Origin of the sequence: Streptomyces phaeoluteigriseus (assembly GCF_001896135.2) — a bacterium.
Classification (GTDB): Bacteria; Actinomycetota; Actinomycetes; order Streptomycetales; family Streptomycetaceae; genus Streptomyces; species Streptomyces phaeoluteigriseus.
On record NZ_MPOH02000006.1, the window covers coordinates 113,928 to 171,598 of the forward strand.

The 57,671-nt window shown below is 70.4% G+C and carries 40 protein-coding genes and 5 pseudogenes (1 of these 45 only partly in view); 29 read left to right on the plus strand and 16 right to left on the minus strand.

Going from position 1 to position 57,671, the window contains the following annotated elements:
- Positions 1-232: 232 nt before the first annotated feature.
- From BM536_RS06090 to BM536_RS06100, 3 genes are all read left to right on the plus strand, one after another.
- Positions 233-3,244, plus strand: coding sequence for a 3-keto-alpha-glucoside-1,2-lyase-like domain-containing protein (locus BM536_RS06090; RefSeq protein WP_073491697.1), 3,012 nt, complete (start codon positions 233-235; stop codon positions 3,242-3,244).
- Between the two features lie 161 nt (positions 3,245-3,405).
- Entirely contained in the window at positions 3,406-3,708 is a 303-nt protein-coding gene (locus BM536_RS06095; RefSeq protein ID WP_211362831.1) for an ArsR/SmtB family transcription factor, read from the plus strand.
- The gene (locus tag BM536_RS06100) at positions 3,705-4,097 is read left to right on the plus strand and encodes a VOC family protein (RefSeq protein WP_073491695.1); all 393 of its coding nucleotides are present in this window, start codon (positions 3,705-3,707) and stop codon (positions 4,095-4,097) included. The genes BM536_RS06095 and BM536_RS06100 overlap by 4 nt, the downstream gene beginning before the upstream one ends.
- Before the next feature lie 115 nt (positions 4,098-4,212).
- Here the strand turns inward: BM536_RS06100 and BM536_RS06105 are convergent.
- Both BM536_RS06105 and BM536_RS06110 read right to left on the minus strand, forming a co-directional pair.
- A pseudogene (locus tag BM536_RS06105) lies at positions 4,213-5,390 on the minus strand (DSD1 family PLP-dependent enzyme).
- Positions 5,387-6,391 (minus strand): ornithine cyclodeaminase family protein, encoded by a 1,005-nt coding sequence (locus tag BM536_RS06110; RefSeq protein ID WP_211362832.1) that lies wholly within the window; start codon positions 6,389-6,391, stop codon positions 5,387-5,389. The pseudogene BM536_RS06105 and the gene BM536_RS06110 overlap by 4 nt, the downstream one beginning before the upstream one ends.
- Positions 6,392-6,799: 408 nt before the next feature.
- Between BM536_RS06110 and BM536_RS06115 the strand changes: the two genes are divergently transcribed.
- Positions 6,800-7,372 (plus strand): dihydrofolate reductase family protein, encoded by a 573-nt coding sequence (locus tag BM536_RS06115; protein ID WP_073491694.1) that lies wholly within the window; start codon positions 6,800-6,802, stop codon positions 7,370-7,372.
- A 642-nt stretch (positions 7,373-8,014) separates the two neighbouring features.
- Here BM536_RS06115 and map read toward each other — a convergent pair.
- On the minus strand, positions 8,015-8,833 hold the full coding sequence (gene map / locus BM536_RS06120; protein ID WP_073491693.1) for a type I methionyl aminopeptidase: 819 nt from the start codon (positions 8,831-8,833) through the stop codon (positions 8,015-8,017).
- A 95-nt stretch (positions 8,834-8,928) separates the two neighbouring features.
- Here map and BM536_RS06125 point away from each other — a divergent pair, with 95 nt between their 5' ends.
- Positions 8,929-9,195 (plus strand): helix-turn-helix domain-containing protein, encoded by a 267-nt coding sequence (locus BM536_RS06125; protein WP_073491692.1) that lies wholly within the window; start codon positions 8,929-8,931, stop codon positions 9,193-9,195.
- A 452-nt stretch (positions 9,196-9,647) separates the two neighbouring features.
- Here BM536_RS06125 and BM536_RS06130 read toward each other — a convergent pair whose 3' ends face one another.
- From BM536_RS06130 to BM536_RS06150, 5 genes and pseudogenes are all read right to left on the minus strand, one after another.
- Complete coding sequence (locus BM536_RS06130; protein WP_094102638.1) at positions 9,648-10,598, minus strand: phosphotransferase; 951 nt, start codon at positions 10,596-10,598, stop codon at positions 9,648-9,650.
- Positions 10,599-10,692: 94 nt separating this feature from the next.
- Positions 10,693-12,359: pseudogene (locus tag BM536_RS06135) on the minus strand (ABC-F family ATP-binding cassette domain-containing protein).
- Between the two features lie 1,322 nt (positions 12,360-13,681).
- Positions 13,682-14,971 (minus strand): cation:proton antiporter, encoded by a 1,290-nt coding sequence (locus BM536_RS06140; RefSeq protein WP_073491691.1) that lies wholly within the window; start codon positions 14,969-14,971, stop codon positions 13,682-13,684.
- Between the two features lie 85 nt (positions 14,972-15,056).
- Positions 15,057-15,620, minus strand: a complete 564-nt coding sequence (locus BM536_RS06145; RefSeq protein ID WP_245873285.1) for a nitroreductase family protein — start codon at positions 15,618-15,620, stop codon at positions 15,057-15,059.
- A 530-nt stretch (positions 15,621-16,150) separates the two neighbouring features.
- Positions 16,151-16,483 (minus strand): hypothetical protein, encoded by a 333-nt coding sequence (locus BM536_RS06150; RefSeq protein ID WP_143650816.1) that lies wholly within the window; start codon positions 16,481-16,483, stop codon positions 16,151-16,153.
- Positions 16,484-17,739: 1,256 nt separating this feature from the next.
- Between BM536_RS06150 and BM536_RS06155 the strand changes: the two genes are divergently transcribed.
- The 5 genes from BM536_RS06155 to BM536_RS06175 all read left to right on the plus strand — a co-directional run bounded on the left by BM536_RS06155 (position 17,740) and on the right by BM536_RS06175 (position 22,855).
- Positions 17,740-18,789 (plus strand): helix-turn-helix domain-containing protein, encoded by a 1,050-nt coding sequence (locus tag BM536_RS06155; RefSeq protein ID WP_211362833.1) that lies wholly within the window; start codon positions 17,740-17,742, stop codon positions 18,787-18,789.
- 755 nt (positions 18,790-19,544) lie between these two features.
- Positions 19,545-19,814 carry an acyl carrier protein gene (locus tag BM536_RS06160; protein WP_079274901.1) on the plus strand — a complete coding sequence of 90 codons (270 nt, stop codon included), beginning with the start codon at positions 19,545-19,547 and terminating at the stop codon, positions 19,812-19,814.
- Between the two features lie 13 nt (positions 19,815-19,827).
- On the plus strand, positions 19,828-20,733 hold the full coding sequence (locus tag BM536_RS06165; protein WP_073491686.1) for a phytanoyl-CoA dioxygenase family protein: 906 nt from the start codon (positions 19,828-19,830) through the stop codon (positions 20,731-20,733).
- Positions 20,734-20,778: 45 nt separating this feature from the next.
- Positions 20,779-21,648, plus strand: coding sequence for an amidohydrolase family protein (locus BM536_RS06170; RefSeq protein ID WP_073491685.1), 870 nt, complete (start codon positions 20,779-20,781; stop codon positions 21,646-21,648).
- Between the two features lie 49 nt (positions 21,649-21,697).
- Positions 21,698-22,855: an acyl-CoA dehydrogenase family protein gene (locus BM536_RS06175; protein ID WP_079274900.1), complete on the plus strand. Its 1,158-nt coding sequence runs from the start codon at positions 21,698-21,700 to the stop codon at positions 22,853-22,855.
- 467 nt (positions 22,856-23,322) lie between these two features.
- On the opposite strand, the gene BM536_RS06180 is transcribed toward BM536_RS06175, so the two are convergent.
- Both BM536_RS06180 and BM536_RS06185 read right to left on the minus strand, forming a co-directional pair.
- On the minus strand, positions 23,323-23,802 hold the full coding sequence (locus tag BM536_RS06180; RefSeq protein WP_073491684.1) for a hypothetical protein: 480 nt from the start codon (positions 23,800-23,802) through the stop codon (positions 23,323-23,325).
- Positions 23,754-24,236 carry a beta-ketoacyl-[acyl-carrier-protein] synthase family protein gene (locus BM536_RS06185; RefSeq protein WP_073491683.1) on the minus strand — a complete coding sequence of 161 codons (483 nt, stop codon included), beginning with the start codon at positions 24,234-24,236 and terminating at the stop codon, positions 23,754-23,756. The genes BM536_RS06180 and BM536_RS06185 overlap by 49 nt, the downstream gene beginning before the upstream one ends.
- Before the next feature lie 152 nt (positions 24,237-24,388).
- On the opposite strand from BM536_RS06185, the gene BM536_RS06190 reads away from it, so the two are divergent.
- Entirely contained in the window at positions 24,389-25,615 is a 1,227-nt protein-coding gene (locus BM536_RS06190) for a benzoate/H(+) symporter BenE family transporter (protein WP_073491682.1), read from the plus strand.
- Positions 25,616-25,677: 62 nt separating this feature from the next.
- Here BM536_RS06190 and BM536_RS06195 read toward each other — a convergent pair whose 3' ends face one another.
- On the minus strand, positions 25,678-26,670 hold the full coding sequence (locus BM536_RS06195; RefSeq protein WP_073491681.1) for a threonine ammonia-lyase: 993 nt from the start codon (positions 26,668-26,670) through the stop codon (positions 25,678-25,680).
- A 105-nt stretch (positions 26,671-26,775) separates the two neighbouring features.
- Between BM536_RS06195 and BM536_RS06200 the strand changes: the two genes are divergently transcribed.
- The 9 genes from BM536_RS06200 to BM536_RS06240 all read left to right on the plus strand — a co-directional run bounded on the left by BM536_RS06200 (position 26,776) and on the right by BM536_RS06240 (position 41,823).
- A complete protein-coding gene (locus BM536_RS06200; RefSeq protein WP_158086500.1) occupies positions 26,776-28,440 on the plus strand; it encodes a carbamoyltransferase N-terminal domain-containing protein in 1,665 nt (554 codons plus the stop codon).
- A gap of 28 nt (positions 28,441-28,468) precedes the next feature.
- Positions 28,469-30,283 carry a non-ribosomal peptide synthetase gene (locus tag BM536_RS06205; RefSeq protein WP_073491700.1) on the plus strand — a complete coding sequence of 605 codons (1,815 nt, stop codon included), beginning with the start codon at positions 28,469-28,471 and terminating at the stop codon, positions 30,281-30,283.
- Positions 30,284-30,287: 4 nt separating this feature from the next.
- Positions 30,288-31,217, plus strand: coding sequence for a chlorinating enzyme (locus BM536_RS06210; protein WP_073491680.1), 930 nt, complete (start codon positions 30,288-30,290; stop codon positions 31,215-31,217).
- Between the two features lie 2 nt (positions 31,218-31,219).
- Complete coding sequence (locus tag BM536_RS06215) at positions 31,220-32,410, plus strand: alpha/beta fold hydrolase (RefSeq protein WP_073491679.1); 1,191 nt, start codon at positions 31,220-31,222, stop codon at positions 32,408-32,410.
- Complete coding sequence (locus BM536_RS06220; protein WP_073491678.1) at positions 32,407-33,681, plus strand: FkbM family methyltransferase; 1,275 nt, start codon at positions 32,407-32,409, stop codon at positions 33,679-33,681. Before BM536_RS06215 ends, BM536_RS06220 begins: the two co-directional genes overlap by 4 nt.
- Before the next feature lie 121 nt (positions 33,682-33,802).
- Positions 33,803-35,440, plus strand: coding sequence for an AMP-binding protein (locus BM536_RS06225; protein ID WP_073491677.1), 1,638 nt, complete (start codon positions 33,803-33,805; stop codon positions 35,438-35,440).
- Complete coding sequence (locus tag BM536_RS06230) at positions 35,433-40,265, plus strand: AMP-binding protein (protein ID WP_094102639.1); 4,833 nt, start codon at positions 35,433-35,435, stop codon at positions 40,263-40,265. Before BM536_RS06225 ends, BM536_RS06230 begins: the two co-directional genes overlap by 8 nt.
- A 17-nt stretch (positions 40,266-40,282) precedes the next feature.
- A complete protein-coding gene (locus tag BM536_RS06235) occupies positions 40,283-40,663 on the plus strand; it encodes an acyl carrier protein (RefSeq protein ID WP_158086501.1) in 381 nt (126 codons plus the stop codon).
- Positions 40,606-41,823 carry a condensation domain-containing protein gene (locus tag BM536_RS06240; RefSeq protein WP_158086502.1) on the plus strand — a complete coding sequence of 406 codons (1,218 nt, stop codon included), beginning with the start codon at positions 40,606-40,608 and terminating at the stop codon, positions 41,821-41,823. Before BM536_RS06235 ends, BM536_RS06240 begins: the two co-directional genes overlap by 58 nt.
- Here the strand turns inward: BM536_RS06240 and BM536_RS06245 are convergent.
- Complete coding sequence (locus tag BM536_RS06245) at positions 41,820-42,047, minus strand: hypothetical protein (RefSeq protein WP_094102642.1); 228 nt, start codon at positions 42,045-42,047, stop codon at positions 41,820-41,822. The two genes, BM536_RS06240 and BM536_RS06245, sit on opposite strands and share 4 nt — an antisense overlap.
- Before the next feature lie 211 nt (positions 42,048-42,258).
- Between BM536_RS06245 and BM536_RS44755 the strand changes: the two are divergent.
- The 5 genes and pseudogenes from BM536_RS44755 to BM536_RS06270 form a co-directional block, all read left to right on the plus strand.
- Positions 42,259-44,904 (plus strand): annotated as a pseudogene (locus BM536_RS44755) (non-ribosomal peptide synthetase); the annotation flags it as partial.
- 88 nt (positions 44,905-44,992) lie between these two features.
- Positions 44,993-45,709 (plus strand): annotated as a pseudogene (locus tag BM536_RS44265) (condensation domain-containing protein); the annotation flags it as partial.
- Positions 45,710-45,721: 12 nt separating this feature from the next.
- Entirely contained in the window at positions 45,722-48,775 is a 3,054-nt protein-coding gene (locus tag BM536_RS44270) for an amino acid adenylation domain-containing protein (RefSeq protein ID WP_342748784.1), read from the plus strand.
- Positions 48,776-48,809: 34 nt separating this feature from the next.
- Positions 48,810-50,597, plus strand: a complete 1,788-nt coding sequence (locus tag BM536_RS06265) for an alpha/beta fold hydrolase (protein WP_073491671.1) — start codon at positions 48,810-48,812, stop codon at positions 50,595-50,597.
- A gap of 71 nt (positions 50,598-50,668) precedes the next feature.
- Positions 50,669-50,968 (plus strand): hypothetical protein, encoded by a 300-nt coding sequence (locus BM536_RS06270; protein ID WP_073491670.1) that lies wholly within the window; start codon positions 50,669-50,671, stop codon positions 50,966-50,968.
- A 460-nt stretch (positions 50,969-51,428) separates the two neighbouring features.
- Here BM536_RS06270 and BM536_RS06275 read toward each other — a convergent pair.
- A pseudogene (locus BM536_RS06275) lies at positions 51,429-52,376 on the minus strand (TerC family protein); the annotation flags it as partial.
- 293 nt (positions 52,377-52,669) lie between these two features.
- Positions 52,670-53,482: an NAD(P)H-binding protein gene (locus tag BM536_RS06280; RefSeq protein ID WP_073491669.1), complete on the minus strand. Its 813-nt coding sequence runs from the start codon at positions 53,480-53,482 to the stop codon at positions 52,670-52,672.
- A gap of 85 nt (positions 53,483-53,567) precedes the next feature.
- Between BM536_RS06280 and BM536_RS06285 the strand changes: the two genes are divergently transcribed.
- The 3 genes from BM536_RS06285 (at position 53,568) to BM536_RS06295 (ending at position 55,543) form a co-directional block, all read left to right on the plus strand.
- Positions 53,568-53,981 carry a winged helix-turn-helix transcriptional regulator gene (locus tag BM536_RS06285; RefSeq protein WP_073491668.1) on the plus strand — a complete coding sequence of 138 codons (414 nt, stop codon included), beginning with the start codon at positions 53,568-53,570 and terminating at the stop codon, positions 53,979-53,981.
- A 203-nt stretch (positions 53,982-54,184) separates the two neighbouring features.
- The gene (locus BM536_RS06290) at positions 54,185-54,913 is read left to right on the plus strand and encodes a S1 RNA-binding domain-containing protein (RefSeq protein WP_245873286.1); all 729 of its coding nucleotides are present in this window, start codon (positions 54,185-54,187) and stop codon (positions 54,911-54,913) included.
- 387 nt (positions 54,914-55,300) lie between these two features.
- The gene (locus BM536_RS06295) at positions 55,301-55,543 is read left to right on the plus strand and encodes a DUF5302 domain-containing protein (protein ID WP_073491699.1); all 243 of its coding nucleotides are present in this window, start codon (positions 55,301-55,303) and stop codon (positions 55,541-55,543) included.
- Positions 55,544-56,005: 462 nt separating this feature from the next.
- Here the strand turns inward: BM536_RS06295 and BM536_RS06300 are convergent, their stop codons facing one another.
- Positions 56,006-56,761, minus strand: coding sequence for a ZIP family metal transporter (locus tag BM536_RS06300; protein WP_073491666.1), 756 nt, complete (start codon positions 56,759-56,761; stop codon positions 56,006-56,008).
- Between the two features lie 317 nt (positions 56,762-57,078).
- Between BM536_RS06300 and BM536_RS06305 the strand changes: the two genes are divergently transcribed.
- Positions 57,079-57,414, plus strand: coding sequence for an ANTAR domain-containing protein (locus BM536_RS06305; protein WP_073491665.1), 336 nt, complete (start codon positions 57,079-57,081; stop codon positions 57,412-57,414).
- 74 nt (positions 57,415-57,488) lie between these two features.
- Here the strand turns inward: BM536_RS06305 and BM536_RS06310 are convergent, their stop codons facing one another.
- Positions 57,489-57,671 carry the 3' end of an STAS domain-containing protein gene (locus tag BM536_RS06310; protein WP_073491664.1) on the minus strand. The gene runs 183 nt beyond the window's last position, so 183 of the gene's 366 nt are visible here — the last part of the coding sequence; its start codon lies beyond the right edge, outside the window; its stop codon occupies positions 57,489-57,491.

Consider the following 57,671-nt stretch of genomic DNA (forward strand, 5'->3'; position numbering starts at 1 on the left):
TGCACGTGGCAAGTTGATCGGTCCTCGCACCCCGCAGCGACGCACCGGCCCATCCACCGCCCCGCAGGGCCTCCGGCGCGGCCCGCCGCCGCGGAGGACTTTGACCTCATCGATGACAAAGTATGGACATGACAAGCAGAAGCCCCTTAGCTTTGCGGCGGTACCCGCAGCCCATACCGCGGAAGACCGGAGCGACATCCGGCACGGTCCGGTCCCCAGTGCAGGAGGACCAATGCGCCAACGCCTGTTTCCCCGGGCCCGAAGACTCCTCATCCCGCTGCTGACGTCGGCCGTCCTGGCGGGCGGCGCCCTGGGCGCCCCGGCGGCCGCCGTCACCGTGCCGGCCGACATCCCCGAACAGGAGCCGGGAGTCACCCTGCGCGTGTACGACGTGCAGACACCGCTCAACGAACTCTGCACTCTCAAACCGGGACAGACCCCCAACCACGACAGGCTCATGCCGACGATCGACTGGTCCACGACCACCGACTTCGGAGGGTTCGACGACCACTTCGTCACGGAGGCCACCGGTTACCTGGTCGCCCCGCGCGAGGGGTCGTACGTGTTCCGGCTCACCAGCGACGACGGCTCGCGGCTGGCCCTCGACAACGCCACCGTGATCGACCACGACGGACTCCACGGCGCCGAACCGAAGGACGGCACCGTCCACCTCACCGCCGGGTCGCACCCCTTGCGGATCGACCACTTCGAGCGCGACGGCGGGCAGCGGCTGCAGCTCTCGTGGAAACCGCCGGGCGCCGACGACTTCACCGTCGTGCCGCGCGAGGCACTCAGCACCGACGCCGGTGTCGTCCGGGTGACGGCACCGGGGCGCAAGGAGTGCGAGGCGAGCGGCGACACCCCGGGCGACGGCCTCCCGCTCACCTCCGTCCGCCCCGACCTCACCCTCACCGACCTGCGCCCCGAAGGGTTCCAGCCGCAGGTCAGTGGCATGGACTGGCTGCCCGACGGACGCCTCGCCATCAGCACGTGGGGCGGCAGCGGCAACGTCGCCGGAGAGGTGTACCTGCTCGATCACGTCACCGGCGCCACAAGCCGCGAGAAGGTCACCGTGAAGAAGGTGGCGAGCGGGCTGCGCGAACCCATGGGCATCAAGTACGTCGACGGCGCCCTCTACGTCTCGCAGAAACACGAACTGACCCGGCTGGTCGACCGGGACGGAGACGAGGTGACCGACGAGTACCGCACGGTCGCCACCTGGCCGTACGGAGGGAACTTCCACGAGTTCGCGTTCGGCCTGCTGTACCGGGACGGCTACTTCTACGTGAACCTCTCCGTCGCCATCGACCTCGGCGGTGCTACCACCACGCCACAGCCGGCACCCGGCCGCGGGACCACCTACAAGGTGAGCAGGGAGACGGGCCGGATCAGCCCCGTCGCGGGAGGCCTCCGCACGCCCAACGGGATCGGCTGGGGCCCCGGCGGCGGTCTGTTCACCACGGACAACCAGGGCGGATGGCTGCCCTCGTCGAAGCTGGTCCAGATCAAGCAGGGCCGCTTCTTCAACCACTACACCGAGCCCTCCGACCCCTTCGAGGACGCCCCCGTCACCCAGCCGGTGCTGTGGCTTCCCCAGAACGAGATCGCCAACTCCCCGTCCACGCCCCTCCACCTGACGGAAGGCCGGTTCGCCGGTCAGCTTCTGATCGGTGATGTCACCTACGGAGGGCTGCAGCGGGCCTACCTGGAGAAGGTCAAGGGTGAGTACCAGGGCGCCGTCTTCCGCTACACCCAGGGCCTGGAGGCCGGGGTCAACCGCCTCACCGTGGGCCCGGACGGAGCGATCTACGCCGGTGGCCTGGGTGCCGACGGCAACTGGGGCCAGGAGGGCAAGCTCAGGTTCGGCCTGCAGAAGCTGACACCCAACGGCGGCAACACCTTCGACATCCAGACCATGCGGGCCGTACCGGGCGGCTTCGACCTGACGTACACCCAGCCGGTGTCCGCCGAGACCGCCGAAGACCTCGCCGGCCGCTACCGTGCCGAACAGTGGCGCTACACGCCGACGGCGGACTACGGCGGACCGAAGATCGCCGAACAGCAGCTCTCCGTACGCTCGGCGACCCTCTCCGAGGACGGCCGCACCGTCCGGCTCCGCCTGGACGGCCTCGAGCCAGGCCACGTGGTGCACGTTCGCTCCCCGCGCCCCTTCGCCTCCGCCTCGGGCGAGACGCTGTGGAGCACCGAAGCCTGGTACACGCTCAACACGATGCCCGGCAAGCAGCCGCCTCCCGCCACCCTCTACGAGGCCGAGGAAGCCCGACTCACCGGCAGGGCCGGCATCAACACCGACCACACCGGCTACTCCGGCAGCGGCTTCGTCGACCGCTACGCCACCGAGGGCGAGGTGGCCACGACGTTCGACGTCACGGTCCCGAAGTCGGGCACCTACGACGTGAACCTGCGCTACTCCAACGGCCCGAACCCGTTCCAGGGGACCAAGTCCCTCTCCCTGTACGCCAACGGGGAGAAGGTGCGGCAGACGCAGCTCGCGTCCACCGGGGACTGGGACACCTGGTCCACCCGGACGGAACGCCTTACCCTGCGGGCCGGACTCAACACGGTCTCCTACCGGTACGACCCAGGCGACACCGGACACGTCAACCTCGACCTGATCACCGTGCACCCGCAGGGTGCCGCCGTCCCCCTCTTCGACGGCACCGCCGCCTCGCAGGCCCAGTGGCAGCACACGGACGGACGGCGAGTGGCCTGGCCCCTCACCGACGAGGCTTCGATGGAGGTGTGCTGCGGTGACATCCGGACGAAGGACGCCTACCAGGACTTCGCCCTCCACATCGAGTTCCGCGTCCCGCTCCTGCCCCCGGACGTGACCGGACAGGACCGCGGCAACAGCGGCGTCTTCCTCCAGGACCGCTACGAGCTGCAGATCCTCGACTCCTACGGTGACACCTCGCCGGACACCAACGAGGCGGGGGCGATCTACCTGAAGAAGCCGCCCGACGTCAACGCGGCAGCGGCACCGGAGACCTGGCAGACGTACGACATCGTCTTCCGCGCCGCCCGCTACGACGCCGAAGGGCACAAGACCGCCGACGCGCGGCTGACGGTCGTGTGGAACGGCACGAAGGTGCACGACGACATCGCCCTCGACGGCCCCACCGCCTCGGGCCGGTCCGAGACCCCTGCGGCAGGAGCGATCCGATTGCAGGACCACGGCAACAAGGTGCGCTTCCGCAACATCCACATCCGGCCGCTGACGTGAACCGCCGGTAGGCGTCAGCGACACCGGTGACGCAGTCGGCGGCACGACCGGCCGCCGGCCGCGTCACCGCATCACCGGCAGGCCGGCAGGCCGGCAGGCCGGTCCGGGGTGTGGCGAGCTTCGACTTGATAGGCAAGTGAATGCTTGCCTATGCTGGGGTGGTGGCCGACGACGTTTTCAAAGCCCTGGCCGACCCCACCCGCCGGACCATCCTCGACGAGCTGACGGAGAAGTCCGGGCAGACCCTGTTCGAGATCTGCTCACGGCTGAGCATGAAACATCAGCTGGGCATCTCGCGCCAGGGAGTCTCCCAGCACCTCGCCGTGCTGGAGGCCGCCGGGCTCGTCGAGACCAGGCGAGAGGGCCGCTACAAGTTCCACGACCTGAACACGGCACCGCTGCGGCAGATCGCCGAGCGCTGGGTCGTGCCCCACGCATCCGGACCGCAGGAGAGAACCCCATGAGGATCCACCTGACCAGCGTCTTCGTCGACGATCAGGCCGAGGCCGAGCACTTCTACACCGAGGTCCTCGGCTTCGTGAAGAAGCACGACGTCCCGGTGGGGGAGAAGGACCGCTGGCTGACCGTCGTCTCGCCCGACGAGGCCGACGGCACCGAACTCCTCCTCGAGCCCGCCGGTCACCCGGCCGTCAGGACCTACCGCGACGCCCTCGTCGGCGACGGCATCCCGCTCGCCCAGTTCGCCGTCGACGACGTGACGGCGGAGTACGAGCGCCTACGTGACCTCGGCGTCCGCTTCACCCAGGAGCCCTTGGAGATGGGCCCCGTCACCACCGCCGTCTTCGACGACACCTGCGGCAACCTCATCCAGATCGCGACCGAGCCCCAGTAGGGCGGCGGCGGGAGCGAACGATCGGCCCGCACCGGGCCGAAGGGCGAGGGTGACGACACCTGCGCCGGTGGCTAGGAGGTTGCCGAGGCCGTGGGCGCAGACATGCCGTGGTCGGTCACCAGCCGGTCACGCGCTCCCAGAAGGCCTGGACAGCCGGCGCGGTGTCCGTGCTCAGGGTGCCGTCGATGACGTGGTAGCCGCGGTGCTGAGCGGCGGTGGCGCAGGCGTGGTTGGGCAGGATGCGCAGGCGAGTGCCGACGGGCAGGTCGGGCAGCTGCACGCCGTCGCGGGCGGTGAGGGTGCCGTGTTCCTGGCTCGCGGCCGTCATGACCAGGCCCGGGAGGAGGTCGCCGGCCAGATCGGTGACCAGGCCGTAGCCCTGGTCCTGCGCCTGGACGGCGGTGCGCGGTCGCGGGACATGGCCATCCAGCCGCCGTCGGTGATGATCCACCCGTGCTCGGGGCGGTGGCCGATGACGGTGACGACGACCGACAGGGCGAGGTCCTGGAGGTGGCAGACGCCGATGCCGGCCATCACCAGGTCGAAGAAGACGTAGTTCCCGGCGCGCAGTTCGGTGACTCCGGTGAGGTCCTCGGCCGCGTGGGCGGTGGGGGTGGAGCCGACGCTGACGGTGGTCACGGGCAGGCCGGCCGCGCGCAGCCGCTCGGCGGCGGCGACGGCGGTGTCGCGTTCGTTCCTCGCCGCCAGGCGCCGGTCCTCGGCGGAGTGGGCGAAGTAGGACTCGCCCGCGTGGGTCAGCACGCCGTCCAGGCAGCCCGCGTCATGCAGGATGCGGCCGATCTCGGTCAGCGCGTTGGCGTCGGGCCTGAGGCCGCCGCGATGGCCGTCGCAGTCGATCTCGATCTGGGCGGGGAGGGGAAGGCCCGCCCGGCGGGAGGCGTCGGCGACGGATGCGGCCTGCTCGGTGCTGTCCAGCAGAACGCGCAGGGTCACCCCGCGGCGCAGCAGCGCGAAGACGCGCGGGAGCTTGTGGGGGTCGATCCCGACGGCGTAGGTGATGTCGGTGTAGCCGCCCTCGGCGAACGTCTCGGCCTCGGCAAGGGTGGAGACGGTGACCGGGCAGGGTGTGCCGTCGTGCAGGAGGCGGGCGACGTCGAGGCTCTTGGCCGTCTTCACGTGGGGTCGCAGGGCGACCCCGAGCCGGTCGGCTCGGGCCGACAGCCGTTCGATGTTGCGCAGCGTCCGTTGGACGTCGACGACGGCGAAGGGGGTGTCCGGGTCGGCCAGGGTCGGGGCGGTGCCGGGGCTCGGGGCGTGTGCGGGGATGTTCACAGGGAGATGTCCATCTTCTTGAGCAGGGCCAGGCCCAGGTACAGGTCCTGCACGCCGATGCCGGAACTGTCGAAGACCGTGATGTCGCTGTCGGCGGTGCGTCCCGTGGCGCGGTGGGTGAGGACCTCGCCGAGCGGGGTGAGGACCGTCCGCGCGGGGGCGTGCTGGCTCTCGCCCATACGGCGGGCCTGCTCGGGCAGGTCGCAGAAGACGCGGGCGCGGTCGAACAGTTCGGGCGGGAGTTCCCGCTTGCCGGGGGCGTCGGCGCCCATGCAGGAGATGTGCGTGCCGGGGCGGACCCACGAGGCCTCGAACAGCGGCGGGGTGTCGGTCGTGGCGTTGGTGGCGGTGACGATCACATCGGCACGGGTGCAGGCCTCTTCGGCGCCGGAGCTGCGGGCGTGGTGTCCTTCCGCGGCCAGGGCCGCGGACATCTGCCCGGCCCGCTCGGCCGTGCGTCCCACGACCAGGACCTCGCCGATGGGCCGGACACGGCTGACGGCCCGCACCTCGTACGCCGCCTGGTGTCCGGTGCCGAAGACCGCCAGGGTGGTGGTGTCTGCGCGGGCCAGCAGGTCGACGGCGAGGGCGTCGGCCGCGGCGGTCCGGTAGGCGTTCGCGGTGCCGACCTCCAGGACTGCCGCGATCCTGCCGATCGTCTGGTCGAGGAGCAGCAGGGTGGAGTGGTGGCGCGGCAGCCCGTGCTCCGCGTTGCCGGGCCAGTAGCTGCCGATCTTCACCCCGGCGTGCGTCGGGGACGCGGACGGCTTGAGGGTGAACCGGTTGCGCGGGTCGGATCCGTGCACGGCGAGACCGGGAAAGACCGTGCCGTCCACCGTCGCGGCGAAGGCGGCGCGGGCCGCTTCCAGGGCCAGTTCCTCGTCCACGAGCGCGGCGGTCCGCTCCTCGGTGATGTGCAGCAGGCGGCGCGCGGCCGGTGGCCGGCCGGGGCCGGACGAGGTATCGGGCGCGGGATCGGTGGTCGGTCCGGTGGCGGTCACGAGGGCCCTTCACCTGGTGCGGTCGTGGACGGTCGCCTGGGACACGGTGAGCAGGTCCACGATGGTCAGCGCGGCGTCGCCGGGAGTCGACGCAGCCTCTGGAATTGGATCAATTTTCCAAGTTTGGACTATGAGTCTAGAAAAGTGTCCGGTGGTTGTCCAGTGGGCCCGTCGGGCAGCGAGCGAACACCACCGCTGGAGAACACGACGGTCACCCCGGTGCTCGGCCCGGCCGCCGGACCGGACGAGCCTGGTGCGAGGCGCGCCGGAAAAGTGGGTGAGGAGCGATGAGTTTCCCGGTGATCCTCGGTCAGAGATCATGGCTGCTGCGCGAGAGCCGCGAGTGCGGGTCGACCGAGCACCCACCGAACCGCTGAGAACAAGTCACGAGATACCGAGGAATCCGAGATGCGTACCCTGATCAGCACCGCCTTCGTCTCCCTCGACGGCGTCATGGAGGCCCCGGGCGGCGAGCCCGGTTACCGGAACTCCGGATGGACCTTCAAGGACGTCGAGTTCCTTCCCGAGGCTTTCGACATCAAGGACCGGGAGCAGAAGGAATCCACCGCGATGCTCCTGGGCCGGACCAGCTACGAGGCGTTCAGCCCGGTGTGGCCGGACATGGAGGACTTCGCCGACTACAAGGTGATGCCGAAGTACGTCGTTTCCACCACCCTCACCGAGGACGACCTGGTGGCGAACTGGGGCGAGACCACGATCCTGCGCTCCCTCGACGAGGTCGCCGCGTTGAAGGAGACCGAGGGCGGCCCGATCATCGTCCACGGCAGCGCGGCCCTGAACCACAGCCTCTCGGACGCCGGCCTCATCGACCGTTACCACCTGCTCGTCTTCCCGCTCCTCCTCGGCGCGGGCAAGCGCCTGTTCAGTACTTCGGACAAGGACACCCAGAAGCTGAAGCTGGTCGAGCACGAGGCCTACGCCAACGGCCTGCAGAAGAACGTCTTCGACGTCGTCCGCTGACGGTCCCCCGCCACCGGTGAACCGCTGCGGGCTCGGCGGAGGCTCTCCGCGCCGACTCCAGCGGCCGGTTGGGGCTGGAGCCCGGCGTGGTGGTCGGTCGGTCCCGTACCCCGGTTCCGCAGCGGCTGTGGGCGCCGGCACCGGACAACGCGTCCTGCCCCGCTCCGCCTTCCGTGAGGGGGGACCTCTGCGCTCGATTCCGGGTGCGGCACTGAGCGGGCCGGACGGAGTCGAACGGGGGAGCCGGTGATGCGCGCGGGCGGGCCTGGCTTGCCCGGCACCCGTGCACGGAGAGCCGCCCGCCACCCCGCCCGGCTCACGGCAGCAGACCCTGCAACGCGCCGCGACCTGGCTCACCGCCAAACAACGGACGCCCGGTGCCCTACAGCCAGAACGCGCGGTGGCGGGACGGCTAACGGCAGGACTCCTCCGGCTACGCCTCGATGGGGCTGGGTCTGCCCACACCTGGCACCAACACCGTGGGGCCGGCCAACCACAGGCTCACCCGCCCCTTCCCGCGGAGCGCGCAGCGCCGCCGGTCGCCGGGGCCGGTGGGAGGAGGAGCCGAAGGGGATCCGAAGGGGAGCCAGGCAGCACGGTGGTGTGCGTCGTCACGTTTCCCGGATTGGGCTTCCCCAGCCGTCAGCGGCCGGACACCGATGACTTCTGCCGGTCTTCCAGCCCCTTGTCGCTCTGAGGGCGCCTGGTGAGCACGAGCGGGCCGGTCTCGGTGATGGCGACCGTGTGCTCGGAATGAGCGGTGCGCGAGCCGTCGGCCGAGCGGATCGTCCAGCCGTCCGGGTCGAAGACGATCTTGTTGGTGCCGGCGGCGAACCAGGGCTCGATCGCGATCGTCAGGCCGGGACGCAGCTTCCAACCGCGGCCGGGGCGCCCGTCGTTGGGAATGTGCAGGTCCTCATGCATCGTGCGACCGATACCGTGACCCCCGAACTCCAGGTTGACCGGGTAGCCGTACTCGGCGGCGACCGAGCCGATGGCCGCCGAGATGTCACCGAGCCTGTTGCCCGGCTGGGCGACCGTGATGGCCGCTTCCAGGGCGACTTCGGTGGCCTCGATCAGCCGCAGGTCCTCCTCCGCCGGGGTGCCGACGACGACGGAGTGGGCCGAGTCCGCGGCCCAGCCATCGATACTGACCGCCATGTCCATGGTCAGCAGGTCCCCGTCGCGCAGCTTGTAGCTGTGGGGCAGTCCGTGCAGCACGGCGTCGTTGACCGAGAGGCACACCACGTTACGGAACGGGCCCTTGCCGAACGAGGGCGCGTAGTCCCAATAGCAGGACTCCGCGCCGCGTTCCTTGATCCGGCGGCGCGCGTGATGCTCCAGATCCAGCAGGTTGACCCCTACTGCGGCCATGTCGGCGAGTTCGGCCAGCACCTGGCCGACGAACTGGCCGGTGACGTGCATGCGCTGAATGTCTTCGGGCGACTTGTGCTCGATCACTGCGATCCTCGATTCCCCAGGGCGACCGACAGGTATATTTATACCAGAGGGGGGAGTGGTTGCTGGTCGAACACCTGCCGCTCTAGCATGTGCGGATGGTTCGCTATCCGCTCGCCCCCGAACAGATCGAGGCGGGTCGACGACTCGGGGCCGCGTTGCGCTCCGCGCGGGCCGGACGCAACCCCGTCGACGTGGCCCTGGCGGCAGGGATCTCGCCGGAGACCCTCCGCAAGATCGAGACCGGTCGGCTGCCTACGCCCGCGTTCGGCACGATCGTCCGGCTCAGTGAGGTCCTCGGCGTGCCGCTGTCCGAACTCGCCAGCGTCTGGCGCACCGATCCTGCGCTGAGCAAGGCCTCCTAGCGGTAGCCCTTCGCGGTGCGGCGCCGTCGTCGACGGGCCGCACCCGCCCTGGGCACGAGACGGGCGTACACCTCATGGAAGCGTGAGCATCACGCACCGCCCTGGGCGCAAGACGGGCGTACACCTCACGCCAGCGTGAGGATCACCGGGGCGTCCTCGGTCGTGGCCGCCCACCTGGAAGCCGAGGAGCGCGCAGGCGTGGCACGGCGTTGCCGGACCACCGGCAGGTGATGACCGCCTGCCTGGCAGTCGCCCAGCGGGCGGGGCGACCCGGGCGTCGTGGAGGCCGTGAAGTGGCCGGCCAGGTGTTGCGTGAGCTGAGCCGACGGGTGTGTGTTCCCCGGTGTGTTCTCTGCGCTGGGACGTCCGCGGGCGCACGCGCGCCGACGCTGCTTCCGGCAGCCCCGCCATCAGCGATGTGCGGGGCGTCAGGCTCAGTCACTGGGGTGCTGTCAGTCGTCGATGCCGTTCGCGAAGGGCATCGTGCGCCAGTGGTCGACGGCGGGCCTGAGGTACTCCATCAGCTGGGGCAGCTGCGGGACCAGCGTCAGGGTGGCGACGACCCGCAGCATCGTGACGGCGTTGACGAAGCCCATGACCTCCTTGTCGAGGGACCTCGTGCCGTTGCGCCGCGCGCCGCGGTTGTAGGCGGATTCGTGCTCGGGTCCGAGCGCGGCGAGGTCCCACTCGACGGGGCCCAGCGTGACCAGCTCGAAGTCGGCGTAGAGGTCCCCGTCCACCCCGTGGAAGATGTTCGCGGGCGGGGAGTCGCCGTGGACCGGCTGGAGGTCGACGCCCGGGAACCGGGCCTCGAAGGCCGAGCGTGAGCGCACGAGGGGTTCCAGGGTCTGCCACTCGCGACGGGCGCGGTCCAGCTCGGCCGCACCGATCAGTGCGGAGTGTCGGTCGAGCAGGGCAAGGCTTTCCGCGATGAACCGCGGTTCGGCCGTGGACAGGAACTCCAGGCGGCCCGGGTAGCCGCGCATCGCTGCGTGCAGGTCGGACACGCTCTCGGCGTTCGCCACGTAATCGGGTTCCTTGTCCCGGTCCTCCGCGACGAACGGCCAGAACGTCATCGAGAAACCGTCGCGCTGCACAGGCTTGTGCGGCACGAGCGGGCTGGGCGCGATCACGGGGACTCCTTGTTCGGCGAGCCAACGGGTCACGTCCAGCTCGTCCTGCTGGCGGCGCGCGAGGGCGACCAGGTCGTCCGGGCGCGGCAGGACGGTGGGAATCCGGGCCACTACCGGTGAGGGCGCCAGATGGACGACGACGGAGAAGACGTCGTGCAGCACCGTGGGGTCGGTGACGGTCAGGCCGAGCCGGCGCCCCGCCGCGACTGCCGCGCCGACGGCGGCGGAGGTGCGGTCGGCGAGCTGTTGCTGTGTCAGGAAGGTGGTCATCGTTCCATCACTCCATCGTTTCAGCGGATTGGGACCGTCGGGCAGGTCGGCGTGGGGCGCGCGGGCCGCTCGCGGCGCAGGCGGACCGACGGGGTCAGCACCTGCGGCCGGCACGCAGCTCCAGGTGCTCCCCCTCGAAGCCCTCGTGGAAGCCGCGGTCGTGCGACGCCATGACCACCGCCCCCGGGTACGTGGCGAGCGCCGCCTGAAGATCCTCGACCAGGTCGAGGGCGATGTGGTTGGTCGGCTCGTCGAGGACGAGGAGATCCGCCGGCCGGGTCACCAGGCGGGCGATCTGCAGCCGGCGCTGCTGTCCCACGGACAGGGCGGCAAGCGGCACGCGCAGATCGTCCTCGCGGAACAGGCCCAGGGACAGGAGCTGTTCGGCGTACTCGTCCGGCGGTCCGGGCCGCCCTGCCGCGAACGCGGCGAGCAGCGGGAGCCGCCCGGGGCGCGCGCGGTGCGCGGGCAGTTCCTGCGGGAGGTAGCCGATCCGGGCGGGGCGGCGGGCCGTGCCCGCGTCCGGCTCCAGATCGCCCGCCAGGACGCGCAGGAGCGTCGTCTTGCCCGCGCCGTTGTCGCCCGAGACCCGCAGTCGCTGTCCGGGCGCGATCGCGAGAAGCCCGTCCAGACGCAACCGCTCCCCCACCCGTACGCCGTCGTACTCGGCGAGGGGGCCGCCCTGGGCAGGGCCACCGTCCGCCAACGACGCGCCGTCGTGAAGCGGAGCGGTGCCGGCGGCTCCGGCACCGGGTCGCGCCGCAGCTGGGCCAGGCGCTCCCGGACGGAGCGCACCTGCCCGCCGATTTTCGCCTCGTGCGAGCGGCGGTGCTTGCCGAAACCCTGCTTCGGGTCACGTCCGGTCGTGGCGAGACGCCTCCCCGCGGCCTCCAGCAGGTCCTCCGCGCGGGCCACCTCCGCGATCCAGTCCGCATGCCGCTGCTCCGCGCCGCGTCGGGCGGCTGCCCTCGCCGTGCGGTAGCCGGCCCAGCCGTCGCCGTACCGGAACACCGTGCGCGCATCGCGGTCGACGTCGAGGATGGTGGTGGCGACGCGCTCCAGGAAGCCGCGGTCGTGGGTGACCGCGACGACGGTGCCGCGGTGTGCGCGCAGGTGGTCCTCCAGCCAGCGCACGGCCGCCGCGTCGAGGTGGTTCGTCGGTTCGTCGAGGAGCAGCAGTTCGGGGGCGGCGGCCAGGACGCAGGCAAGCGCGAGCCGGGACCGCTCGCCGCCGGACAGCGAGCCGAGCAGGCGGTCGCGGGTGATCGGGGCGAGCCCGAGCCCCCGCATCGCGGCATCGACGCGGGAGTCCGCCTCGTATCCGCCGCGTTCCTCGTAGGCGATCAGCAGGTCGCCGTACGAGGCGAGATCCTCTTCCGCCGCCTCGCCGAGGGACTTCTCCGCCATCCGCAACCGGCGCTCCATGTCGCGCAGTTCGGCGAGGGCGAGGTCCACGGCGTCCTGCACGGTGCAGTCCGCGTCTAGGTCGAGGGTCTGGGCGAGATATCCGGTTCCGCCGGGGAAGTGGACGGTGATCTCCCCGGCGTCCGGCGTCTCGGCGCCGGCGAGCAGCCGCAGCAGGGTGGACTTGCCGGAGCCGTTCTCACCGATGACGGCGGCCTTCTCGCCCGGACGGACGGTGAAAGAGGCCTGGTCGAGGACGGTCCGGGTGCCGTAGGACTTGGTGACGTCCTTGACGGACAGCTGTGCCACGGAAACGGCGGCGGCGGTGGGTACGGCGGTATGGGCGCGGGCGCGCATATGGCTCTCCCTGGGCTCGGGAAGGGGCGACGGGCAGCAGAAACGGCGGCAGCGGCCGTGCCCGGACTCAGACGAAGAAGAGGAAAGCCATGCCCTCACCATAACAAGACGAACCGTCTCGCCTCAATTGACATGTGCCGCGACGTCGGTGACCCGCGGGCCCTTCGTCCGTGCGGACGGTGAGGCCCCACCGCCGTCCACCCCCGAGCTGGCCCCCCTTCGGCGGGCTGACCCGCCAGCTCGACCGGTACCTGGGCGCGGCGATTCTCCCGGCGAGGGCACGGCCGACGGGCACGGCCGAAGGGCACGGCCGACGGGTACGGGTCGCGCGGCAGGAACCGGCGGGAGCCGATGGCGCCCCTCACCCGAACCCTTCACGTCGAGGCGCGCCCTGAGGCGGGACATCGACGGCGTGCGCCCGGGCTGCCGTGCCGAGGATGGCCCGGAGCCACCGATCGGTTCGCCGGTGCAGGGCGCTCTGCGGGGTTGTCGGTAGGTCGCTGCCAGGCAGGCGCTCGCAGAGGGCCGCTGGGCTTCCGACTCCTGGCCCGAACGGCCTGCGGCAGTGTCACCGCTGCGCGTTGCCCGACCGCGAACGAGGAGTCGTCCGCGCCGAAAGGCACGCTGGAAGTTCGTTCGCAGGCACGGTCTCGGGGCCAGGCAGTGGTCAGTCGGCGGCCACAGAGCCGCTGCCCGTTCTCATCGAGGACCGGTGCGAGACCTGCCCTGTGCCCGGCACCGGAGGCAGCCCGCTGCGGCTTCTGCGGCGGGCGAGCGGGCGAGCGGGCCGGCGGCTGCGGCCCGCGCCGGACCTGTTCGCCGTGAACACCGCGCTACGGCGCCTACCACCGAGTACGGCGCCTACCACCGAGTACGGCGCCTCCCACCGAGTACGGCGGTGGTAGCACGTATCCGCCTGGGGGGAGGGGAGTTCTTGTACGCGCCGACGGTCGTGGACTGCTCCTCGCGTCGGCTGGCCGACTGCCGGGTGGTCCGTCCGTCGCGGACCACCGCGCCCCGAACCGGTCGCCAACGCGCCCGAGGCCGCCGCGGCCACGCGTGGCAACACGGCCGGTGCCGTCTTCCACACCACGCACGGTGCTCAACGCACCGGCCGCGACTCGCCGCGATCAGAGCCGAGTTCGCGTTCCCCGATCCATGGTGTGCGGCGGGGCACCAGCCGGACGGCGCCGCTGCCCGAGCGTTCAACGCGGACCCGGCACGCGAGATGGTGCAGGCCCGATCCGGCCGGCCCGAGCCGGAGTCGCCTCTGCGTCAGTGACCCGCGGTCGGTCTCCCGGGCCACGACCGGGCCGCGCGGATCACTCATCTCGGGGCGCCGGCACCACGGAGGCGTGGGAAGGAGCTGACCGGCTCGGGTTGTCCGGGCTTTCGGACACCACCTTGGTGCTCTGCCGGGGCGCCAGCCACGCCAACAGGGGACCGGCCGCAGCGGTGGTGACCACGGCCATGACGACCATCAGCGAATAGAGCCGTTCATCGAGGATGCCGGCCTGCAGTCCGACGCTCAACGCGACGAGCTCGGTGAGGCCGCGGGTGTTCATCAGGGTGGCGAGAACCGCGGAGCTACGCGACGGCAGCCCCTGCGACCTGGCCGCGAGCCAGGCACCTCCGAACTTGCCGACAACAGCGACCAGCATGATCAGAGTGAGTTCCCCCAGCCCTGGGACCCCCACCCCGGACAGGTCCACCTTGAGTCCCGCGACGATGAAGTAGACCGGGAGCAGCAGACCGGTGGCGAACCGGGTGTCCCGCATCACCTCCTGCCGGTATCCGCTGCCCTCGATACGAGGCACGACGAGCCCGAAGAGAAACGCGCCGAACACGAAGTGCAGGCCGAGCAACTGAGTGACCGCGGCCGACGCGAACAGGCCGGTGAGCAGGACCGCCCGGCTGGTCGTGGTGAGCGCCCCGTCGGATCCCCTGCGGGCCAGAAGCCTCCTGAGCAACGGCCTGACGCAGAAGTACAGGAACAGTGCGAAGGGGATCACCAGGATCACCCGCCAGTGCCCCCGGCCGTCCCCGTCGACCATGGCCTGGACGAACGAGAGCATGGTCCACACGGCCAGGTCGCACGCCGCCGCCGCGGACAGCGCGATCGTTCCCAGTGCGGTCCCGGCCATGCCCCGGTCTTCCAGGATGCGCGCGAGCACGGGGAACGCGGTCACCGACAGGGCCACCCCGATGAACAGGACGAAGCTGAGACGGCCGCTCGACTCATGGGTGCCGGCGAGGTGGAGGGCGAGTAGACAGCCGAGTCCGAAGGGCACCAGGGTGGCGCCCAGCGCGGTGACACTGGCGACCCGCCCGCTTCCACGGAGCCGGGAGAAGTCGAATTCCAGACCCACGATGAACATGAACAGGACGAGCCCGAGGTCCGCGAGGGCACCGAGGTAGGGGCGGACATCGTGCGGGAACAGGGTCTCGGCGAGGGCTCCGTCGAAGAGAGTGGGTCCTACCAGGATTCCCCCGACGATCTCCCCGAGGACGGGGGGCTGTCCCAGGGCGCGGGCCACTCGGCCGGCCAACTGCGCCACGACGACGATCAGCGCGAGATCGGCGAGCAGGATCGCCGCTTGGAGGTCCGTCATGCGCTCCTCTGCTTTCTGGCCTGTCTTCCCGGCCGGTTAGGGTCGTGCAGACAAGGTCCTCAGGAGAACGGGTCGGTCATGCGGGTCACACGTGTTTCACGGAGGCCGGCTCACCCGCCCTGAACACCGAGATCCGATGGGAGACGTCTTCCAGGGGCCACCTGGGACGCTTCGTGTCCGGATCCGGTGTCCCCATCGACAGACCGCCGAGCAGCCGTTCCGTCGGGCTGATCCGCAGGAGCGCACGGGCCGCAGTGCTCTCGGCCAGCCGGTCGGTGTGCCAGACGCTTCCGTAGCCGCGCGCGTGGAGCAGGAGCATGAGCGAGTGCGTCATGGCACTGGTGGCGGCGAGTTGCTCCCACTCCGGCACCTTGCCGTTGGGCTGCGGCGCGAAGACGAGAGCGGCGAGGAGCGGGGCACGCAGCATGTCGGCCACCCACCGGCCTGCGGCCTGCCCGGGGTGCTCGTCGGTGAGGCAGGTCCCGAGCACGGCGCGGTCCGCGCCACGCAGCAGTATCCACCGCCACGGTTTGAGCATGCCGTGGTCCGGAGCGGCCGCCGCGCCGCGCAGCAGATAGGTGAGTTCGTCGTCTGACGGCGCCGGATCGGTGAGGAAGTGTTCGCTGCGACGAGTGAGGATGGCTGTCATCACGTCCACGGCACGCTCCGTTGTCGACTTTCCTGAGGGAATGCGGGCAGAGTAGGAGCAGGGCCAGGACCGCGAGCAGGCGCGTTCGGCGCAGGCGCCCGCATCATCGGGGGCGCGCTGGCTCATGGGAAGCGAACCAGACTGCGGAGGGGGTCTCGGCGCGTCGGGATCGCGAGGTGGGCCTGTGACTCCTACGGAGACAGGTTGCGCGGGAAGGTACGGAGACCGACCCGGACAACGAGGATTCCAGACATGGCCGCAGACGGCCAACGATGTCGGACGGTGTTGGCCGGATCCTTCGCCCATGTCCGGTAGCCGTCCGTCGACGAACTGCCGTGCCCGTAGCAATCCGCGGCGGTGCAGAACCCTCGGACTCGGACCGCCGGACCGGCACCGCGGGATACCCGTCACGTCTGCCCCTGCACGGCTGGCAGTTGACGGCCCGTCATGTTCTCTGCGCCTGCCGATCGGCCAACACGCGCAACGGGTTCTCTGGCAGCTTTGAGGGTTTGAGGTGATGGCGGCCGCTGTCAGACCAGGTCGATGCGGAAGCTCACTTCCGCTCGGTCGAGGGCTGAGTAGCAGTACGACGCTCTCGCCGCCGAAATGAGCGGTGAGCCCGACGACTTGGCGAGCACCGCGGCGTGGCACGCCGCCAGGACCTCGGCACCTACGACGCGGCGGTCCATGGACGCGGCGTACAACTGCCCGGCTGAGACCGTCTCGGCGGGAGAGAGGCTGACGACCTCGATCCCGCCGATTTCCTGGAACCTTCGGACCGGGACACCGGTGCCGTCCCGGTGGTCCAGGTCGCAGGTCTCGTCCCAGCACGTACGCATGGAGCAGGCGACGGCGAATGCCACCGCCGGCGTGATGAGCCGGATCGTTCCCGTGCGTGTCGCGTTCCCCAGAGTTCTTCCGCCCGGTGTGTGACCCACGGCGATCCTGTACAACGAGAACGGGTCGAGCACAGCGACTTCGGTGGTTTCCAAGAGTTCGTCCTGGACAGCCACTGCGGCATCTCCTCGATGGTGAAGTCAAGCGTGATTCGGCGCAGGCTCCGATGGCCCTTGCGTGGGATCTCCACGCTCGGCCGATGGACGCTTGGTCGGCGGATGGACCGGTTCGGCTGAGTGCCGGTCAGAGTCCGGGCAGAGTGATCGATATGGCGTTGGGAGGAAAGATTAGGGCGAGTTCATCACCTGTCCAGCGGCCCGGTCCACGAGCGGACGACGCCGGAGTGCGGAAATCGGACACGGCAGCTGTGGTTCTCGATCAGTAGGGTTCGTTGCCGGTCAGGTGGTCGCGGAGGGGGCCGAGGCGGGACGGTGGCGCACAACTGACGGATGAGTGCCCGGTGGTTGGCGCGGACGAGCCCGCCGGTGGGTGACCCGGTCCGCACGCCCGGGCGTCCAGGCCCGGTGACTCGGCGGCGATGAGGTGCACGGCGGCCGGGAACAACTACGCATCGCCGCCCGCTCTCTCGGCTCCTCCTGCCGCTGCCGCTGCCGCTGCCGCTGCTGCTTCCGCTTTCGCACTCTCTGCTGCTCCGACGTACGGCGGGGGCGAACTGCCGCAGGACTGAGCCTGTTCGACCAGGTGGAGATGAACTACTTGGTCTTTTAACAGAATTTGGTCCGGTTACCGGCTCCAAGAAGCCCGTCGACAGGCGCGGCGCCAAGCCTGAATCGATGTCGAAGCCGTCGACGGAAGCCCTGGGCCAGCGGCCTTCGTGTAAGGAAAGCCGCTGGGTGGCGGAGCGGAGTCTGGAATGGATCATGAGGCACCGGCGCCTCGTCGCGACCTGCGAGAGCCTCACCGACAGCACCGAAGCCATGATCCCCGCGACGCCGATCGACAACCTCGCCAAGCATGTGTGGGACAGGAAAGCCCACGCCTGGCGACGAACCTACCAGGTTCCAAAAAGGGCAATCCGCCTAGATCGAGCGCCCTCTGGCAATGCCCTCCGCGTCCTGCCCGCGTTGTCGGGTCGACGGGGTTGCGGTGCCTCAATAGGATGCCGGAGTGTCGCCAGAAACCGATTGACCAACCTTGACTGGGGAGTCCCCGCAGCAGTGCACGGGCGGGGCTGGAAACCGCTTGAATCGAGGGGGAAGGTTTGCTGCACACTTCCGACCGGCGGCAGGATTCTATGGTCGATTTGGACCCGGTAGGTGCCGCGGAGCCGGTTGAGCCTGCCAGCCCTCGCGACGAATCCCGAGACGAACCGGCGCCGTTACGGGTGCCGATAAAGAGCTTGTCTTTCACCGACTCACCGCGGCTCGACGGGGAGGACGACGACCACGTCCGTGCGCTGGCGGAGATCGATGAGGACCTGCTGCCACCGGTGGTCGTGCACCGCGCGACGATGCGGGTCATCGACGGAAGACACCGGCTGCGAGCCCTGAGGCTGCGCGGTCTCGACACCGTGCGGGTGCGCTTCGACGACGGTGGCGAGGACCCCTTCGTGCTGGCCGTGCAACACAACATCGAGCACGGCCTGCCACTCTCGCTGGCCGACCGCACCGCGGCCGCGGCCCGGATCCTGGGGTCGCACCCGCACTGGTCCGACCGTAAGATCGCGTCGGTCGCCGGGCTTTCCGCAGGCACCGTCCGCGCGATCCGGGCGTGTTCGACTGGTGATGTTGCGCAGTCGAACACGCGCCTGGGCCGGGACGGCAGGCGGCGGCCCGTCGGCCGCAGCGCCGAGGGCCGTGTCCTCGCGGGCCAACTCCTGCGTGAGAACCCGGACATGACGCTGCGGCAGGTAGCGGCTGCGGCCGGAATCTCCCCCTCGACCGCGCTGGACGTTCGCGACCGGGTGCGCGACGGCCGGGATCCCGTCCCCGCCAAGCTCCGGAACGGCCACCGCCAGAAGCGGAAGAGGCCGGCGCCAGAGGCGTCCGCGCCCCAGTCCGACCTGAATTGGGAATCGGAGCTGAACCGGCTGCGGGTGGACCCCTCCCTGCGCTACACCGACACCGGGCGGGTCCTGCTGAGGCTGCTCGACGCCAGGCTGCTCAGCACCAACGAGCGCGCCCTGCTGGCCACCAACGTCCCTTCGCACTGCAGCGCAACGGTCGCCAACCTGGCCCGCGTCGTCGGTGCGGCGTGGCAACAACTCGCCCTCGACCTCGAGCAGCGCAACCAGAGCTGGGACGAGACCTGACCGCGCAACACACCGACAACCACCTGATCGTGGTGACCACGGTCACCTCCTTCGACCTGCGGGGCCGGGTGGCGCGGCAAGCGCTCGATGAGGTCGGGCTCGCCCCAACAAACAGCTCGTCCCGGACCGCGCTCTGCCCGCGCAGCGGACCAGCGGGGGCCGGCTCGGGCCACTCCCACGCCGGCGACCCGGGGTTGTGTGCGACGCGGAGATGGTCGCGGTCGCCGACCTGTTCGTCCGCGCCCTGCGGAACTGCGGGGATGCCGGGTATGCCTCCGACCGGTCCCGGGTGCCTGCAATCGGGCGCCTTCCCTGGCTGAAATGCGAGCCCGACGCACTGAAGCCGGTGCCCACTCGTCCGCGTCGGCGAGCCTGCGGCTGGCCTGCGCCCTGCCCTGTAAGGGCCTGCCCGCGCCCTCGGCATCTGACCCCGGGCGGGCTCCTGAACGTCGCCGCCGTCTCGTCCGCGGCTGCCGGCGATTGCGCCTGCGATATCGCAGACAACGAATCCACGATCAAGAACTACGCGGCCGTGTCAATAGCACGGATATAGCGTGCGTGGAAGGAACGGACAGAGAACTCTCCCGGCCCCTTCCGTGCCCGCGGACGGTAACTCCCGCGGACGGTAACTCCCGAACATTGAGCCCGGAAGGTCCGCCGGGTAATATCGGCGATCGCCACCTCGTTTACCGGCTGTTTTCTCTTATCGACTGCCCAAGCCATTCGCATTGCGAAACGCCTAGTGGGAAGTGCCGATGCCGACTCCAATGACGCTGTTCGACGAAGTGTTTCGGGTGCTGGTCGCGATGCTCGATGAGGACGTGGCGGACCGTCGGGACGAGCTGTCCGCGTCCACGCCGCTCCAGTCGCTGGGCATGGATTCGATGAAGTACATCAACCTGCTGCTGAGCCTGGAGGACATCATCGGCAAGGAACTCGACGAGGTCGCCGAGCACATCGACCTCGCCGAGATCACCACCGTCGGCGATCTCGTCGCGCTGGTGGAGCGGTTGCGGGCACTGTGACGGGAGTCGGGTCATGAGCGACAGCGAACTCGACGTGGCGGCCGTGATGCCTTCGGCGGAGGACATCGCCTACTACCGGCAGAACGGCTACTACGTCTCGAAGAAGATCCTGAGTGACGACCTGATCGCCGGGGCGCTGGAGGGCAGCGAGAGGCTCTACCGCGGCGAGTACGACGAGCGCTTCGCGTGGAGCGACGACCCGAACGTGGACCCCAACTTCGGCGTCCCCTACACGGACCGCACCCGCAGCCGCGCCGACGGCTACGCCTCCTTCCACAGCTTCGGGCTCCGCGCCCTGGCCCGGCACCCGGTCATCGCGTCGATCGCGGCCGCGCTGATCGGCGCCACGGAGATCAGGTCCTGGAAGGACCAGCTCATCTACAAGGCGCCCGCGAGCGGCCCCCAGGAGAACGAGGGGGTCACCGGGTTCCACCAGGACAAGCGCTACTGGCCGACGTGCAGGTCGGACCGGATGATCACGGCATGGATCCCGCTGCACGACTGCTCCACGCAGAACGGGTGCCTGGTGGTGATCAAGGGCAGCCACCAGTGGCGCAACAACCACGCGCTGGTCACCTTCGACGAGAAGAACCAGGACTACATCAAGTCCAAGCTGATCAACAGCGAGGGCGACGAGCTGGTCGAGGTACCGCTGGAGCTCCAGCGCGGCCAGGTCAGCTTCCACGACTGCTACACGATCCACGGCAGCTACCCCAACGTGTCCGACTCGCCGCGGCGCGCCCTGTCGGTGCACCTGCAGGACGGGGAGAACCGCTACCGCGACCTGAATTTCCTGAGCCGGGCGAAGCCGGTCTACAAGCACTCCCACGACCTCATCTGCCGCAAGGCGGAGAACGGCTTCCCCGACTACAGCGACCCCGAGATCTTCCCGACGCTCCACCGCGGCACGGCGGGGTGACCGGGCGCCCCGGGTGGCTCTCCCCGGCTCCGGAGACGGGCACCCATGATTGACATCCACGTTCACCTGGCCGACGCGCGCTGCCTCTCCCCGGGGTTCGTCGCCGGCATCGCGGAGTCGATCCTCGACGACGACCGGGTCGAGCGCGCCGTGCGCCTCTACCTGATGGACCGGCACGGCAAGCGGCTCCTGTCGCAGATGGAGGCCCACGGGATCACCAAGTCGATCCTCCTCATCGCCGACTTCGGCCCGGCGCTCGGCGAGCCCGAGCTGTCCATCCAGGAGGTGCACGAGCACCACGCCGCGGTCGCCAGGGCGTCCGGCGGGCGCCTGGCGTTCTTCGCGGGCTTCGACCCCTCGCGCGGGCCCGCGGCGCTCGACATCGTCAGGCACTGGACGGCCGTGCCCGGGTGCGAGGGCGTCAAGCTCTACCCGCCCTGCGGCTTCGAGCTGGACGACGAGCGGCTGCTGCCGTTGTGGCAGCACTGCAACGACAACGGCATCCCCGTGCTGACCCACTCGGGGCCGTCCTTGCCCAGCCTCGGCCGCGCGCAGCGGTACCCGCACAGCCTCGAAGAGGTCGTACGGCGGTTCCCGGAGGTGCGCATCGCGCTGGCGCACGGCATGGTCTGGGACCTCGAGGGGACCATCCGGCTGCTCCAGCAGCACCCCGCGAACCTCTACGCGGACATCTCGTCGTTCCACCAGCTCTCCGCGCACGAACTGGAGTTGATGCTGGAGGGCTGCACGAAGGTGCCCGACCAGGTCCTCTTCGGTTCCGACGCCCCGCTCTTCGACTTCTCCGGAAACCTGGGCGCCAAGATCGAGGAGCTGCGGGGCCACCTGACGCCCGCGCAGCAGGCCGGCCTGTTCGAGCTGAACGCGCGCAGGTTCCTGCACGGCACCAACGCCTGATGAACCCCCTCGCGCCCGGCGAGGGAAACCCCGGCCCGAGGACGACGGTGTGAGCGTGGACTCGATCTACTTTTCCCCCGAGGTGGACACGTTCCGCGAGCAGACGCGCCGGTTCCTGCGCGAGCACATCGCCCCGCGACTGGACACGTGGGAGTCCGAGCGCCGCATCCCGCGCGACACGTGGAAGCTGCTCGCGGGGGAGGGGCTGCTGGGTCTGCACCACCCCCGTGCCTACGGAGGCCGCGAGCTGCCGTTCTTCCACTCGGTGGCCTACTTGGAGGAACTGGGGCGGCTCGGCAACGGCGGCTTCCGCGGCGCGATGTCCGTCCACAGCTACATGGCGACCACCTACCTGCAGCTGGCCGGTGACCACGAGCAGAAGCTGGCGTACCTCAAGCCCGCCGTCGAGGGCGACATGATCGCCGCGCTGGCGATCACCGAACCCCATGCCGGGTCCGATGTGTCCAACATCAGCTGCGAGGCACGGGCCACCGGCGACGGGTACGCGATCCGCGGCACCAAGGCGTTCGTGACCAACGGGATGCACGCGGACTTCATGGTCACCGCAGTCCGGATGGCCGACGGTCCGGTGGCGGCCACCGGTTCCGGCAACATCTCCCTCCTCGTGATCGACGCGCAGGCGCCGGGGGTGACGCGGACCCCCGTGGAGAAGCTGGGGTGGCACTGTTCCGACACCGCGACCGTGCACTTCGAGGACGTCGTGGTGGACGGGAGCAGGCTCCTCGGCCGGAAGAACTCCGGATTCATGTGGATCATGAAGGCCTTCCAGCTCGAGCGGGTCGCGGCCGCCGTCCTGGCCATCGGCGAGGTCGACCGCGCGCTGGAGCTGGCCCGGCGGTACACGGGCGAGCGCCAGGTCTTCGGCAAGGCGCTCGCGGGTCACCAGGTCGTACGGCACCGACTGGCCGAGCTGATGAGCCACGCGGAGGCGGCGCGCCAGCTCGTCTACCACGCGGCCTGGCTGCACAGCCGGGGGAAGCTGGCGATGTCCGAGTGCGCGATGGCGAAGCTGCGCGCCACCGAGCTGGCCGTGGACGTGGCGGGACAGTGCCTCCAACTCTTCGGCGGGCACGGCTATCTCGCGGACGCGCCGATCGCCCGCCTCTTCCGGGACACGCGGCTGGACACGATCGCGGGCGGTGCCAGCGAGATCATGCGGGAGATCATCGCGGACACCGACCTGTGACGACCGCTTCCCCAGCCCGGCTCTGGCACGGGCCGTGCAGCCTCCCGGGGGGTGCCGGGCGCCCATCCGCCCAGCCGGCCATCAGCTGTGCCCTGCCGCTCCCGCTCGACCTGCCGGACCGTCAGGCGGCGGGAGCGGGGCGCGCTGTCGCAGCGACTTCCCGAACGGCTGCCGGACGCCTCCGCGGCCGTCGAGGTGCTCCAGCGGGCCCTGCGGGCCGGTGTCGCTCCCTCCGGCCCGGCCGGACGCACCGTCCGGCCACAGCGTTCCGGCCGGCTTCCGCGAGTGCCTCACCCGCCACGGTCGCGCCGACCACCTCTCCGACCCGGCGTTCGCGCGCCTGAGGGAGACCGGGACCGCCGCGACTCTCACGACCGGGCCGGCTGGGACCACCACCTCATCGGGCGCCGGCGGGCGGCCACGAACGATGCCCCGAACCCTGCCCGGTATCCCTGGCGGAGCGACACTCAGCACTTCTGCAGGACGAAACAGCCCCACCGGAAGTAACCCACCGTCAGGCACGTGACGGTCGCGCCGGGCGCGAGGGGTGTTTCGGCCGCGTAGTCGGTGAGGTTGATCAGCACGTCGCAGGAGAACACGTGACCCAGCCGCCGGAGGTTGTCGAGGTAGAACATCTCCTGGCCGGTGCGCAGCTCCCGCATGAGGCCGCGCTGGATCAGCATGTTGTAGTTGCCGCAGAAGACCTTCTCCATCTTCTCCGGCGGGAACTCCGGCGGGATGGCCCGCCACAACTTGCCCAGGTTCTTGACCGAGTTGTCGACGAAGGCGAGCACGCCGTAGGTCTTGGTGAGGTGGGACAGGTCGCTGCTGGTCGCCAGATGCTTCAGCTCGTAGTCGCCGCCGGTCTTCGACAGGATGAACGACAGCGCCCCGTCGCTCAGGATGGACTCGGCCGAGTCATGAACCGGTCGCGGTCCCGGGCGCACTTGTCGCCCACGATGATCAGGACCTCCGAGTAGTCGTTGGCCCGCAGCAGGCTGGACCCCAGCTCGAGGGCGGCCGACAGGTTGGAGCACTTGGAGAGGGTGACCCCGTACAGCTTGGCGTCGACGAGTCCGTAGTCGCCGAGGATCTGCGCCACCTCGGGGTAGTCGAGCCCCACGGCGTGGATGGAGTTGACCGTCGGCGCGAGCAGTACCGCACCGACGTCGGCCGGGGCCACGCCGCTCGTCCGCATGGTCTCGCCGACCGGGCGGTGGCACAGTTCCGGCAGGGTCAGCGGGCTCTTCCGGTAGTAGTGCAGGCCGAGTTTGGTGAAGACCTGGACCTGCTCCGGATCTCCCTCCTCGATGTCGGCGAGCGGCACGGCGTCCCCCACGGTGTAGGCGAGACCGCGGAGGTAGAGCGACTGTTCGGACATTCTCGGCATCCCTAACGTGAGGCGGGGAACAGAGGCGGGGAGAGGGCCGGGAATCGTCTCGGGCCGCGTCGCACCCAGCGGCTCGTCGAGTCCGGATCTGGTGCGGCTGCCGTCGTAGAGGTCGACACCCGTTCGGGTATGATCACGGGATCATGAAGTCGCTGTCCCACTTAACGCGGCAAACGGCTCCCCCTTCGGCCGTCGTCGCCGGCCTGATCGCGGTGCTGGTCGGCAGCACCAGTTCCGCGGCCATCGTCTTCACCGCTGCGAAGGCCGCTGGTGCGTCTGCCGACGATCTGGCCTCGTGGATGCTCGCGCTGGGCGTCGGCATGGGCGCGACGTCGATAGGGCTGTCCTTACGTTATCGCACACCAGTGGTCACGGCGTGGTCCACACCGGGCGCTGCCGTGCTGGCCACGGGCCTGCTCGGCGCGACCATGGCGCAGGCCGTCGGCGCGTTCCTGGTGTCCGCGGCGCTGATCACGATCAGCGGGCTCACCGGCTGGTTCGCGCGCGTCATGGACCGCATTCCGGTGGCCATCGCGGCGGGCCTGCTCGCCGGCATCCTCGTCCGGTTCGGTACCGGGCTGTTCAGCGCGATGCACGACAGCTTCGGCGTGGTGTTCCCCATGTTCGCGGTGTACCTGGTGTGCCGCCGGTGGATGCCGAGGTACGCGGTTCTCGCCGCTCTGGTCGTCGGCGCCGGCGCGGCCTCCGTGTCCGGCTCGGTCCAAGTGCACGACGTGGATGTGGCGATCGCCGCACCGATCTTCACCGCGCCCGACTTCTCCTGGCAGGTGATCATCGGTGCCGGGCTGCCGCTGTTCGTGGTGACCATGGCGTCGCAGAACCTCGCCGGCGTGGCGGTGCTGCGCAACGACGGGTACCAGGTGCCCGTTTCCCCGCTGGTCGGCTGGACCGGTGCGACGAACCTGCTGCTCGCCCCGTTCGGCTGCTTCGGACTCAACCTCGCGGCCATCACCGCCGCGATCTGCACCGGCAGCCAGGCGCACGAGGACCGCGACCGGCGCTTCCTGGCCGGCGTGTGGGCCGGGGTGTTCTACCTGTGCCTCGGCGTGTTCGGCGGCACCGTCGGTTCTCTGCTCACCGCCCTGCCGGCAGCCCTGATCGCCGGGATCGCCGGCCTGGGGCTGCTCAACACCATCGTCAGCTCCCTCTCGTCGGCGCTCGCGGACGAGGATTGGCGGGAGTCGGCGGTGGTCACCTTCCTGGCGACCGCGTCCGGGGTGACGCTGCTGGGGATCGGCTCCGCCTTCTGGGGCCTGCTCGCCGGAGTCGTCACCGCGCTCGTGACCCGGGGCACGCGCAAGCCGAGCGCGGTCGAGCAGACCGAGGAGGCCGCCCCTGCCAAGGGGTAGACGCGGACAGGTAGCAGCCCCTGGGCGGTCGCCCAGGGGCTGCGCCATCACCTGCCGGATCCCTACCCCTTGACGATCGCCGCGGGGGCCGGGGCCGTGCCGACCCAGCGGTGATAGGCGTCCATGTCGACGTTGCTGCCGCACACGATGGTCGCCACCCGCTTGCCCGCGAAGCGGTCGCGGTCCTCGAGGAGCGCCGCGATACCCAGCGCCGCCGACGGTTCGACGACGAGACCCGCGTGGTGGAGCAGCAGTCGCATCCCCTCGGTGATCGACGACTCCTCCACCAATACGGCGTCGTCGGCGACCACGAGGAGGTCCGCCAGGGCGTCGGGGTTCGGGACCCGGCCCGCGACGCCGTCGGCGATGGTGTCGGTCGACTCGGTGGTGATGACGCTCCGCGCGTGCCAGGACCGCGTCATCGCCGGTGCCCCCTGCGGCTGCACGCAGATCACCTCGACCTCGGGTGCCAGTGACTTCACCGCGTACCCGACGCCGCCCGCGAGCGCCCCGGTGCCGAGGGCCACCAGGACGGCGTCGAACTGCGCTGGACCGGAGACCAGTTCGAGACCGATGGTCGCCGCGCCGTCGCAGGTCTCCACGTCCACGCTGTCCTCGATGCGCCGGATGCCGCGCTCCTGCGAGATGGCCGACGCCCGCTCGCAGGCCACGTCGTAGTCGCCGTCGACCAGCACCAGGTCCGCGCCGAGCGCACGGATGCGCTCGAGCTTGATGGCGGGGGCGGAGCGGGACGCCACCACGGTGACGTCGAGCCCCCGGCTGCGCCCGGACCACGCGAGGGCCTGGCCGAGGTTGCCCGCGCTCGCACACACCACGGCGTGCCGGCCGTTCGCCGCGAGCCGGCTCGCGATGATCTCGGTGCCGCGCGCCTTGAAGCTGCGCACCGGATTCACGGTCTCGAGCTTCAGGCTCACCGCGCACCCGAGGTCGGCCTCCAAACCGGCGCAGGGGTAGAGCGGGGAGTCGAGGAAAAGTGGGTCGATCGCTTGACGGGCTGTCTGTATTCGAGCTAAGTCGAGGCGCGTTTTCTGCATGGCGGAACAGTGTAGTTCAAGGACTTGCACTCCCTTGAACGGCGGTAATCCCGCCGGTAGCATCGGCCCCCGACCACGAAGCATGGGACAATGAAAAATGGGGCCATGCGTAATCAAAAACTGGTTTCTGTCGGCATCAAATTGAGCCACGACGGCAGTGTCGCCCTCTTCGAGGACAATCGCCTCGTCTCCTGCCACGAAATAGAGAAGATCAACAACAACCCCCGTTACTCGGAATTCCGGCTGACCCGGGGCGAGCTGTCCGACCTGCTTCGTGACGTCGGTTACGACTGGGGTGAGGTGGACGCGCTCGTCATCGACGGCTGGCACACAACACCGTTCGCGGTGACGCTGGGCGGTGAGTCGGTGCCCTTCGAGGTCGCCGAGTACGGCCACCTCTACGACGTCCGCGCCAATCCGCTGGCGAACAAGGCCGCGTTCAGCTCCTATTTCGAGCGGGAGTACACGAGCTACCACCACATCGCCGGGCACATCTTCTCGTCCTACTGCAGCAGCCCGATGGCCCGGCGCGGCGAGCCCTCGTACGTGCTCTCGTGGGACGGCATGTCCTTCCCCCAGCTCTTCCACTACGACCGGGGCGGCAAGCTCGAGTGCCTGGGCTACCTGTTCCCCATGAGCGGCTTCATCTACACGTACTTCGCCGTCAATTTCGAGCCATACAAGGACTACCGCCCGAACGACCTCTCGCTGGCCGGAAAGTACATGGCCTACATCGCCAAGGGCCGAAAGCAGCCGTCGCTGCTCGCGAGTTTCCACGCGATCTTCGAGAAGCTGGTCGCCAAGAACGGGCCGGTCACGACCCATGAGCAGATGCTCGAGTTCGAGCGTGCGCTGCTGCTCAAGTTGGTCTTCCGCGCCAAGGCCAGCGGCTTCGGCGACGAGGACATCCTCACCACGTTCCACTGCTTCATCGAGGAGGTGCTGGTCCGGACGCTCTCCGCGCGGCTGGACGAGCTGGACCAGGGACCCCGCAACCTCTGCTACGCCGGCGGGTGCGCGCTGAACATCAAGTGGAACAGCGCGATCCGGCGGCACTGCAACCTGGCGGAGCTGTGGATCCCCCCCTTCCCCAACGACGCGGGCAGCGCCATCGGCACCGTGTGCAGCGAACTGGTCGCCAAGCACGGATACGAGTCGATCGACTGGGACGTCTACAGTGGACCCCCGATCCGGGAGACCGACTGGGACTCGGCCGGCTGGTCCGCGAGCGACTGCACGCTGGCGGAGCTGGCGCGGCTCATCCACGAGTCGCAGCAGCCCGTCATCGTGCTCAACGGCCGGGCCGAGCTGGGTCCGCGCGCCCTGGGGAACCGCAGCATCATGGCCGCGCCGACCTCGCCGGAGATGAAGACCCTGCTGAACCGGATCAAGCGGCGCGAGTCGTACCGGCCGGTCGCGCCGATCTGTGCGGAGGAGGACGCGCCGCGCTTCTTCGACCCCGGCACCCCGGACCCGTACATGCTCTACGACCACCGGGTGCGGCCGGAGGCGGTCGAGCGGCTGCCCGCCGTCTGCCACCTCGACGGCACCGCACGCCTGCAGACGGTCCACGAGCGGGAGAACCCCCAGATCCACGCGCTGCTCCGGCACTACGCGAAGCTCAGCGGGTTGCCGATCCTGTGCAACACCAGCGCGAACGACCTCGGCACCGGGTTCTTCCCCGATGTGCGCAGCGTCGCCGAATGGGGCCAGGTGAACCACATCTGGAGCGACGGGACGCTCCACACGCGAACGACGGATGTCACGTGACCGGTACTTCTCGGCAGTGAAGGAAGAGATGTCAACCATCGCGAACGCCACACCCGGATTCCGGGGTGGGCTTCATGAGGTCTTCCGCCGTCGGGCGGGGGCGCTGCCCTCGCGGACCGCGGTCGAGTTCGACGACGAGAGCCTGACCTACCAGGAACTCGACACCCTGTCCGACCGGCTCGCGGGCAGCCTGAGCGCGCGCGGCGTGCAGCCCGGCGAGGTGATCGGCCTGTCGTTCCCGCGGGGGATCGACATGGTCGTCGCCGTGCTCGGCGTCCTGAAGGCGGGGGCGGCCTACCTGCCCATCGACGCGGACCACCCGGCGCCCCGTGTCCGGCACATCGTCGAGGACAGCCGACTGCGGTGCGTCGTCGCCGACCCGAAACTCGCGGCCACCTTCGACCAGCACGGACTCACGGTCGTGGCGTACGAGCGCGGCTCCTTCGCCGGCGACGCCTCGGCCGACTGGAGCCCGGTGCCGGTATCGGCCGACGCGCCCGCCTACGTCATCTACACGTCCGGCACGACCGGCGAGCCGCACGGCGTCGTCGTCCGGCACGGCAACGTCGACCGGCTGTTCCGCGAGACGGAAGGCTGGTTCGGGTTCTCCCAGGACGACGTCTGGACCCTGTTCCACTCGATCGCCTTCGACTTCTCGGTGTGGGAACTCTGGGGGGCTCTGCTGCACGGTGGCAAGGCCGTCGTGGTGCCCGCCGCGACCACCCGCACACCGGAGCGCTTCTACGAACTGGCCGTGGACAAGGGCGTGACGATCCTGAGTCAGACGCCGACCGCGTTCCACGCCTTCGACGCGGTGGACGCCCGCCGCGGCGCGGACCTCGCACTGCGCCACGTCGTCCTGGGCGGCGAGGCGCTCGACAAGGACGTCGCCGCGGCCTGGCTGACGCGGCGCGGCGATTCCCGCCCGCGGCTGGTGAACATGTACGGGATCACCGAGACGACCGTGCACGTGACCTACCGGCCGCTGACGCTGGACATCCTCGGCGCGTCGGAGCACTCGCCCATCGGCGTGCCGATCCCCGACCTGACCATCCGCCTGCTCGACGACAGCGGACAGCCGGTCCCGAACGGCGAGGTCGGGGAGATCCACGTGAGCGGCCCGGGTGTCGCGGCGGGCTACCTGCACGACGCGGAACTCACGGCCGCCCGGTTCGTGCGCTCGGACTCGGGCGAGACGACCTACCGCACCGGTGACCTCGGCGTCACCTACGACGGCACCGAGCACTTCTTCGTCGGGCGCGCGGACACGCAGATCAAGCTGCACGGCTACCGCATCGACCCGCGAGAGGTCGAGGCCGTCGCGGACGGGCACCCGGAGATCTCCGGCTCCGTCGTGCTGAAGGTGTCGCCCGCCGACGGCGAGCCCCACCTCGTGCTGTTCTCCCTGAGCCGGAACGGGTCCACGCCCGAGCTGCGCGAGGCGGTGCTGACCCGGATCCGCGAGTCGCTGCCCGCCTACGCGTGCCCGGCCCAGTGCGTCCTGCTCGCGGAGCACCCGAGGAACCACAACGGCAAGGTCGACCACGACGCGCTGCGGGCCGCCTACCTCGCACCGGACCCGTCACCGCGGCCGGACGCGGTCGACGACCACGCGGGGCAGGTGCGGGCCATCTGGGAGCAGGTGCTGGGGCGGCGGGTCGCCTCGTCGAGCACGGACTTCTTCGAGGGCGGCGGCACGTCGCTCGACCTCATCCGGATCATGCAGGAGACCAAGAAGCAGCTTTCCGTGGAGGTCGACCTGGGTGCCTTCGCCGATGGTCTGTCGCTCGACGTCTACGTCGACCACGTCGGCGAGCAGTTCGCGTCCAAGAACAGGAGTTGATGTCATGAGCCAGTTCAGCCTCACGCCCACCGAACTCGCCGACTTCCAGCGCAACGGCTACGCCGGGCCGTTCACCCTCTACGAGCCGGAGGAGATGGCCGACCGCTGGCGCCAGGAGCGGCTGAAGCTGCTCGACCGCAGCAACGCCGTCTACCAGGACACCGAGGCGATCTCGCAGGGGACCAACATCTCCAACTACGACCGCCACCTCGACAACGCCTTCCTGGCCGAGCACATCGCGCGGCCGGAGATCGTGCACCGGGTGGCGAGCATCCTCGGCAACGACGTCATCTGCTGGCGCTCGGAGTTCTTCCCGAAGTACGCCGGCGACGAGGGCACGGACTGGCACCAGGCGGACACCTTCGCCAACGCCGGCGGCGAGCCGCAGATCGTCTGGGACGAGGACCGCGAGTACGGCGGCACGATCACGGTGTGGACCGCCTTCACCGAGGCGAGCACCGAGACAGCCTGCCTCCAGTTCATCCCCGGCACACACCGGCAGATGTTCTACGACGAGACCAAGGGCATGCACTACGACCCGGACGCCAACCGCAGCAAGACCAAGAACGGTGTGGCGCGAGGCTTCTTCGGCTACGACTACCGCCAGCTGCAGATCGACCCGGACTGGTCGCCGGACGAGAGCAAGGCCGTGTCGATGGAGATGCGGGCGGGGCAGTTCATCGTCTTCTGGTCGACGCTGATGCACGCCTCGCACGGCCACGCGGGCAAGACGCAGGAGATGCGCCTGGGCTTCGCGAGCCGCTACGTCCCCGCGTCCGTGCACGTCTACCCGGGGCTGAGCGAGATCCACGAGTACGGCGGGCGCATCTCGCTGGAGAACTTCGGATGCGTGCTGGTGTCGGGCGAGGACAGGTTCGGCCGCAACCGGCTCCTGTCCCACACCACGACCGGCGTCCCCATCGGCAAGAGCTGACCGTGGGCGGGTTCGAGGAGTGGGCGGCAGCGGCCGTCGAGGTCTTCGGCGAGATCAAGCCGCTGGCCGACCGGCTGCCGCAGGACCGCTTCGAGGTGGTCGTGGAAGAACGCGAGCACCACGGCGGGGCGGCCCAACGCCTGCTCGACGGCGTGGCCCGCGAGGTCGGCCTGCGGCAGGCCGTCGACGTCCGCTCCGCGCCCGAACAGACCTCCAGTTCGTTCGGGCTGGCGGTGGAGCGCCGGATCCGCGGCCTGCTGCGGGACGCGAGCCCTCTCGAGGACTGGGTCCGGGATGCCGGGGACGCGCCGGTCGGGCGCGCCGCGGCCAGGGCGCGCGACCTGGCGCCCCGGGCGGTGCCGGTCGGCACCCGCGACGGCCAGGTGCTCGACGCCTTCACCATGGGCGACCGGGCACGGCCCGCGCTGCTGCTGGTCCCCCCGTGCGGCATGCCCGTCGAACTGTCCCGGCGGTGGCTGCGGGCGCTCGGCGAGGACCACTTCGTCGTGACCTGGCAGTCCCGCGGCCTGTTCGCCCCGGGCGGCCCCGAGGAGGGCATGGCGAGCGGCGTGGCCGACCAGGCCGACGACCTGCTGGCCGTCATGGACGCGCTCGACCTGCCGACCTGCCACGTGATGGGCCTGTGTGGTGGGGCGGTGATCGCGCTCGACGCGATCCACCGGCACCCGGAGCGGTTCGAGTCGGTGAGCCTGTGGCACGGGGACTACGACTTCGGCGCCGACTCGACCAAGACCGACCACCAGCAGGACGTCCAGGCGCTGATGGAGCTGGGCGCCGACAGCCTCGACAAGGCCACCGCCTACCAGAAGCTCATGCACCGCCCGGCGGCCCTGGCGAAGATCCCCGAGCGCGTCGCGCCGCTGGTGCTCTACCCCTACGCGACACCCGCCCTGTTCCACCACTACTGCCGGCTCAACTTCGCGATCATGACGTTCGACGTCACGGACCTGCTCGGCGACATCGCGCACCCCGCGCTGGTGGTGACCAGCCGGACCGACACGACCGCGCACCCGGCAGGCTCGCACCGCGTGGCGCGCGAGCTGGCCCGTGCCCAGCTGGTCGAGGAGCCCACCGGCGACCACCTCTCCGTCTTCGACACCTCGATCCGACTGACCCAGCTGGCCGTCGACTTCGTGGCGGCGCAGCACTCGACCACACCGGGACATCGATGACTGACACAGCTGCCCTCGAAGCCGAGTTCCTTGATCGTGGCCTCGGCGAGCTCGTCGAGGAGTGCGTCGTCGTGCGGCAGCGGGCGGGGGACCGGCGGGTCGTCGCGGTCTTCGCCGTGCCCGGCGCGGCCGCACCCGTCGTCCGGCGGGCGGCCGCCCTCTGTGAGGAGGCGGACGGCGAGCTCTCCCTGTTCGAGCCCGACGACGACCTGATGCTCTTCCACCGCAACCGGCGCGAGGCCGACTTCATCTTCCGCGAGGTGTTCCGGGACAACGAGTACCTGCGCAACGGGGTGGGGCTTCCCGAGCACCCGACCGTGGTCGACGTGGGCGCGAACATCGGCGGGGCCTCGGTGCTGTTCGGGCTGGTACGCCCGGGCGCCCGGATCCTCGCGCTGGAACCCGTCCCGCAGCTGTGCCGGGCCGTCGAGCTGAACGCCCGGCTGCACGGCATCGACGTGGTGGTCATCCCCGGCGCGGTGGGCGAAGCGCGGCGCAGGACGCAGATCACGTACTACCCGAAGAACACCGCGATGTCCGGCCTCCTCGCCGACCGGGCGGACCGGGAGGTCCTCAAGACCTACCTCGCGGGGGAGGAGGACGCCGCCGACTCCGCCGGGCTCGACACCGTGGTCGCCGAACTGCTGGTCGGCGAGTCCGTCCAGTGTGAAGTGCGGACGCTGGGCCAGGCACTGGAGGGCCACTCCGTCGACCACATCGACCTGCTGAAGATCGACGTCGAGAAGGCGGAGTGGGAGGTCCTGCTCGGCATCGACGACGACCTGTGGCAGCGCGTCGACCAGGTGGTCATGGAGGTCCATGACATCGACGGCCGGGTCGCCGCCTGCGTCTCCCTGTTGGAGGACAAGGGTTTCAGCGTGCTGGTCGACCGCAACCAGGACCTGCTCAACACCGACATGTACGGCGTCTACGCCCGCCGGGGACCGGTGGCGCCGGACGTCACGGCCCCGTCCTGGCGCAGGCCGCTCTCGACCCGCCGGACGCTGGCCGCGGCCGTCCGTGCGGAGCTGGGGGGCGAGTTCGCCGAACTGCCCGTGGAGCGCATTCAGTTCGTGGCGGTCCTGCCGCGGGACGACCGCGGCCAGGTGGACGCGGCCGCACTGCTGGCCCGGGTCCCGGCCGACGGCGCCGCCGAGGCCGGCCCACTGCCCGAGATCGAGGAGAAGCTGGCCGCCATCTGGCGCCAGGTGCTGAAGGTGGAGGACATCGCCACCTCCGACGACTTCTTCGACCTGGGAGCACCTCGCTGAAGTCGGTGCGGATGGTGCTGGAGGTGGACGAGGTCTTCGGCGAGAACGTGCTGCCGCCGGACCAGCTGTTCGTGGGCAGCCGCTTCGGCGAGGTCGCGGCGATCATCCGCAGGAACCTGGGATGAAGCGGCAGCTCTTCGCGGCACTGGAGAAGCTGGCGGACAACGACGACAACGAGGTCGTCTACCGGGACGGCGGCCGGATCCGCAAGAGCTGGGCCGAACTGGCCCGCGACATCGACCAGGCCGTGGCCCGGCTGGCCTCGCTGCGGCCGCCGGGCCGCGAGTTCCACGTGGGACTGATCGGGCCGACGTCGTACGAGTGGATGGTGCTCGACCTGGCCTGCCTCAAGGGGGGCTTCCGGTCGATCGCGGCGCCCGAGTTCCTGACGGGCCACGAGATCGGCGACCTCTTCCGGGAGGCCGGGGCCGACGTCGTGATCGCCGACCGCTCGCTGGCCGACCGGCTCACCGAGGTCGACGCGCCGGTGTGGTTCTTCCGCTCCCGTGGGGCCACCCCGGCGAAGGACGACTTCGACGGCCTCGAAGGCGTGGAGTGGACCTGCACCGCCGACCAGGTGCTGGACCACTACTCGATCGGCTACTCGTCGGGGACCTCCGGCAAGGCCAAGCGGATCGACCTGACGTTCCCGGCCGAGCAGCCGCCGATGAACGGCAAGCGCGCCGTCGAACTGGCCGTTCAGTACTACCGGTACCGCACCAGCTTCTGGAGCCGCAAGGACAACAGGCTCTTCGTGTTCATGCCCTTCTCGCACCTGCAGCAGCGGGCCTTCGTGCGGCTGGCGCTGATGCGGCGGATCAACATCGTGCTCTCCGACCCCCTGCGCTGCGTGCAGGACATGGTCGTCGAGAAGCCCAACATCATGGTGAGCGTCCCCATGATCTACGAGGCGCTCGCGACGCGTATCGAGCAGAAGCTCCAGCGGCTCAGCGACCGCCAGAAGACCGTCTTCCGCCTCTATCTCCGGCTGGGGGTCAACCGGCTGGGCAACCGCAACCCGGTCAAGCGCCTCTTCGGCCGCTATCTGTTCGACAAGGTGCGCAAGGTCTACGGCGGCCGGGCGGACTACTTCGTCACCGGCAGCGCCCCGATCGACCGGCGGACCCTCACGACGTTCCACCGCGTGGGCGTGAAGATCTACGAGGGCTACGGGCAGAGCGAACTGCCGCGCATCATCTCCCTCAGCTCCGAGAAGGACTTCCGCATCGGCAGCGTCGGCAGGCCACGCGTGCCCGTGCGGATCGGCGAGGACGGCGAGATCCTCGTCAAGATCGACCGGGGCGAGCTGGCGGACCCCTCGGTCGTCACCTACGACCGGGACGGGTACATCCACACCGGCGACCTCGGCCACCTGGACGCGGACGGCTTCCTGTTCCTCCACGGCCGCAAGGACGACGTCATCGTCCTCGACAACGGCAAGAAGGTCTTCCCCGCGAGCGTGGAGACCGTGTTCCACGAGCTGAAGGCCGAGGAGTCGATCTGCGTCACCTCCTTCGACGGGAAGCGGATCGCCGCCATCGCGTACTGGCCCGCCGAGCGCGGAGGCCGCGACGCGCTGCGCGGCTACCTCGCCGAGGGCAATCCGAAGCTGGCCGACCACGAGAAGGTGACGCACTTCGTGCGGGCCGAGGAGCCGTTCACCGTGGAGAACGGCCTGCTGACCGGTACCAGGAAGCTGCGGCGCCAGCGGATCAAGACGGCATTCGGCGAGGCGAAGTTGGAGCGAATCGATGGCTGAGGGCACGAGCCCGGCGGAGGGCGCACACAACTTCGGCGCCGTCCTGCGACGCCGCGCGGCCGAGTCGCCGGCGGAACCGGCGTACACGTTCCTGCGCAACGGCCTGGAGGACGCGCACACCGTCAGCTACGGGGAACTGCACGACTCCGTATGCGCCTTGGCGGTTCGCCTGGCCGAGTTCCCCCAGCCCGCCCGGGCTCTGCTGCTCTACCCCCACGGGCTGGAGTTCATCCGCGCGTTCTGGGCCTGCCTGCTCGCCGGGATCGTGCCCGTGCCCTGCTACCCACCGCGCAACGCCCGCTCGGTCGACCGCCTCCTCGCCATCATCCAGGACGCGCAGGCCTCCGTCGTCCTGACCGACCGAGCGGTTCTGGGCCGCGTGGGCGACCGACTCGCCGAGGCCGCGCCCTGCCTCGTGACCGAAGACGTCGAGGGCGGCGACGCGGGTACCTTCACGCCCGCGGCCGTGCACCCGGCCGACCCGGCGTTCCTGCAGTACACGTCCGGCTCCACCGGCGCGCCCAAGGGGGTCGTCGTCTCGCATGAGAACCTGCACCGCAACCAGGAACTGATCCAGGCGGCGTTCGGACAGGACAGCGGTTCGACGATCGTGTCCTGGCTGCCCTTCTACCACGACATGGGTCTCATCGGGAATGTCCTGCACGCTGTCCACGCCGGCGCGCACGCGGTGTTCCTCTCGCCGGTCGAACTGCTGCGCAGGCCCCTGTCCTGGCTGGAGGCGATCAGCCACTACCGGGCGACGGGCAGCGGCGGCCCCAACTTCGGCTACCAGCACTGCGTGGACCGGATCGACGACCGGGAGATCGCCCAGCTCGACCTGAGTCACTGGCGGGTCGCGTACTGCGGGGCCGAACTCGTCCGCGAGCCGACCCTGGTGTCCTTCGCCGAACGGTTCGCGGCGGCCGGATTCCGCGCGGACGCGTTCCGGCCCTGCTACGGCATGGCCGAGGCCACGCTGTTCGTGGCCGCCGCGGACGGGTGCGTCACGCGCGTGCCGGGCGGTGCGGAGGCCGACCGCGCGCCGGCCTCACCCGCGCCGTCCGCTGAACCGGTGGTGTCGTGCGGCGTCCCTAGCGGCTTCCGGTGCCTCATCGTCGACGGGGACGGCGCCGAGTGCCCCGAGGGCGGGGTGGGGGAGATATGGCTGAGCGGGGCGAGCATCGCGGGCGGCTACTGGAACAACCCCGAGGCGTCCAAGGCCTTCGACGCCTACACCAGTTCCGGCCAGGGCCCGTTCTACCGCACGGGTGACCTGGGCTTTGTGCGTGACGGTGAACTGCACGTGACGGGCCGGATCAAGGAACTGGTCATCATCCGGGGCCGCAACCACTACCCGTACGACCTCGAGTGGTCGATCGCCGAGGGCGCGCCCGGTGTGGTCCGGGACGGCTGCGTGGTGTTCTCCGTCGACCGGGAGCACGGCGAGGAGCTGATCGTGCAGTGCGAGTACCAGCGCACGTGCGGCCTGCCCCACGCCGAGGTGATCCAGTCGGTCCGCACCGTGCTGCTGGAAGAGTTCGGTATCGCGCCGGCGGAGGTGTTCCTCGTCGCGGACCGGCATCTGCCGCGCACCAGCAGCGGCAAGCTCCAGCGGGCGCTGTGCAAGTCGGTCTTCCTCGCGGGGCAGTCCACTGGCATCGCTCACTGGACGGCGGAGCACGGCGAGCCGACGAGCGTGGACCAGACGCCGTTCCCGGCGACCTCGGACGCCGAACGGCTGGTCGCGCGGGTGGTCGAACACCTCAAGGGCCCGATCCCGATCGGACGCGACGACACGTTCTTCGGCGTGGGCTTCGACTCCCTCGGCCTGGCCGAACTCGCCGCCGCGGTGTCGGCGGAGTCGGGCAGGGCGGTCGGCGTGGAGCTGCTGTTCGAACACCGGACGATCCCCGAACTCGCCGCCCGTCTGGACGCCCTGCCGCCGGTGCACGAGCCCGAGGAGCAGACGGACGAAGGCCTGCTGCCCCTGAGTTCGATCCAGGAGTCGATCTGGGTCGACCACCAGTCGCGGGTGCCGGACAGCCGCTACAACATCCCCATCCGCATCGGCTTCCCGCCCGAGGTCCCGCGCCGGCGCATCGAAGAGGCGGTCGCGGCCGAACTCAACCGCGCGGAACTGCTGCGTTGCCAGGTCGTCTGGCAGGACGGGCGCCTTGGCCTGCTCCCCTCGGACGGGGACGAGGACGAGCACCGCGTGGATGTGCTCGACCTGTCCGGCAGGGAAGCCGAGCAGGCGGCGGCGGAACTGGACGCGTGTGCCAAGGCGCTCGTGCGGGAGCCGTTCAACCTGGAGGAACGCCCGCTGTTCCGCACCGTGCTGGCGCGGCTGCCGGACGGCTCCCACACCCTGGTCCTCGTCGCCCACCACGTGGTCTGCGACGGGTTCTCACTCCACGCTTTCGCCGAGCGGCTGCTCGCCGCGGTGGACGGCGTCGAGCCCTCCGTCGCGAAGCCGGACACCTCCTACCGGGCGTACGTGCGGCGACAGCGTGAGGCGCTGGGCCGGGACGGCCGGGATGCCGGGGAACACTGGCGCAGGCAGCTGGCGGACGTCGTCCCGCTGCGGCTGCCGCGGGACCGCCGGACCGCCGACGGCGGCGCCCGGGGCCTGATCGCCAGCCAGTGGCTGCACCTGACCGACGAGCAGTCCCGCTCCCTCGCGCGGCTGGCCCGGCGGTTGGGCACGACGCCGTTCGGGGTGGCACTGACCGCGTTCGCGACCGTCGTCGGGAAGGCCACGCGGCGCTCGGACGTCGTCATCGGCGTTCCGCTCCTCGACCGTGACCTGCCCGCCATGAAGGACACGTTCGGACCCTGCATCAACCCGGTCACGCTGCGCTGCCGGCTCTCCGGCGACCAGTCCGGCGCGGACCGGATCACGGCGGTCGGCGGCGGGCTGTCCGACGCGCTCCGGCGCAGGGCGCTGCCGGTACGCGAGGTGGCGGGGGAGCTGGGCGCCGGTCGGCACGACGCGCGGGTTGCGCTCACCTCGGTGTACTTCAACGGACTCACCTTCGCCGCACGCGACCGGATCGCCGAGGGATTCCTCGGCGACCAGGGCCTGGTCGCCCGCCTCGACCTCGACGTCTACGCGATCCTCGACGGGGACGGGCGCGGCTCGCTGCGGTGGGACTACGACTCGTCGCTGTTCGAGCCGGACACGGTGCGCCTGTGGATGGCCGGGTTCGAAACCTGCCTCCGCCGGCTCGAACAGCGGCCGGGCGAGCCGCTGGATGCCGAACCCCTCCTCGTGCCGCCCCGACGCCGGCAGCCGCTCGCGGACGGACGTGCGGACATCCCGCGCCCCCTGGTCGACACGGTCAGGGAGACCATGGCGCGGTTCCCGGAGCGGGTGGCGGTGGTGACCCCGCAGGGCGGGACGACGTACGGGGAACTGCTCGCGTCGAGCCGCCGCGTCGGCGCTTACCTGCGGCAGAACCCTGCGGAAGGCCCCGTCGGCCTCCACTTCCACGCCCAGAACACCGCGTCCGCGATCTCCGCGATGGTCGGCGCGCTGGACGCCGGGCGCCGCTACGTGATGCTCGAGCCCCGGGACCCCGCGACGAGGCTCCAGCGGATCGTCTCGGACGCGGGCGTCCGCATGGTGCTGGCGGACGGCGACGTCCCCTGGACCGGAGGCGAGCGGCCGCAGGTCGTGCGCATCGACGAGATCGGTGCGGCGCAGCCCCACGACCACACCGCGGCCGCGGCCGGACCCCGGCCCGGGTACCTGCTCTACACCTCCGGCACCTCGGGGACGCCGAAGGGAGTGATCCAGGACGCGGACAACGTCCGGTACTTCGTCGAGCAGTACCGGCTGCGGCTGTCGATCTCCGAGCGGGACACGCTCAGCCTCGTGTCGTCGCTCGGCTTCGACGCCGCCGTGCTGGACGTCTACACGGCGCTCGTCACCGGCGCCCGGTTACGGGTCCTGGCCCTGCACGACAACTCCGCGCACCGCGACCTCTGGCAGTGGGTGGCCGACCAGTCGGTCACCGTCCTGCACGCGACGCCCTCGCTCTACCGCAAGATGATGTCCACGCGGAGCGGGTCGGACACCGGTCGCCTGCGCGCCGTGGTGCTGGGCGGCGAGCCCGTCCTGTCCGCCGACGTGGTCCGGCACTTCCGGCTGTTCCCCGGCGTCGACCTCTACAACCTGTACGGCCAGGCGGAAAGCACCCTCAACTCGCTGCTGCGGTTCGAGCCCGAGCACGCTGAGCGCGTGGTCACCCTGGGCGTCCCCTGCGACGGCACGACGCTGGCCGTGCGCGTCGAGCACGGGGGCAGGCCGGAGGTGTACGAGGTCGGCGAGATCGTGGTCGAATCCCCGCACGTCGCGAAGGGGTATCTCGGCCGGCCGGACCTCAGCGCGCAGAAGTTCCGACGCGGCGGCTACCGCACGGGGGACTCCGGCCGGTTCCTGCCCAGCGGGGAGATCGAACTGGTCGGCCGCGCGGACCGGCAGGTCAAGGTGAACGGCTACCGCGTGGAGCCCGCAGAGGTCGAGACGGTCCTGATGGGCCACCCCGCGGTCGCCCGGGCCCGGGTCCTCAAACACCGAGGCGGCGCCGGCGGGGAGTCCCTGACGGCGTACGTCGAGTCCCCGACGAGCGGCAGCGCGCCGCCCTGGACCCCGCCGACCTGCGTGACCTGCTGGTCCGAGCGCTGCCCGGATACATGGTCCCGGCCACCACCCGCGTGCTCGACGCCTTCCCGCTCACGCCCAACAACAAGCTCGACACGGCCAGGCTGCCTCCGCCCGGCGAGCCCGCCCCGCACGACCGCGCGCCCGCACGGTCGATGAACGACCGGGAGCGGGCCGTGGCCGATTGCGTGGCAGGTGTCCTGGGCGTCGCGCCCGCCGGCCCCGAGTCGTCGTTCTTCGAGCTGGGCGGCAACTCGATCAGCGTCATCGAGCTGCTGCACCAGTTGGAGAAGACCACCGGGCTCACGCTCTCCTTCAAGGACGTGTTCGAGGCGCCCACCGTCGCCGCCATCGCCGCGCGGCTGGTGTCGGCGCCCGCCTCGACGTGGCCGGCGCTGTCGCGGGGCCCGTCGCGCGACGAGTACCCCGCGACCTCCAGCCAGACCCGGATCTGGGTGCAGGACCAGCGCACCTCCTACAACGTGCTGGCGTCGACGCGGTGGTGGCCCGGCACGAGATCCTGCGCACCCGCTTCGCCCCGCGCGACGGCGAGCTGATGCAGCGCGTCGAGGGCACCCCCGCGGCCAGTGAGGTGCTGGTCGAGCGCCTGGACCCGGCCGACGACCCGGAACAGGCGCTGGCCGAGATCGAGCGGCGCGAGCTGCACCGGCGCTTCGACCTGGCCCGCGGCCCGCTGTTCCAGGTGACCCACGTGACCGGCGTCGGCCCGGACGACGTGCTGACGCTGTCCATGCACCACATCGTCTGCGACGCGGTCTCCGTCGCCATCTTCACCGAGGAGGTGCTCAAGGCGTACGCGCTGCGGCGGGAGTCACTGCCGAAACCGGCGATCCAGCACGGCGATTACGCCCTCTGGCTGCGCGACCTCGGCGACCGCGGTCTGCTGGACCCCAGCCGTGCCTACTGGCAGGAGAAGCTGAAGGACGGCGTCCCCACCCTCCGGCTCAGGACGGACCGGCCGCGCGGGCCCGTGAAGTCGTTCACCGGTGCGGTGTTCCACGGCGTCATCGACGAGGCACTTGCCGCCCGCGCGCGGGAGCTGTGCCTGGCCGAGGGCGTCACCCTGTTCACCCTCCTGCACTCCGCCATGGTGCTGACCCTGCACAACCGCACCGGGCAGACGGACCTCTGCCTCGGCACGCTGTCGACCGGCCGGGAGTTCTCGCGGCATCTGGAACCGCAGATCGGGTTCCTCGCCAACACCCTGGCCCTGCGGACGACGTTCTCGGCCGACACGACCTTCCGCGAGCTGCTGGCGACCGCCCGGGCGGAGTTCCTGGAGTCCCATGCGCACCAGTTGTACCCGCTGGAACTGCTGGCCGACGTGGTCCCGCGACCGGAGCCGGGGCACGGCTTCCTCTTCGACGTCCTCCTGGTGCTGCACGACAGGGGAGACCTGGAGGAACGGGTCCGCCGGGCGACCGGTGTCGACATCGCGCTCCGTGAACGGCGCGAGTGCGTCGCCAAATTCGACCTGACCTTCAACTTCGCCTCCCGCGCGGGACGCGTCGAGGCGATGGTCGAGTTCGATCCCGACCTGTACGACGAGGAGTCGGTCGTCCTGCTGTGGCGGCGGTTCGCGGCGCTGCTCGCGGAGGTGGTGGACGCGCCCGGGCGCCGGCTGTCCGAGTACAGCGGGAAGGTCGAGGAAGAACGGATCGCCGCCGCTCGCCACGAGATCGACTTCGACTTCTAGGACGAGACGATGACCGAGAAGACGCTGGACCCGCGCATCGCCCTCGATTTCTGGGTGAGGAAGCTGAGGGACCGCGAGCGGTCGGACCTGCCCATGGCGCTGACCCCGTCGGCCCCCGCCGACGGCCGCGGATACCGGTCGCTGACCGTGTCCGAGGAGGACCTGGGCTTCCTGAGGAGGGCCGGCCGGGGCGACGTGGAGGCCGAGGTCGTCCTGTACGCCACCCTGTACCGGTTCCTGCTCGCGTTCTCCTTCGGACCGGAAGCCGACGCCGTCGCGGTGGGCGGCCTCACCCAGGGCTCCGAGGCGCTTCTCTTCTCCACCACGCCGTTCGACGCGGACGGGACGTTACGGGACGCCATCGACACGACGCGGGCCGAGACGCTGGAGTGCGCGCCGTACCGCGACTACCCGTGGGACGGCCTGCGCGACTGGATGGAAAGCCACGGAGAGGCGTCCGACGCCGTCCGCTTCGGCCTGGTGTGCGGAGACGAGCCGGTCGCGAACCCGTGGCTGGCGACCCGGACGGCCTTCTGGCTGAAGGTGCCCGTCGCCGAGCACGACCGGGAGATCGGCCTGTCCTACGGCCCGGGGTGCGACGAGCGGCTGGCCGCCCAGTTCCTGCGCCACTACGTCGCACTCGTGCGGGGCCTTCGAGAGAACCTCGACCGGCCGCTGCGGCGGATCCCGGTCCTCACGCCCGCCGAGGCCGACCGGCTCACCGGCGCGCTGACCGGACCGGCGCCGGACGCGGACCTGCCGCCGAGCCTGCTCGTGGACTTCCACCGACAGGCCGCCGAGACCCCCGACGCCGTGGCGGTCGTGGACGGCAGCGGCGCGCTCACCTACCGCCAACTCGACGAGAACGCCAACCAGCTCGCGCACTTCCTCCGGGACGAACGCGGCATCGGACGCGGGGACTTCGTCGCGGTCGCGTTGCCCGACAGCCGGGACCTGGTCGTGGCGGTCCTCGCGGTACTCAAGGCGGGCGCGGCGTACGTGCCGATCGACCTGCGCTACCCCGCGGACCGCCAGACACTGCTGGTCGAGCAGAGCCGCGCCGCCGCCGTGGTCGTGCGCGAGCCCGGCGACCTCGCGGCGCCCGCGCCGAACGTCGTCGCGCTGGACCAGCTCGCGGAGCGGATCGCCGGGTGCCCCAAAACCGCCCCCGCGGTGGACGCCCGCGCGGACGACAGCGTCTACGTGATCTTCACGTCCGGGTCGACCGGGACGCCGAAGGGGGTCGCGGTCGAGCACGGCGCCTTCCGCAATCTCCTGGCCTGGTACACGCGGGAGGTGTGCGGGCAGGAGCGGCCCAACTTCCTCCTCATCGCCCCCGTCAGCTTCGACCTGGCACAGAAGAACCTGTTCGCACCGCTCCTGTGCGGGGGGCAGCTGCACCTGCTCGGGGCGGCACTGGACGACTACTCCGCCATGGCCCGCTACGTCGACGCGCACGCCATCGACGTCGTCAACTGCGCGCCGAGCGCCTTCTACCCGCTGCTGGAGTTCGGCGGTGACCACCAGTTCCACGCGCTGCGCTCGCTGCGCCACGTCGTGCTCGGCGGCGAACCCATCGACGCCGCGAAACTCAGTGCCTGGGCCGGGTCACCCAACTTCCGGGCCCAGATCATGAATTCCTACGGTCCCACCGAGTTCACCGACGTCGTCAGCCACCACCGGCTCGACGCCGCGGACCTGCGCCCGGACGGCGGACCGATTCCCATCGGCCGCCCGGTGGACGGAATCCACCTGTTCGTCCTCACCCCGCAGCAGCGGCTGTGCGCGCCCCACATGGTGGGCGAGCTGTACCTCGGCGGCGCAGGCCTCTCCAAGGGCTACATCAACGACCCGGAGGAGCACGCGCGCCGCTTCCTCCGACTCGACCTGGCCGAGACCGACTTCGACGGCGTCCTCTACCGGACCGGGGACCTCGTCCGCTGTGACGCCGACGACCGGCTGGAGTACCTGGGCCGTGCCGACGACCAGATGAAGGTCAACGGGTTCCGGATCGCGCCGGGCGAGGTCGAGCGGGCGATCCGCGCACTGGACGGCGTGGACGACGTGGTGGTCTGCCTCAAGGCGGTCCGGGGGGAGAACGTGCTGGTCGCCTACTACATCGCGGGCGCCCCGCTCGACCCGCGGACCCTGCGGGAGCAGGCCGCGCGGAGCCTGCCCCCCTTCGCCGTGCCGACGTACTTCAGCCGGCGGACGTCCTTCCCCCGCACCCCGAGCGGCAAGCTCGACAAGCGGGCGCTGCCCCTGCCCGGCGGCGACGACGCGACGGGCGGATACGAGCCGCCCACCACGCCGGCGGAGGAACGGCTCGCCCGGCTCTGGGCGGACCTGCTCGACCGCGAGCGGATAGGGCGCGACGACGACTTCTTCGCGCTGGGCGGACACAGCCTCACCGCCATCCGCCTGCTCTCGCACGTCTCGAAGGACTTCGGCGTCGAGCTGAGCCTCAACACCGTGTTCGAGCACTCCCGCCTCGACGACCTGGCCGAGGTCGTCAGCGCCGCCGGCCCCGGCCGGTTCACGGGCATCCCCCGGCTCGCGCCGGCCGACGACTACGAGCTGTCCAACGCACAGCGACGGCTCTGGCTCGCCTCCCAGTTCGAGTCCGCCTCCCAGGCCTACAACCTCCACTCGATCTACGAGATCCGCGGCGAGATCGTGCCCGAGCGGCTTGAAGGCGCGCTCCTGCGGCTGATCGGCAAGCACGAGAGCCTGCGCACGGTGTTCCGCGAAGGGGCGGACGGTGACGTGCGGCAGGTGGTCCGCCCCGCGACATCCGTGGACTTCCACCTCGAGCACGTCCCGTCGGCGGCGGAGGACTCCCTGGCGGAGTTCGTCGGGCGGCCCTTCGACCTGGCCCGGGGGCCGCTCCTGCGAGCCGCCCTCGCCGAGACCACGGACGGGGGCCACGTCTTCGCCTTCGCCATCCACCACAGCGTCTGCGACGCCTGGTCCCTGGGCGTGTTCGCGAGCGACCTGCTCAAGTTCTACGACCCCGCACCCGCGGGCCCGCCGGCCCCCGGGCTCGACGTCCAGTACAAGGACTACGCGGCCTGGCAGCGCGCCGGCCTGGCGTCCCAACACCACGACGTCCACCGCCGCTTCTGGCGAGACACCCTGGCGGGGATCGACACCCTCCCCCCCGGTCGGCCTCCCGGGCTGCCGACCCCGCCCCGCCGTCAAGACCCACAGCGGCGCGGTCGTCGAGCACACCTTCCCCGCACCCTTCGTCGCCCGGCTCGAGGACCTTGCCGCGCGGCAGGGGTGCACGCTGTTCATGGTGCTGGTGGCGGCCCTCAAGGCGACACTGTTCCGGCAGAGCGGCCAGCCGGACATCACCATCGGGACCCCGGTCGCGGGCCGGGACCACGTCGACCTGGAAGGCCAGATCGGCTTCTACGTCAACACGCTCCCGCTGCGCACCGAGCTGACGGCGGACGAGACGTTCGACGCGCTCCTGGCCAAGGTCAGGGCGGGCGTCACCGCGGCGCTGGAGCACCGGGCCCACCCGTTCGACGCCATCGTCGACGACCTCGGGCTGCGCCGCGACCCGAGCCGCAGCCCGGTGTTCGACCTGTTGGTCGTCCTGCAGAACGCGACCGAGAACCACGCCCTGAACCACATCGAGGGCCCGGACTTCCGGCTCCGGCGCAGGTCGACCCCGCGACGGTTCAGCAAGTTCGACGCGACCTTCGACTTCGCCGACCGGGGACCGGGGGCCGGTCTCGCGGTCGAGGTGGAGTACAACACCGACCTCTACGACGAGGGCGCCGTCCGCCGGTTCGTCGGCGCGCTGCAGACGCTGCTCGCCGAGGTGTGCGACGACCCGGCACGCCCGCTGGGGCAGTTGCGGTGCGTCGCGGCGGCCGAGCGGCAACTCGTGCTGGACGACTTCGGTCGTGGCCGGGTCGACCCGGACTGCACGGCGTTCCTGACCCGGCTGAACGACCGGTGCGCGGCCCCGGCGGAGGACCCGGCCCTCCTCTTCGGGGACGATGTGGTGTCCTACGCGGAGCTGGGTGCCCGCTCCGACCAGTTCGCCGGGTTCCTCGCCGGGGAGCTGGGCGTGCGTCCGGGGGACCGCGTCGGCATTCTCCTCGAACGCGACGACTGGCTCGTCGCGTGCCTGATCGGTGTCCTGAAGGCGGGCGCAGCCTTCGTGCCGCTCGACCCCGCCTACCCCGAGCGCCGGATCGAGTTCATCCTCGGCGACTGCGGTTGCGAGGTCGTCGTGGACGCACCGCTCGTACGCCGGTTCCGGGCGGGCCTCGGATCCTGGCCCGCCGTCCCGGCCGTGTCGCCGTCACCGGAGTCGGTCGCGTACGTCATCTACACCTCCGGGTCCACCGGCGACCCGAAGGGTGTGCAGATCACCCACGACAACCTCGCCGCCTTCCTCCAGTGGTGCCTGCACGAGTTCGCGGACACGGACATCGGCGTGGTCTTCGCCGCCACCTCCATCTGCTTCGACCTGTCGATCTTCGAGCTGTTCTTCTCCCTGACGGCGGGCAGGACCGTCCGGATCATCGAGTCCCCGGCGCACATCGGCGAGTGGCTGGGGGCGCACCGGCGCGTCCTCCTCAACACCGTGCCATCGGTGGTCATGGAGCTGGCCCGCTCGGGCCACGACCTCTCCAACGTCACGGCGGTCAACGTCGCGGGCGAGCCCGCACCGCCCGCGCTCCGTGAGGTGCTGGACCTCAGCCGCACCGAGGTCAGGAACCTGTACGGCCCCTCGGAGGACACGACGTACAGCACGGTCCACCGCCTCGACGACAGCGGCGCGGCCGTTCCCATCGGCAGGCCGGTCGACAACACCCGCGTCTACGTCCTCGACGCGGCCGGGCAGCCGGTCGGCATCGACGTGGCCGGGGAGATCCACCTGTCCGGCCGGGGCCTGTGCCGGGGCTACGTCAACCGCCCCCGGCTCAACGAGGCCATGTTCGCCGAACACCCCGAGTTCCCTGGCGAGCGGCTGTACCGGACCGGCGACCACGCCCGGTGGCGGCCGGACGGCAACCTGGTGTTCCTGGGCCGCCACGACGCGCAGGTGAAGGTCCGCGGTCGCCGCATCGAGCTGGGGGAGATCGAGGCCGCGGTGCAGCGGATCCCCGGGGTTCGGCAGGCCGCCGTCGTGATCAGGGGAGAGGGGAGCACGGCCGAGTTGGAGGCCTACTACGTCGCGGACGGGTCCGCGACCGAGCCGGCCGACGTCAGGCACGCGCTCACCGCCGTCCTGCCCGGCTACATGGTTCCGGCCGGGACGGTGCGCCTGGCGGATTTGCCGCTGACGCCGAACGGCAAGGTGGACCGGCGGGCACTTCTCGCGCGCCAGGCTCCCGAGCGGACCCGTACGAGCACCGTCGCGGCGGCGCCGGAGAGCGACCTCGAACGCCGGGTGCTGGCCATCTGGCAGTCCGTGGTGGACGCACCCGGTGCGGGCATCGACAACTCGTACTTCGACCTGGGCGGTGACAGCCTCCGCGCCATGACGATCATCGCCCGGCTGAACGAGGAACTGGGCGCCGAGCTGCGGATCAGCGACCTCTACCATCACCCGACCGTGCGCGGGCTGGCTGCGGAGATCGACAAGAGTGCCGCCGACCGCACACCGCGCGCGGCTACCCCCGACGCCGACGACCCGCAGGCCGCGACCGAGTACCCGATCACGACGTCCCAGTCCGGCATCTACTACCTGCAACGGCTCGACCCGCGCAGCACGGCCTACAACATCCCGCTGTCCTTCGCCGTCCGCGGCCCGCTCGACCACGCACGCTTCCGCAAGGCCGTCGACGAGCTGGTCCGGCGGCACGACGCCTTCCGCACGCGGTTCACCATCCGCGACCGCAGGGTGATCGGCCTGGTCGAACCCACCGCCGAGGTCCCGATCGTGCGGCAGGAGATCCAGCCGGGCGAAGAGACCGATGTGCTGCGCGGATTCGTGCAGCCGTTCGACCTCGCCAAGGCCCCGCTGATGCGCGTCAAGCTCGCGAGCCGTTCGGAGGTGGAGCACTACATCGCCATCGACGTCCACCACGTGGTCTTCGACGGCGCGTCGGTCGCACTGCTGCTCGACCAGCTGGTGCGGCTGTACGTCGGTGCCACCACCGCTGAGGTGCCAGGACTCCGCTACGCCGACCACGCACTGCTCACCGAGCGGGAGGGCGCGGACGAGCGGGCCTGGCAGCGGGCCTACTGGCTCGGGAAGCTCGGCGGCGAACGGACGCCCCTCGACCTGCCGTTCGACTTCCCGAGGGGCAAGGTCCAACGGTTCAGCGGCGACTACGTGGAGCTGTGGATCGGGGCGGAGCAGCGCCGGCACGTGGAGTCGCTGGCCAGGACGGCCGGGACGACGGTGTTCTCCGCACTGTTCTCGCTGTTCGCGGGCGTGCTGTCGCACATCAGCGGCCAGGACGACATCACCATGGGCATCCCGGTCGAGTGCAGGCGCGATCCGCGGATCCGGTCCACCATCGGCATGTTCGTGAACACCCTCGCCGTCCGGGTGGACGTCGATCGCACGCGGCCGGTGCGGGACCTGCTGACGGCACACGCAACGGAGCTGTTCGCGGCACTGGACCACCAGGAGTACCCGTTCGAGACGCTGGTCCGCGATCTCGGGATCCAGCAGGACGGCGATCACACCCCGCTGTTCGAGGTCATGTTCGCCTACTACCCGCGCCTGCCCGTCGAGGATCTGTTCCCCGGTGCCGACCTGGCCGTCGAGCACTACCACGTCGACCGCCCCCGGATCAGCAAGTTCCCGCTGACCTTCCTCGTCGACGAGACCGAGGACGGCCTGCGGGTGAGCCTCAACTACGACAGCTCCCTGTTCAAGCGGGAGACGGCGGAGGCGATGGCGGAGGTGGTCCGCGCCGCCTTCGACCTGGTGTCGACCCCGGCGGAACCTCTGTCGAAGCTCCCACCCCTGTGACCGCCACCCGAGGCACGACCGCGAAGGGCAGTGCATGAAGAGCGAGGACGAAGTGCGGGCCACGATCAGAGACCTCTGGTCGCAGGTCCTGGAGAACGACGAGCTGGCCGGGGACACGGACTTCTTCGCGGCGGGCGGCAGCTCCCTGAAGTCGCTCATCCTGCTGACGGAGCTGAACGAGGCCTTCGAGACGGAGTTCGAGATCGCGGAGCTGGTCGACTGCCGGACCATCGACCGCCAGTTCGTGGCCATCTGGAACCGGCTCCACCGCGGCGAGTCCGCGACCCCTCACCAGCAGACCGTCATCGTGCCGCTGGCCAGGGCGAACGGCCAGCAGGACGCCACGATCATCGCCATCCACGACGTCAGCGGGGACGTCTACGGCTACACCAGCCTGGCCCGCGAGCTGTCCGGCCAGGCTGACCTCCACGGCATCAAACTGGCGCACGAGCGGTTCGAGGCACCCCGGGCGCTGTCGATCGCCGGCCTGGCGGAGGAGTACGTGGCGGCGCTCGAGTCGGAGTTCGACGGGACCCGCCGGTTCGTGCTCGTGGGCTGGAGCCTGGGCGGCCTGGTCGGCTTCGAGATGGCGAAGCTGTTCGAGGAGCGCGGGCGCCCGATCGAGCGCCTGGTCCTCGTGGACTCGCCGTACGACCTCGACCTCCCGAGCCCGGACAACGCCGGGGCTTTCACCCCGGAACACGAGCGGGCCCTCCTCGACGAGTTCACCTGGCTGGGCGACCCGCCGTACCCGCACGGCGCGACGGTGGAGGAGATGTGGCGAGCGGTCCGCACGCGCGTCGACGCCCCGGCCAAGGAACGCCTGGCGACCGAACTCCAGGACCGCTTCCCCCTGATGGCCCGGGTGATCCCGCACCTCGCCAGCCTCAACGAGACCGAGTTCATCTGCTACGTCAACAGGTTCCGCTCGGTCTTCCGAGCAGGCCGCAACCACCGGCCCGAGGGAACCATCACCGCGCCCATCGACCTCCTGACGGCGACCCGTTCGCGGAACTTCGACCCCCGCTGGTTCACCCACACGTCGGCGACCGTCCGACGTCAGGCACTGGACGGCGACCACTTCACCATCCTCGACCGAGGCTCCGCCCCGGCAACCGCCCGCGCCATCCTCACCCCGGACACCACCGCCGAGGTGCGGCACGCCGACTCGGTCACCCCCCACCTCGGCCCGCAGGACGACTCCGCGACGATCGAGCGGACCCTGCGCGAGTTCGGCGACCAGGTGAGCTGGACCCGGCTGCCCGGGGACGAGGTCGTCGACCAGGTGGCCGAGCTGCTCACCGGGAAGGTCGTCATCGGCTGGTTCCAGGGGCGGGCCGAACACGGGTCCCGGACCCCGGGGCACCGCGGCATCCTGGCCAACCCGGGGTTCCCGGACATCGAGGACGTCATCAGCACCAGGATCGAGCGCTCTGGGCAGCTCCGGCCGTTCGCCCCGATCGTGCTCGAGTCGGACGCCGTGAAGGTCTTCGAGATGGGCCGTCGGGCCGGTTCGCCGTACCCGACGTCCGTCGTCCCGGTACGACCGGAGTACCACGACGTCATCCCGGGCGCCACGCACGCGGACGGCACCGCCAGTGTGCGGACGGTCAACGACGAGGAGGCGCCGCGGCTGGCGTCGCTGCTGCGCCGGTTCTCCGCGCTGACCGGCGTGCCGTGCCTGATCACCACGTCGTGGGACATGGCGGGCGAGGCCGACGTGGGTTCGCCGGGGGACGCGCTGGACTGCTTCCTGGCCACCGAGATCGACTACCTCGTGCTCGGTGACCATCTCGTCACCAAGAGGGACGGGTCCGCTTGACACCGGTGCCTCGCCCGCCGGGACGTCGTCGCACGGCACCCGGTGCCGGGGAAGGCGAAAGGAGTCGATCCATGAGTGCCGTCCACGAGACGACCGCGGACCTCGCGACGATCGTGCGAGACCTGGAAAGGCTGGCCCTGGAACTGCGCGCCCCACGCCTGCGGCGCATTCCGCCGGCGATCAGCGCCGCCTGTGACGCCCTCACCTGCGCGGCCGTCCTGCTGCGCGCCCAGCAGAACTCCCCGGAGGGCGACGCCACCCGCACGGCCCTGCTGCACGACGCCGTCGCCCTGGCCCGCAGCACCGTCGAGACCACGAAGATCGCGTGCCGTGAGCACAGGGCGCCACCTGCGGAGGGTTCCGGCGCATGAGCGGGAGGGTCACGGCGGCCGCCTGCACCGCGGACGGCACAGGCAGCGATCGTGCAGCCGATCACAGGCCGCGATCGTGCAGCCGATCTCATTCCCCGGCCGTGGAGTGCTTGTGCTGGGGGTCCAGCCGAAAGTCCGGGCAGTCGCGGTTCTGGCATGCGCCCGGGCCCCACAAGGGAACGAACACACCGAGTGACTTGTGGCGGTGGACCGCGGCCGGCACGGACTTCTTGCAGGTTTCGCACACGTACGCTTCGCGCTTGCGCGTCATTTTGACCATATTTTTACGATATGCCCGTCTTGGTGTATCGGAAAGTGCCCCGCCTTCTCGCGGACCCGAGCGCGGGCGGGGTTCGGTGTCCCGGTCTGGTGAACCGGTCGGGGGCTCGGCGTCGTCACCCACAGGTGGTGCGCCGGACTGCTCGATGGTCCCGGAGCCGTCCCTCTGTTCCTCGGCCGGTTCCACGACGCCTTGGGGAGCGGGCCTCTTGATGCTGAGCACCACCGAGCCCGCCAGGACGACGACGATGACAGCGAGACTGATCGGTGAGGGGATTTCCGGGATGCTCGGGCTGATCATCTTGTGGGATGCCTGGAGGATGAGCTTGACGCCGATGAAGGCGAGGATGATCGCGAGGCCCTTGTTCAGGTAGTGGAAGCGGTCCAGGAGGCCGGCGAGCATGAAGTAGAGGGCCCGCAGGCCGAGGATGGCGAACGCGTTGCTGGTGTAGACGATGAAGGCGTCGTCGCTGACCGCGAGGACGGCCGGGACACTGTCGACGGCGAAGATCAGGTCGGCGGCCTCGATCGCGGCGACCACGGCGAGCAGCGGGGTCGCCACACGTTTGCCGGCCTCTTTGACGAAGAACTTCGCCCCGGCGTACTCGTCCCGCACCGGGATGACCTTGCGGAGCATCCGTACGGCGAAGCTCCTGCCCGGGTCGAAGCTGTCCTCCTCGTCCTTGAGGAGCTTGTAGGTGCTGTAGAAGAGGACCGCCGCGAAGACGAACAGCACCGCGGTGAAGCGGCTGACCACGGCCACGCCGAGGGAGAGGAAGATGCCGCGGAAGACGAGCGCGCCGATGACGCCGAAGAACAGCACGCGGTGCTGGTAGGCGCGGGGCACCTTGAAGTAGGCGAAGATCACGGCGAAGACGAAGAGGTTGTCGACCGACAGGCTCTTCTCCAGCAGCCAGGCCGTCGTGTACTCGGTGCCGGCGGTGGTGCCGAGGACGAGGAAGACGACCGCCCCGAAGATCAGGGCGAGGCTCACCCACAGGCCGCTCCAGGCGGCCGCCTCCTTGAAGCGGATGATGTGCGCGGTGCGGTGGGACAGCAGGTCCACCGCCAGCGACACGACCACCGTCGCGGCGAACGCCCCCCACAGCCAGAGCGGGACCTCGAGCACGCCGAACACCCTCACTACGTGGCCCGCGCGAAGTGCGCCGGCCCCTATACAGGAGTGTCCGGCATCGCGCCCGTGGAAGCATGCGGAGCGGGTGGGGTGGGTCGCAGGCGTGTCAAGGACGTACGACGTACGACGCCCCGGGCACGACTCCGGCCGGCGCCGGCAGCAGACGACCGACCGCCCGAGGCAGGCTCGCACCGGCTCGGCGAGTTGCACGACTGCCACCGTCGCAATCGCCTTGGTTGCGCAGGGCATGGGGCTGCCCTGGCCTCGCGGCGCCTGTGCTCCGAGGTCTATGCGAGGGCTGCCGCGAGCGCGGACCGGGGTTCGCGGCCCAGGAGTCGACGCAGGTCACCACCGGTGCGGGACATGAATCCGGCAGCGATGGCGGAGTAGGTGCCCACCAGCATCGGCACCTGGAACGGCTCGGCACCGGAAGCGGCGATGCGCGCGCGGGCCTGGCCGAGTGTCTCCGGCTCATAGGTGATGTGCGGTCCGTACGCGCGGGCCAGGTCGGCACCACCGATGGCCTGCTCGCCGACGAGTTCGTGGACGCGTCCCGCATGAGCGGGTGCCCCCACCGCCACCCGCACCGCGGCGTCGGCCAGATCCGCCCGCGCGACGGCTGCCAGACGGCCCTCGCCGAGCGGGGCAGTGATCCGCCCCTCCGCCGACGGCGCCGCGAGGCCGGCCAGCAACTCCGCGTAGAGACCGTTGCGCAGGATCGTCCAGCCCATGGCGCTCTCCCGCAGCCGCCTCTCGGTCCAGCGGTGCGGCAGCGCGTAGGGGAGGTGATCGCCGTCGGCGGTCAGGCTCGTATAGACGACGTGCCCCACACCGGCCTTCTCGGCGGCGTCGATGGCGGCGCCGTGCCGGGCTATGACGGTGTCGTCCTCGCCGTAGCCCGCGGAGATCAGGACCAGCACGTCCACTCCGTCGAAGCCGCTGCTGAGGGTGCTGCGATCGTCGAAGTCGATGCGGCGGACCGGCAGCACACCCGGGGGCTGCCGAGGATCGCGCGTTCCGAGGACCGTGTCGTCACGGTCGGCCAACCGCTCGGCGATCAGCTTGCCCAAGGCGCCGGCAGCTCCAGTGACCAGGATCATCAGGGTCTTCCCATTCCGGTAGGTTCTCTTCGGTAACCGGGATCATCCTGCGGGCGCGCGTCACGAAGCGTAAGGAGGCACTTCCGTGTCAGTAGGGCACACAGGGGTAACCACCGAAGCCGTGGTCACCTGCGGCGACGAGCACGAGGACTGCGGTATCCGCGAGGTGCTCGACCGGATCGGGGACAAGTGGTCGGTCCTGGTCGTGGTTGAACTGGCCCAGGGCGTACGCCGTTTCCGGCAACTGCAACGCGCCGTTCCCGGCATCTCGCAGCGGATGCTCACGCTCACCGTGCGTCGGCTGGAACGCGACGGACTGATCAGTCGAACCGTGCACCCGACGGTGCCTCCGCAGGTCGAGTACGAACTCACGACGATGGGCCACAGCCTCACGCACCTGGTCAAAGCCCTCGCGGACTGGTCAGCCGACCACCGCGACGCCATAGCGCGAGCACGCCAGGAATGGGATGCCGTCCATCCCGACTCCGGAATCCGTTGAGCGAACGGCCGTATCCGCCCGGCCTTCCGGGGGCGCCAGAGGTGGAGGGGGCGCCAGAGGTGGAGGGGGCGCCAGAGGCGGGGGCCCATCGCCTGTGAAAGCCTGGGCGGTATGGGGGAAACGAAGCGTCGAGTGGGCAGGCCGTCTTGAGTTCTCCGGCAGAGGTCAGGGTCGGTGACGTGCTCTGGGGGACGGTGCGGGCGGTGACTCGGTCCGAGGCGACGGTGGTCCTGGACGGTTCTGCCGGGTGCGCGCTCGGGGTGGTGGGGGTGTTGGACGCCTCCTGGCGCCGACGTCTGGCCGACGTCGCGGTGGTCGGGCGGCGGATCGCCGCCGAGGTCGTCGCCGTCGACCTGGATGCGAGCCGGGTATGGCTGTCGATGGCGGCCACCGAGAACCCGGAGCTCTGGGCGTTCCTCAAGCGGCTTCGTAGGGGTGAGACCGTGGCCGGCACGGTGGCCGCGATCGAGCGGTTCGGCGTGTTCGTGGCGTTGGACGAGGGACCTGGCCATCCGGTCCATCCCGGGGTCGGCTTCATCACGTATCCCGAGCTGTCGTGGCGTCGTGTGGAGGCGGCGTCCGAGGTCGTCGAGATCGGACAGCGCGTGTCGTGCGAGTTCTTGCAGTTCGACACATGGAACGGAGAGGCCCGGCTGTCTCTGCGGGCGATGCGGCCAGATCCCTTCGCGGTGTTCACTGACGGCCTCGCGGTGGGCCGGCCGCTGCGAGGCCGGGTGACCAAGCTGGTCCCGTTCGGTGTCTTCGTCCAGGTCGCGGACGGGATCGAGGGCCTGGTCCCACATTCCGAACTCGGCGCTGTACCCGGGGCCGCACCGGAGGAGGTCGTGCGGATCGGCGACGAGATCTCGGTCGTCGTCGCGGACGTCGACCGTGAGCGACGCAGGCTGACCCTGTCCCGACGGACACCCTGAGGGCACTTCGGCGGGGGTCGCAGCCCCCGGTTCGGCAGCCGCAACCGGCAAGGTCAACGGTGCCGGCATCGGCGACCTCCTCGCCCAGGAGAAGGCCAACGATGTCCACCGCTTTCGAGGCAGTGCCGACTGGGATGCCTGCAACAACGCGGTCGTCGGCGTCAGGGACATCGCCGGCGACGGCAAGTCCGACATGGTCGCCCGCGACACCGCCGAGTCTTCTTGCGGACGCGTCCGCCAGGCCGTGCGTATGGGCGTCCCGGAGTCCTCATCCACGTTCAGCGGCAACGATCCGCGACCGCAGGTGGCGATGGAGGACGCTGGCACGTCGAGGGGCGCCCGCTGTGACAAGCTGTGGTCTCCACTGCCCAGTCCCAGGAGGTCACCATGACTGCAGAGTCTCCATCGCCCGAAGGCCAGGAGCCGGTTGACGGCGAGAGCCGTTCCATCTCGCCCGACGAGGACGGCCAGTACGACCTGAAGCGCAAGTTCCGGGAAGCTCTGGCACGCAAGCGTGGCATGCAGACGGACGCCGCCGAGGTCGCCGCGAACACCGACACGTCGAAGATTCACGGCGCGCACGGCCCGGCCGCGAGTCAGCGGTCGTTCCGTCGGAAGAGCGGCGGCTGAGTCCCGAAGCCGCAAGGGGAGGCCCTGCCGAAGCTGTTGGACGTTCCGGTGGGTGATCGGGCAGGTGGCGGTGCCGAGGACATCTTCGTGGAAGCCGCCGGGCCTCTCCCGTCGGATGTGCAGGCGGCGGAAGCCGTGGAGCCAGGAGTCGGTGCGTCCGACGACACGGCGGACGCGTCCTGCCGACGACACCGGCCACGGACAGAACCCGGCCCCGGGGCGCTCCCGTGGAGTCGTTCGGGTCGTGAGCCGGGGCTTGGTCCGACGAGCCCGCGTCCCGGGCGCTGCGGGGCCCCTCCGATACCCCCTGGAGCCGATCTCGCCGTTGGTGATGGGCGGCTCGGTGAGGGCGGCCGCGCTGAGGGTACGTACCGGCATCCGCTCGGACAGGGCCGGTGTGGCCCGGGACGCTCCACAGGGCGTGCACGGCCGACGGCATGTGACTGCTCCGGGTCGCGGTGGTCAGGTGTGGGAGAGGGCGAAGGAGACGAGGAAGCCGCTGACGGTGACCAGTCCGATGGCCAGGTGGGCGTCGTCCCACGCCTCGGGGATCATCGTGTCGGCGACCATGGCGAGGATCGCCCCTGCCGCCACTGCCGTCACCGCTGCGATCACGGCGGGGGAGAAGGAACCGACCACCGTGTAGCCGAGGACGGCGGACACCGTGCCGGCCGCGGCGATCGCCGCCCAGACGCCGAAGACGTATCCCTTGGTGCGGCCGGCCCTCTTCATCCCCGCCGAACTGGACAGCCCCTCGGGAACGTTGCTGATGAACACCGCGGCCACCGTCACCAGACTGACCGCGCCGCCGTGGAGCAGGCTGACGCCGATCACCGCCGACTCCGGCACCCCGTCGAGCAGTGCTCCTAGCGCGAGCGCCGTCCCGGACCCGCCCTGCTCGGACTCCGAGGGCTGCGCCTGCGCGTGACCGGAGCGCTTGCGGTGGCGGGCCCCCCTGCGGGCCAGCCACACGTTGCCGCCCGTGTAGGCGACGGCGCCGATGAGGGTGCCGACGGCCGCGGGAGCGAGCCCCGCCTCCTCGTACGCTTCCCCGACCAGTTCGAAGGAGACCGCGGAGATCAGCACCCCGGCCCCGAAGGCCATCACGGTCGCGATCACCTTCTGCGGCACCCGTAGCCCGTACCCCAGCGCAGCGCCGAGCAGCAGTGCCGAGCCCGCCACCAACCCCCACAGTCCTGCTTCCACCACTTCAGCCATGCCGACCCGCTTACCCGCTGTTGAGGTGGATCAACGGGCGGCCGGTGTCGCTTCGCCGCATGCGCTGCCCCAGCTGCGCGAGGACCGGGACTCGGGAGCATGCGGCCCAGGCCCAGGGAGGGTCCCGCGTGACGCAGGTCGAGGCCGGGCTGGGCCGCTGGGCGCGTGGGGCGGGTGCCGCGGTCATCCTCGAGTCGACTGCAAGAGCAGTCCCCCTGTGTGATCTTCCTGTGTGATCTTCACGGCCCGGTCAGGGTGTCTTGCCGTCGCGGTAGGGGGCAGGAGTACAGGAAGCCTTACGCCTGTAGGAGACCAGCATGACGACCTCCCGCGTTCCGCGGCACTCGCCCGACGGCACACGTGACGACGCCGATGCCCGCCTGGAACAGGAGAACGCGCAGCTGCGGCACGCCGTCAACTCCCACGCCACGGTGGACCAGGCCATCGGTGTCCTCACCGCGATCCATCAGCTGCCGACGGCCGTCGGATTCGACGTACTGCGTGAGGTTTCCCAGCACACCAACACCAAACTGCACACCGTGGCCGAGACGGTGATCGCCTGGGCGCTGGGGCAGCCGCTGCCGGAGCCGGTCGGGCAGGAGCTGGACGCGGCGGTGCAGCGGCGCTCACACCAGCAGGACGCCACCGGGTAGCCGGAGCGGCACCGCCGGAGGATCAGGAGCGGCACCGCCGGAGGATGGCGGCGCCGAGCCGGGAGTGAAGGGGGTCAGGCGGTGAGAGCCTGTTCGACGGTGGGGTGGCAGGGGATGACCTCGTCCAGGCCGACGACCTGGAGAACCCGTAGCACCGAGTTCTGGGCGCCGGCGATGCGCAACCATCCCTGAGACTCACCCACGGCCTGGTAGGCGGCGACGAAGACGTTGATCCCGCTGGAGTCCATGAAGGTCAC

Excerpts from the sequence above, each read along its gene's own strand:
- BM536_RS06220 (WP_073491678.1), top strand. The coding sequence starts at position 32,407 with ATGACTGACACAGCTGCCCTCGAAGCCGAGTTCCTTGATCGTGGCCTC.
- BM536_RS06195 (WP_073491681.1), bottom strand. The coding sequence starts at position 26,670 with ATGCAGAAAACGCGCCTCGACTTAGCTCGAATACAGACAGCCCGTCAA.
- BM536_RS06280 (WP_073491669.1), bottom strand. The coding sequence starts at position 53,482 with ATGATCCTGGTCACTGGAGCTGCCGGCGCCTTGGGCAAGCTGATCGCC.
- BM536_RS06305 (WP_073491665.1), top strand. The coding sequence starts at position 57,079 with ATGACGACCTCCCGCGTTCCGCGGCACTCGCCCGACGGCACACGTGAC.
- BM536_RS06100 (WP_073491695.1), top strand. The coding sequence starts at position 3,705 with ATGAGGATCCACCTGACCAGCGTCTTCGTCGACGATCAGGCCGAGGCC.
- BM536_RS06140 (WP_073491691.1), bottom strand. The coding sequence starts at position 14,971 with ATGACGGACCTCCAAGCGGCGATCCTGCTCGCCGATCTCGCGCTGATC.
- BM536_RS06090 (WP_073491697.1), top strand. The coding sequence starts at position 233 with ATGCGCCAACGCCTGTTTCCCCGGGCCCGAAGACTCCTCATCCCGCTG.
- BM536_RS06145 (WP_245873285.1), bottom strand. The coding sequence starts at position 15,620 with ATGACAGCCATCCTCACTCGTCGCAGCGAACACTTCCTCACCGATCCG.
- BM536_RS06165 (WP_073491686.1), top strand. The coding sequence starts at position 19,828 with ATGAGCGACAGCGAACTCGACGTGGCGGCCGTGATGCCTTCGGCGGAG.
- BM536_RS06210 (WP_073491680.1), top strand. The coding sequence starts at position 30,288 with ATGAGCCAGTTCAGCCTCACGCCCACCGAACTCGCCGACTTCCAGCGC.
- BM536_RS06190 (WP_073491682.1), top strand. The coding sequence starts at position 24,389 with ATGAAGTCGCTGTCCCACTTAACGCGGCAAACGGCTCCCCCTTCGGCC.
- BM536_RS06115 (WP_073491694.1), top strand. The coding sequence starts at position 6,800 with ATGCGTACCCTGATCAGCACCGCCTTCGTCTCCCTCGACGGCGTCATG.
- BM536_RS06200 (WP_158086500.1), top strand. The coding sequence starts at position 26,776 with ATGCGTAATCAAAAACTGGTTTCTGTCGGCATCAAATTGAGCCACGAC.
- BM536_RS06265 (WP_073491671.1), top strand. The coding sequence starts at position 48,810 with ATGAAGAGCGAGGACGAAGTGCGGGCCACGATCAGAGACCTCTGGTCG.
- BM536_RS06185 (WP_073491683.1), bottom strand. The coding sequence starts at position 24,236 with ATGTCCGAACAGTCGCTCTACCTCCGCGGTCTCGCCTACACCGTGGGG.
- BM536_RS06160 (WP_079274901.1), top strand. The coding sequence starts at position 19,545 with ATGCCGACTCCAATGACGCTGTTCGACGAAGTGTTTCGGGTGCTGGTC.
- BM536_RS06270 (WP_073491670.1), top strand. The coding sequence starts at position 50,669 with ATGAGTGCCGTCCACGAGACGACCGCGGACCTCGCGACGATCGTGCGA.
- BM536_RS06230 (WP_094102639.1), top strand. The coding sequence starts at position 35,433 with ATGGCTGAGGGCACGAGCCCGGCGGAGGGCGCACACAACTTCGGCGCC.
- BM536_RS06205 (WP_073491700.1), top strand. The coding sequence starts at position 28,469 with ATGTCAACCATCGCGAACGCCACACCCGGATTCCGGGGTGGGCTTCAT.
- BM536_RS06125 (WP_073491692.1), top strand. The coding sequence starts at position 8,929 with ATGGTTCGCTATCCGCTCGCCCCCGAACAGATCGAGGCGGGTCGACGA.
- BM536_RS06225 (WP_073491677.1), top strand. The coding sequence starts at position 33,803 with ATGAAGCGGCAGCTCTTCGCGGCACTGGAGAAGCTGGCGGACAACGAC.
- BM536_RS06130 (WP_094102638.1), bottom strand. The coding sequence starts at position 10,598 with ATGACCACCTTCCTGACACAGCAACAGCTCGCCGACCGCACCTCCGCC.
- BM536_RS06295 (WP_073491699.1), top strand. The coding sequence starts at position 55,301 with ATGACTGCAGAGTCTCCATCGCCCGAAGGCCAGGAGCCGGTTGACGGC.
- BM536_RS06170 (WP_073491685.1), top strand. The coding sequence starts at position 20,779 with ATGATTGACATCCACGTTCACCTGGCCGACGCGCGCTGCCTCTCCCCG.
- BM536_RS06300 (WP_073491666.1), bottom strand. The coding sequence starts at position 56,761 with ATGGCTGAAGTGGTGGAAGCAGGACTGTGGGGGTTGGTGGCGGGCTCG.